This window comes from Aliirhizobium wenxiniae, assembly GCF_014201355.1.
In the GTDB taxonomy this organism is placed as follows: domain Bacteria; phylum Pseudomonadota; class Alphaproteobacteria; order Rhizobiales; family Rhizobiaceae; genus Neorhizobium; species Neorhizobium wenxiniae.
In genome coordinates this window covers 57,672-99,839 of record NZ_JACHEG010000013.1, presented here as the reverse complement: position 1 = coordinate 99,839, position 42,168 = coordinate 57,672, and the positions used below count along the sequence as shown (strand labels likewise).

Below are 42,168 nucleotides of genomic sequence, written 5' to 3'. Positions count from 1 at the left end.
CAACTCGTTTGCGCTTGGCGCGGGGTGGAGCAGCCCGGTAGCTCGTCAGGCTCATAACCTGAAGGCCGCAGGTTCAAATCCTGCCCCCGCAACCACCGAGACTTGAATATTTTGCCATTCTAACCGCTTCACAGAGAGCTCCTCGGCGTAAGCCTCGAGGAGCTTTTTGCGTTTGGCCTCCTCGTCAAGCTCACCGGCACGTAGCTTCTCCAGATAGTCGCGGCGCTTCATTGCCTCGAATTGTTTCTCCATGATCGTCGCGGCTTCCATTGCCGCGAGGATCAAGGCGATCCGGCCGTGGACCTCCAGGGAGGCCGGTTGGTGGCCGGGTGTCTTGCCGATCACAACTTTCTGCACGAACTGCCGCACGAGATTGATGAAGGGCTGTTTCGTTTCCGTGTCGGCGTGCTCGCGCATGTAATAGAAGGCGGAGTTGATGACCAGTTCGACGGCCTCCGGACTGACCTCGGCCTTCAGCTTTCTGATCCTCCCCCCAAAATCCTCCACCTCGGGCGCCTGGTTCAGCCGGGCCTCGAGGCCGGCACGGCGTTCCTCGATCCGGTCGAGCATATCGTCGAGCGCAGCCAGGCGCGGCCGCCCCTCGGCCGCACGATCGCTGATCTGCTGGATGATCTGACGCTGTTCCTGCTCGGCAGCCTTCAACGCCCCGGAAATCTGCTGGGCGTTCGTCGGGTTGGTTGCGGATCGAGGCTGCGAGGTTCCGGCGAACCTCCGTGGCGATGTCGTTGAACACGCCCATACCGAAGAAGGCCGCGGGAAGTCAGGACAGAACCCGATCCTCCAGGTTCTTGCGGAGAATGGTCTTCTGGTTGGTGCAGCAGGTGCCGCCAAGGCCGTCGACCGGCAGCTTGTTCTTGTGGTTCGAGCAGCCGTAGCGCTCCTTGGCCATGATGGCGTAGGAGCCGCCGCATTCAGCTCATTCCAGCATGCCGCTCAGCAGATAGCTCGGTCGGTGTGTCCGGTTGAGCCGATTGGTGGTCGTCCGCGAAAAGTTCTCGAGCGTCGTCAGTTGCCGTTCCTTCACGCGCGCCCAGAGTTCGTCGCTGACGATGCGCATCGCGGGAACCTTCGTCACGACCCAATCGCTCTTGTCGTTGAGACGGGCGGTTCGGCGTTCGGTCTCCGGGTTCTTGCGGTAGTTCTGCTTGTTCCAGATGATTCGGCCGACATACAGTTCATTGCGGAGGATGCCGGTCTGGCGTTTGCCGTCGCCGCGAATGCTGTCGTCTCGCCAGTATTTGTGCTGCGGGGCGGGAACGCCGCGGGCGTTCAGGCTCTGCGCAATTGCGGCCGGGCTGACCCCGTTGGCATATTGCTCGAAGATCCAGCGCACGATCTCGGCCTCGGCCGGTTCGATCTCGCGCAGGCCTCTGATTCGGTCGCCGTTTGCATCGCGCTGCTGGCCGAGCCGGTAGCCGTAGCACAGGCGGGTGGTCGCCTTGCCCTTGCGTGCCGCCGTCTTCATGCCTTCCCGCGTGCGATAGCGGATCTGCTCAACCAGTTCATGGCTGAGTGTGGAGCGCATATGCAGCTCAATATGACTGATCTCCTGCCCGGCCTGGACCGTCCAGATGGCTGTGTCGTGGTAGTTGAGTTCCTTGAGGATTTTGGAGCTGTGCTCGACGTCGCGCGATAGTCGGTCGACGGTGACACAGAGCACCACATCGATCCGCTCGCGCTTCACATGCGCCAGAAGCTTCTGGATGCCGGGGCGCGATGTGAAGGACGTTCCGCTGATCGCCGAATCGGCATAGGTCTCGACCAGCTTCCAGCCCTTGTCGGCGACGAACTTCCCGCCAAGTTCGACCTGAGTCTCGATCGATACCTCATTCTGGCGGTCGGTGGAGTAGCGTGCATAGAACAAAACGTTCTTCGTCATTGTGGACCCTTGAGATAAAAACCTTTTTTGGAGGACATCGTAGCCGGCTGCGGGAGACCTGCGAGCCCCGGCAGCCCGCCAGACCGTTATGGCCCAGCGTCAGTGCTGGTGGGAATTACCGGCGATGGGAACTGCCCGTGACAGGGTGATTGCCGACGGCAATAGTTGCCGCAACCATGCTCGCCGGCGTCGGGGTGGCTATTGGCCCATAGCGGTGCGATAAGCTGCTGCCTCGGCGGTATTGCCGCGAAGGCGGTTGTCTCTCTGGGGCACGAGGATCTGGGCCTCAATACTGTCGCGGTTGCCGAGCCAGTACCAACCACCCTGATCGGGGAGAGTTACGAAAACTTCGTTCGGCGTGACCTTGATGCGGGTTGCACCCGTCTCGGCTTTGATCGCCTCGCGAAAGAGATGCGCCGCTTACGGAGATAAAGCTGCCGGAAGATGTGCGGCCGGGCGCCGTGAAGCGTATCGAGCAGATAGTTGAACGAAATCAATGATGATCTATCGATAGCGACGGGGACATAGGTTCGTATCCGATCAAGACCTTAAAGCGCCAACATTCTTCTCGTTGCCGGGGCGAGTCATGAGCGCTGGCTAAACCTGTCATCAAACCGTCGCATGGCATTCACGAAACTGTCTCCTGCAATTGCTAGATCGCCATCATTGCAATTACTTTTGCACAGGAGATATGGATGTCACGGAAATTGCAGACCACCATCGCGGCTAGCATCATCGCACTTGTTGCCGGTGTTGGCGCAGCGGAAGCAGCGACCACGGTAAAGTTTTGGCATAGCTTCAACAAGTCCAACGGCGAAGCGCTCGACAAGGTTATCGCCGGTTTTGAAGCTGCCAATCCGGACATCGATATCGAAGCGGAATATGTCGGCAACTATAATGACATCATCGCCAAGCTGCAGGCTGCCATTCCGGCGCGCCGCGCTCCCGATGCCGTGATCCTCGAAGTCACGCGTTACGGCCTGTTTGCGAACAACAACTTGCTCACCGATCTGACGCCCTATTTCGATGCCGATCCGCTGAAGGACGATCTTTACGATTACGCGCGCGAAGTCGGCGTCATCGACGGCAAGAATTACGTCGTGCCGTTTAATTCCTCGACGCCCGTGCTTTATTTCAACAAGGATATCTTCGCGCGCGCCGGTCTTTCCGTCGACACGCCGCTGAAGACGTTTGACGAGATCACGGCTGCCGCCAAGACGATTAGCGAAAAGCTCGGTTCGGAAGGCGTTTCCGGCATTGCCGCACCCGGCCAGTTCGCGCGTTGGGGCCTGGTGATGGCCAATGACAGTGAGATGGTGGACCCGAAGACCGGCGAAATCCTTCTCGACAAGCCCAACACGATCGAGGCCTATCAGTGGATGGCGTCGCTTGTGAAGGATGACAAGGTTTCCTCGCCCGATGGCGTGACCGATGAGGACAATGGCCGTGATGCCTTCCTCGCCAAGAAGGTCGGCATCATGATGAACTCGACCGGCAACTATGTCGGCGCCAAGAAGGCGCTCGGCGATGCGCTCGTCGTCCGTCCGATGCCCTGCAACAAGGCCTGCTCGGTGCCGATCGGCGGTGCCGGCATCGGCATCATGTCCACGTCTGCGAAGGATGTTCAGGACGCAGCCTACAAGTTCATCAGCTATGCCGCATCGCCTGAGGCCAATGCGACCTGGTTTGCCGGCACTGGTTACCTGCCGATCAACAAGAAGAGCGCGGCCTTGCCGGTCGCCAAGGAAGCGCTGGCGACCCAGCCCGGCATCGATGTGGCTATCGAATCTCTGCCGGTCGCTCATGGCCGCGCACGCACCACCGTCGTCACCTGGATGCGCACCACCGAATACAAGATGTGGGAAGCCATGGCGCTCGGTCAGCGCAATGTCGAGGAAGCCATGAAGGACTTTGCTGCGCAGACGCGCGCCGAAGAAAAACGCGTCAGCAACTGATCCTCTCTGTAGAAGGGCACCGGCGGACGCCTTTAGCGTCTGTCGGTGCAAGTCGTTCCATGCTCCGCAAGCTTACGCCTTATCTGTTCGTGGCGCCGCTGATGATCTTCATCGCGCTGTTCACCTACATTCCCATTCTCGCAAGCCTCAATCTCAGCTTTCGCGAATGGAATTTCCTTTCCCCGGACATGCCCTTTGTCGGCTTTCGGAATTACGAGCAGCTGCTCGCTTCCCGCGACCTCTGGAACTCGCTTTGGGTAACGACGCTGTTCGCCGTCCTGTCCGTGCCGCTGCGGCTAGGCCTTGCTCTGGGGATCGCGAACTATCTCGTGCGGGAAAGCATGCATGTGCGGCTGCTGCGCGGTGCGTTGTTTCTGCCCTCGGTCACGTCGACCGTGTCCATTGCGGTCGTGTTTTCCTGGGTCTTCTCGACGGATTACGGCATGGTCAACGCGTTGCTCGGCACGTTCGGTCTGGGCAAGGTTCAGTGGCTGCAAAACCCGCATCTGGCACTCTGGGTGCTGATCTTCGTCAACACCTGGAAGCAGATCGGTTATGACATCGTCATCTATATCGCCGGCCTGCAGGCAATCCCGCGCGAACTCTATGACGCCGCAGCCGTCGATGGCGGGAAGCGTCTGCACGTGTTTCGCCGCATCACCATGCCGCTGGTCATGCCGACCACCTATTTCCTGCTGGTGATATCGGTTATCGAGGCCTTCCAGGTTTTCACGATCGTCAACGTCATGACGAAAGGTGGCCCGGCGGGCGCAACCGACATGCTCGTCAACCTTCTCTACGAGATCGGCTTCGTGCTTTTCGATATCGGTCGTGGGTCGGCATTGGCGGTGCTGCTGTTCATCCTGCTGGTCGGTCTCGCCATCCTGAAATCGCGCATCATCGGCCGGAAGGTGCACTATGAAGCCTGAAAACCCCATTCTTGCTGGGCTGGCGCTGGTCGCCGGCCTCCTGTTCCTGTCGCCGGTGCTCTATTCCATATGGATGTCGTTCCAGACGGTGGATGCCTATTATGCCGGTGAGCTCGGCTTCACCCTCGACAACTATGCGCGGGCGGTCGGGCAATACAATTTCGCCCGCTATCTGCTGAACAGCCTGATCGTCTCGGGACTGGTGACGCTTATCGGCATCACCTTCGCCACCATGGCAGCCTATGCTTTTGCCCGGTATTCATTCCGGGGCGGCAATTTCCTGTTCGCGGCCACCGTCGCGACCTTGATGATCCCGAGCCATATCAGCCTCATTCCGAACTATCTGACACTGGCGAAGGTCGGGCTGCTGGACAGCTATGCCGGCCTCATCCTACCGGCGATTTCCAACGGTTTTGCCGCCTTTTTCCTGCGCCAGTATATTCGCGGGATTCCGAAGGCGCTGGATGAAGCGGCTTACATGGATGGCGCCACGTCGCTGCAGGTTCTGTGGCGCATCATCGTGCCTTTGTCGCGCCCGGCCATCGCCTCCATGGCGCTCTATATCTTCATCACGGAATGGAACAATTACATCTGGCCGCTGGTCGCCGTCGGCAAGCAGGATCTCTACACGCTGCAGATCGGCCTTGCTCGCCTTTACCGCATCAATCCCGGTGAAGGCCTGATCGACTGGCCGCTGGTCATGGCCGCGTCGACGATCACCATTCTTCCCGTTCTCCTCGGTTTCCTTCTGGTGGAGCGCCATCTCGTGCGCGGCATCACCATGGGCGCCGTCAAGTAATCCAGGACATTTTGACATGACACGCATTGCATCCCATCGCGGTGGTACGCTGGAATTCGGCGACAGCACGCCCCACGGTTTTGCCGCCACCGCCGAAATGGCGCTCGAAGAAGTCGAGTTCGATCTTCACCCGACGGCCGATGGGGCGATCGTCGTCCATCATGACGCCACACTCGATGCCACCACGGATATGACAGGCACCATCGCCGACATGACGCTGGCCGAAGTCAAGGCGGCGACGATCCGCTACGGTGCCGGCAGCCACCCGATGACGCTTGAGGAATTGTGCGCGCTTTATGCGGGCAGCCATGTGAATTTCCGCTGCGAGATCAAGCCGGGCACGGACGGGCTTCCCTATGAAGGTTTTGTCGCCCCCGTCATCGCGGAACTGAAGCGACACTCCATGCTCGAGCGCACAACGTTTTCATCCTTCCTTGTCGCCTCCATGGACGAGATCGGCAAGGCGAGCAGCCGTCCAAGACTATGGCTCGTCAGTCCGCCGGTCCTGCGGCAACTGGGGCCGGACGCCGTTGTCGAGACGGCGATTGCTCACGGCATTCCCGAGATCGGTGTCCATATCGATACCGCCGATGCGGACCTGATGGCGAAGGTGCAGGCTGCCGGGCTCGATTTCGGCTGCTGGGCCGCCCACAGCCGAGCACAGATCATCAAGGCGCTCGACCTCGGCGTGAAGGTCTTTACGACCGATCGCCCGACGCTTGCGATCGCCGTTCGTGCCGAACATCGCGGAGAGGTGTGCGTATGAGCGGGATTTCTCTACGCGACATTCGCAAGGCCTATGTCAACGGTCCCCAAGTTCTGCATGGCGTATCACTCGATATTCAGCCCGGCGAATTCGTGGTGATCGTCGGCCCGTCCGGCTGCGGCAAGTCCACGCTTTTGCGCCTGATCGCCGGGCTCGATCGCTGCGAGGAAGGCACGATCGAGATCGGTGGCCGCCGTGCCAATGATCTGGCGCCGCAGGACCGCGACATCGCGATGATCTTCCAGAACTACGCGCTTTATCCGCATATGACGGTGCGAGAAAACATTGCGTTCGGTCTGGAATTGCGCGGCATGAAAAAGGCGGAGCGCAATGAGCGCGCTCAGAATGTCGCGAAAACACTGCAGCTGGAGGCTTATCTCGATCGCAAGCCTGCAGCTCTGTCCGGTGGTCAGCGTCAGCGCGTTGCGATGGGGCGGGCGATGGCCCGCAATGCCTCCATCTTCCTGATGGATGAACCGCTTTCCAATCTCGACAACGCTCTTCGCATCACCATGCGCACCGAGATCAAGGAGCTTCATCGGCAGCTCGGCGCAACCATGGTCTATGTCACCCACGACCAGACCGAGGCACTGTCTCTGGCGGATCGTATCGCGGTCATGAAGGATGGCCATCTGCTGCAGTTTGATCGGCCGGACGTGATCTATGACCGGCCCGCCAATCGTTTCGTGGCAAGCTTTCTCGGCAGCCCGCCGATGAACTTCGTCGCTGCCGACATGCTCCCGGACTGGAAAGGGCCATCCGGGCTGACGGCCGGGCTGCGTCCTGAAATTCTTTCGGTACATGCTGAAAAGCCGGCCCGGGCTGCGCTTGAGGCGCGCCTGCTTCTGTCCGAGATGACCGGTGCCGACATGCTTCTCCATTGCGAAAGCCCGGCCGGGCGCCTGACTGTTTCAGCGTCACGACAGGACATGCCCAAAAATACGGAACAATTCTGGGTTGCTTTCGACCTTGACCGCGCGCTGTTTTTCGATAGCCAGAATGGCGACCGTGTTGACCTTCCGGTTGCTACGCAGCCGTCGCGATAACCAAACCTAGGATGCCTATGGACAAGCAAGATACACCACTCGCGCTGAGCGATCTCATCAGCCGTCATTCGACGCGATTGACCGACGCCGACACGCGCCTGCTCGATGTGCTGATACAGGATCCAATCCGCGCTGCGATGGAAAACGGCAAGGATGTTTCCTCGCGGGCGGGCGTGCATCCGGCCTCCGCAGTGAGGCTCGCGCGTCGGCTCGGCTTCAAGGGGTATCCGGAATTTCGGGGGTTTTTGCAGTCCAGTCTGACGGACGGCGGTGGAGATTTCGAGAACCCTGCAGCGCGCATGGCCGCCCGTCTGATGCGGGCGGAGGACAATGGCCTGCTGGCCTCGGTTCTGGACAGTGAAATCGCGGCTCTCCAGCAGGCCCGCAACAGTGTCTCCGATGCCGATATTCGCGCGTTCTCGACAAGCCTGCGCGACAGCCGTCGGATTTTCGTCTTCGGCCGCGGGCACTTTGCGGCGCTGTCTTCCCTGATCGCGCTTCGCCTCAACCGCTCCGGCTATGAGGCGATCGATCTCGCCAGTCAGATGCACCAATTGGCAGAAGTGCTGGCAACGTTAACCGCGGAAGACGTCGTATGGTTTTTAGCCTTCCGCCGGGCGCCGCCACTCCTTCAGGAAGTGCGGGAGATTGCGGAACGGCGAGGGGCAAAAACACTGGCTGTAACGGATGTGGGAGGCACACGGATCGACCCGGCACCCGACCATCAAATTCTGGTCTCTCGAGGCGATCCGGGTGAATCACAATCGCTCGTCGTGCCGATGACGATCGCGAATGCTGTTATATTGGACCTCGCCTCCATAGATGACGGCCGCTCGATAAAATCGCTTAGTGAGTTCAAAGCGTTCAGGGCGACGTCACGTCTGGCGGCTGGCTGAAAGAACATCTTCGACCTTCCAGATTACCCACGCCTACAATCGTTCACCATAAAATTCCAATATTTTAGCCGTTTGGGGACTGCCGAACATAAAGGCAGACGGTTCGATCCCTATCAAGAGCTTAAGGGAGGTTAGTTGCCTGTGGGAGGTGGCCGGATCGGCGAAGCCAGAATATTGCTCGGAGCGAGCCTGTGATATTCTTTATAGCGGGGTCTGGAGATCGAGTTTGGAAGCCCCCCGGCGAATGAGATCTATGAACTTGCGGACATGAGGATCGGCCCGCCGCTCTGGCAGCACATAGATGCCAAGCAGCCAGCTCGGCAGCATTTCTATGCTATCGATCGCAACCTGGACCAGACCATGTTTGACGAACGAATTCGCAAGCAGGTCGGAATGTATGAGCACCGAATCTGTTTCGAGAACAAAATCCATGCAGGCCCGCATCGAATTGGAGGTAAAGGCGTGGCCGAACCTGTCCGGTTGCGGCACGCCAATGGCATTATCGATAAGCAGGCGCTTCTGACGGGCTTCAGGCGGAAAAGCCATAGTTGTCGGATAGGAGAAGATATCGCTAAGGCGCCGTGGCTGGCTGAGCAAGGGATGATCCGGGCGTACGAAGTAGCCATCCTTCGCAAGACCGAGCGGAATGAAGTCTATATCGACCTCCCGCACAAGATTTTGGATCTGATGCCCGACGAAAAGCGAGATATCGCCGGCCCAGAGCTGATCCATGCACCGCATGGCATTGCCGATGCTGACATTGATCGGCGCGTTCGGATGGTCGCGGAAATGCGCCACGACGAAGTCCTTGAGGAAGAGCGTCCAGGAAGAGTAACCGGTGCCGATGCTGATCCCGTGTTCAAACTCGGATTTCTGCCGTTCTATCGTTTCGAGCGCGTTGGAATAAAGGCGACGCATGATCAGGCTGTTCTTGTAGAGCGTCTCTCCATACGCGGTAAGGCGAACGCCGCGCGAGGAGCGTTCGAAAAGCCTGACACCAAGGCTCTCTTCCAGCTTTTTGATACTGTAGGTCAGAGCCGGTTGAGAGACGAGAAGTCGCTCCGCTGCTGCGACAAATGAGCCAAGCTCGGTCACAGCCATAAACTGCTCAAGCGATTTATCCATCGATTTCCCCAAACTCCGTGCAGGTCGCCATTACTATAAGTCAATTTTATAGAATGCGACATTTTTTGTATTTGTTTGAAAGTTGGCGCGGTTGTAATTCTCAGACAGTCGGCTGTTTGGAAACCTTCGGAGGAAAAAACGAGGTTTAGACGCCGGGGAGAACGCGTGCTGCTGGGGAGTTGGCACGGATGGCACGCATCGGATGTGTTTGCTTATTTCGGAGGAGTTCATGAGCATTTTTACGATAAATCGCCGCCATTTTCTCGGGGCCGGGCTAGGCCTCGCATCGATGCCTGTTTTGGCATCCGCGCCGAGTTTCGCTGCCGAAGGCGCTCAATTGCGCATGGTTTGGTGGGGATCGGAAGATCGTGCCCGCCGCACGAAGGATGCTGTCAAAGCTTTTGAGGGTGCCAATGCCGGTGTGACGGTGGCAACGGAATCCATGGGATGGGATGATTACTGGCCGCGACTGGCAACCCAGGTTGCTGGTGGCAATGCGCCTGATTTCATTCAGATGGATTATCGCTTCATGTTCGAATATGCGCGGCGAGGAACCATCCTACCGCTCGATCAATATATGGGATCGGAACTGAAGATCGCTGATTTCGGCGAGGCCAACCTGAAGTCCTGTTCGGTCGATGGAAAGCTCTACGGTGCCAATGTCGGCGTCAATGCTTTCGGCACGATCGTCGATACGGCGGCGTGGCAGGAGGTTGGTGCTACGGTTCCGACCTTGGGCGTGACCTGGGAACAGTATGCAGAAGCTTCGATTGCTTATGGGAAAGCCGCCAAGGGAAAGAAGAAATATGGCTCCGCAGATGGCAGCGGCAGCGAACAGCTCTTTGAAGGCTGGCTGATCTCCCGCGGCAAGTCACTCTACAAGGAAGATGGAAATCTCGGTTATGAAGCGGCAGACGCTGCCGAGTGGTTCAAGTTCTGGGCGGAACTGCGTGAGGCCGGTGGTTGCGTGCCGCCGGATGTCCAGGCTCTCTACAAGAACACGATCGAGACCTCGCCGTTGACGCTCGGGTATTCCGCATCGGATTTTGCCTTCTCAAACCAGTTTGTCGGCTTCCAGAAGGTAAACAAGCCAACGCTTGCGCTCACTGGGCAGCCGGTCGTCGCTAATGGAAAGCCCGGTCACTATCTGAAACCATCACAGATGTTCTCCGTCTCGGCAAAGTCCAAGGCACCGGAGGTGACGGCAAGGCTGATCAACTTCCTGGTCCGCGATCCGGCTGGAGCTTTGATCCTTGGGGTCGAACGCGGTGTTCCCGCATCTCCGGCGATCCGCGACGCGCTTGTCCCGCAGTTGGATGCAGCCAACACCGAGGTGGTGAAGTTCATTTCGGCTCTCACGCCTTACGTCGGCAGCCTGCCGCCTGCACCGCCGCAAGGTGCCGGTGAGATGAATGCCGTGCTGATCCGTGTCAGCCAGGAAGTTGCTTTTGAGGCATCAACGCCGGAAGCTGGTGGCGAAAGTCTGATCGCCGAAGCCAAGTCCATCCTGAAGAAGGGATGAACCGATGTCGGTGAGTGAACGGTCGCCTGCTGCGGCCGGGAATGGCGAGAGCAATGCTCTCGCCCGTTCCTATCGCGAGGCGTTTCGACGGAATGCGCCTGGTTATCTCTTTCTTGCCCCCTGGCTGATCGGTTTTTTCTGTCTGACGCTCGGTCCGGCGCTGGGGTCGCTCTATCTATCGTTGACGGATTTTGATCTTCTGCAAACGCCGAATTTCGTGGGGCTTCAGAACTATGTCCGTATGGCGACGGCCGATCCGAAGTTCGTTTCGGCCATGCGGGTGACCTTCCTTTACGTCGTGCTTTCGATGCCGCTGAAGCTCGGTTTTGCGCTCGCCGTTGCGATGATGCTTAACCGCGGACTGAAGGGATTGCCTATCTATCGTGCGGTATTCTATCTGCCGTCGCTTTTGGGCGCGTCCGTCGCAATCGCGGTTCTGTGGCGCCAGCTTTTTGCGGCCGATGGCATGGTCAACAGCATGCTTGCCATTATCGGCATCGAAGGCCCAAGCTGGATTTCGAACCCACGTTATTCTCTCTATACGCTGGTGGTTCTCTCCGTCTGGCAGTTCGGCTCGCCGATGATCATTTTTCTAGCCGGTCTTCGCCAGATTCCGACCGACATGTACGAGGCGGCAAGCCTCGACGGTGCATCGGCATCACGGCAGTTCTGGAAGATCACTTTGCCACTGCTTTCGCCGGTGATCTTCTTCAATTTCGTCATTCAGACGATCGAGGCGTTCAAGGCCTTCACGCCTGCCTTCATCGTTTCCGGCGGCACCGGCGGACCGATCAACTCGACCCTGTTTTACACGCTCTACCTCTATCAGGAGGCGTTCGGCAATTTCCGCATGGGGTATGCCTCGGCGCTCGCCTGGGTTCTGGTGATCATCATCGCGATCTTCACCGCCTTCTCGTTCCTTTCGACGCGTTATTGGGTGCATTACGATGAGTAACGAGGCACATGCACTTCCCGGTCAGGCTAGCGATCATCCTTACCTGCGCTCTGCCATACTCCACTGTCTTCTGATCGCCGCATCGTTCGTGATGCTCTATCCTATCCTCTGGATGCTGGCAGGGTCACTGAGGCCGGCGGAGGATCTTTTTGGCGGCGGCGCAAGCCTTATCCCGTCACAGGTGACGATCAGAGCCTACACACAGGGCTGGTTCGGTGTGCAGATGAGTTTCGGGCGCTTCTTCCTGAACTCGCTTTTGATTGCAACACTCGCAACGCTCGGCAACGTCTTTGCCGCTTCGCTAGCGGCCTACGCTTTTGCGCGGCTGAATTTTGTCGGGCGAAAATTCTGGTTTGCCCTGATGCTGGGCACGCTGATGCTGCCCTATCATGTGACGTTGATCCCGCAATATGTGCTGTTTCAGAACCTCGGCTGGGTCAACACCTGGCTGCCTCTGATCGTGCCGAAATATTTCGCAGTCGACGCCTTCTTCATCTTCCTGATGGTGCAGTTCTTTCGCGGAATTCCACGCGAACTTGATGAAGCCGCGCAGATGGATGGGTGTAGCCCCTGGCGCATCTACTACAAGGTCATGCTGCCGCTTTCGCTTCCCGTGCTGGCCACCGCGGCGATCTTCTCGTTCATATGGACCTGGGAGGACTTCTTCGGGCCGCTGATCTACGTCAGCGACATGAACCTTTACACCGTTCAGCTCGGATTGCGCTCTTTCATCGACTCCAGCGGGACGTCGAGCTGGAACGAGCTCTTCGCCATGTCGGTCCTGTCGCTGATCCCGATCTTTCTGATCTTCCTGTTTTTCCAGCGCCTGCTGATCGAAGGCATCGCAACGACGGGCATGAAGCGATGATTGCCCGCGACGAAACTGCTGCGGCGAGGGCGAGAAGCGCCCCGCCATCAAGCTCGACCGATCGCGGTGACGGACGACCGGCCGCGACGAACAATCACCGGAGACGTGCATGTCCACCAGCATCCAGTTGAGAAAAGTCGTGAAGCGCTTTGAGGCGCTGGAGGTAATCAAGGGCGTCGATCTCGATATCGAACCCGGAAAATTCACCGTCTTTGTCGGACCCTCCGGCTGCGGAAAGTCCACATTGCTGCGAATGATCGCTGGCCTTGAGAGCATAACTGGCGGCGATCTCCATATCGGCGGACAGAAGATGAACGATGTCGCGGCCGCCAAGCGCGGCATTGCGATGGTCTTTCAGTCCTATGCTCTTTATCCCCATATGACGGTCTACAAGAACCTCGCCTTCGGTCTGGAGACGGCCGGTGTCAGGCGTGACGAGATCGATCGCCGTGTCCGCGAGGCTGCGGAGACGCTGCGCATCACCGAATATCTCCCAAGACGCCCGAAAGCGCTTTCCGGCGGTCAGCGGCAGCGTGTTGCGATCGGACGTTCGATCGTGCGCGATCCCAATATCTTTCTCTTCGATGAACCGCTGTCCAACCTTGATGCAGAGCTGCGGGTGCAGATGCGTGTCGAGATCTCCAAGCTGCACGAACGGCTTGGCAATACGATGATCTACGTCACTCACGATCAGGTTGAAGCGATGACCATGGCGGACACTATCGTTGTGTTGCGCGGCGGTGAGGTGATGCAGGTTGGAAGCCCCCTGGAGCTCTACAACAGGCCGGCAAACCGGTTCGTCGCCGGTTTCATCGGGTCGCCGAAGATGAATTTCCTGGAGGCCGCTCGGGTCGCGACGGATGCAATCGACGTGGCGGGACAGGCAATCCAGCTTGAGCCGTATCAGCTTGGCCGCTGTCCTGCTGAAACGCCAATCACCTTCGGCATTCGGCCTGAACATATCGTGCTGGGCGGTGAGGTCGGGCAGGCTCTGGGTGAGGCGAGGGTCGATCTTGTCGAACATCTCGGTGGCAGCACCTCGGTTTACGCGACCATGCCCTCCGGTGCCAGCCTGACGGTCCTGGCCCCCGGACAGCTTTCCATCAGACATGGCGAAACGGTGCCGCTGAGATTCGACGCGGCGAACTGTCATGCGTTCGGCCCCGACGACCAGACATTGCGCAATTGAATTGATTTACCGGCTGGCCCCACCGCCGGCCAAGAAGGACAGAATGATGAAATACGCTATCGTTGGAACCGGCTCCCGTCACAAGATGTTTCGGCAGGCCGTGGCGGAAACCTATGGCCAAGAAAACAGCCTTGTCGGGCTTTGCGATATCAATGAACATCGCCTCGCCATTTCCGCTGCAGCCGTTTCGGCAAAGGGAAACGGGATCGCTACATATCGGGCGGAGCAATTCAAGGAAATGATCCATGAGCAGAAGCCGGACACGGTGATCGTTACGGTTCCGGACTATCTGCATCACGAATATATCGTCGAGGCGATGCGGGCCGGCTGCAATGTGATGACCGAAAAGCCGATGACGATCGATCTCGATAAGCTGAAGGCGATACTTGATGCACAGGCAGAGACCGGTCGCTCGATAACGGTCACATTCAACTATCGTTACACGCCGGCGCGCACACAACTCAAGGACATCCTGATGTCAGGCGCCATAGGCGAGGTCACCGCTGTCGACTTCACATGGTACCTCGATCGGGTCCATGGGGCGGATTATTTCCGCCGCTGGCATCGCGACAAGGGCCAGTCCGGTGGATTGCTGGTTCACAAGTCGACGCACCATTTCGATCTCGTCAACTGGTGGCTGGGATCGTCACCGGTCTCTGTGGCCGCCGATGGACGCCGCGCATTCTACAAGCCGCAAACCGCAGAAGCCTTCGGCCTTTCCGAGCGCGGCCCGCGATGCCATACCTGTCCCAGCGCGGATCGTTGTGATTTCAAGCTCGATCTGGAAGGCAACGAGCCGCTGCGGGAGCTTTATCTCGAGGCCGAGAATCTCGACGGTTATTTTCGCGACCTCTGTGTTTTCGACGAGGATATCACCATCGAAGATACGATGCAGGTACATGCAGTCTATGCCAATGGCGCCAGCCTGAATTACACGCTCTGCGCCTACAGTCCCTGGGAGGGGCTGGAGATCAAATTCCACGGCACCAGAGGGGAACTCTTCCATCGTCATGTGGAAGTCCATGGCGTGTTCGGTGGCAAGCAGGACAAGTCAAATGGTTCCGAGTCGATGACGACGACCCTGCATCTTGCCGGCCAGGCACCCCAGAACCTCGAAGTATGGGCAGGCGAGGGGGATCACGGCGGCGCGGACCCGGTGATGCTCGCCCACCTGTTCGATCCGTCGACCGCAGTCGACCAGTACGGCCGCGGTTCCAGCTATATCGACGGCGCGTGGTCGATCCTGACGGGGATCGCTGCCAATGCCTCGATCGAGACAGGCGAGGTGGTCCATATAGACCTTTTTCTTGCAGATCGAGGTATCCGCCTGCCGCAGAAGAAATGGTAGAACGCAAACCGCCGCTCTTTCAGGTTGGCACAGCGCCGTATCAACGCAGCCGTACGATTGAATCGCGAGGCTGCGCCAATGGAGCCGGCGCTCGGCGCTAGTCATCTTATTCTTTCTCGGTTCTCGGTAGATGCTTGGGGGCATACATTATGTGCCGAATGCAGCGACCACGGACGCAAACAATCCTGGTAGCCCTTACGGTTCAGTGGTTCGCCGATTGATGAATTGGTTAGGCGAGCTTAAACCCGAGTTATCATAACCGGGGAATAAACATGACTGACAGCAAGTACTATAGTGCTCCAGGCTGACTGCCGCGGCAGACACAACTTCTCCAGCACGGCAGTTTTCACCACGGCTTACGCGGTCATCCCCGGTACCGTGATGAGCGACGTCGTCACCAGCGTTCTGCCGCATTGGGAGGAGACGCGCGCGTGGATCATCAGCCGCCCGCTATCCGGTTTCGCCGAAACCTTCTCGCAATATATCATCGAGGTGCTGCCGGGCGGCGGCAGCGACAGGCCGGCGCCGGATATCCGCGCCTCCGCTGCCATATTCGTGGTAACCAGCGATCTGATAATCGAGCTCGACGGAACTGGACATAGCTTGCGGGAGGGATCTTTTGCCTATCTTCCCGCCGGTTCGACGTGGACGTTGCGCGGCGAAGCGAAAAGGCCTGCCGTTTCCACTGAGTGCGCGAGGTATTTAAGGTGGTGGACGGGCTCGGAGCGCCGCCGGCGATATTCACGCATGAGGACGAGTGTGTTCTGGACTGGATGCCGGATACCGAAGGCCTCTGGGCATCGACACGTTTCATCGATCCTTCCGGCGTCCGTTACGACATGCACCTGAACATCCTCACGTTCGAGCCCGGTGCGGTCATTCCGTTGATGGAGACCCATATCATGGAGCATGGTCTCTATTCTCTGGGAGGCAAGGCGGTCTATCGCCTCAACCAGGACTGGGTGGAGGTCGAAGCCGGGGACTAAACCTAGGTCCTTTGTGAGGAAATGTAGTGCGATAGCTATCCTCTAATGGCAGGGGCGACGGTTCGCGTCCCTTCAAGAGCTTACGCGATGGTCACTTACTATCCGTGACTTAAGGGAACTCAGGGATTGAAGGCATGCAAAATCGAGCGCCAATCCAAAGACTGGCGCTCCCTCTCATCTTCGGGAGTGCCGAATTACCTCAGTTGACGGGCTTCATGTCGAAAGCGCGAACCCAGTCGTCACCACGGGCCTGCCAGGTGATTTTTTTGGAAATGCCGTAGGTGGCCGGCTGGGCATAGAGGAAGAGTGCACCGGCCTGATCGCACATCAGCTTGGTAGCGTCGGCATAGATCTTCTTGCGATCATCGGGAACAGTGGATGCGCGGCCTGCGTCGAGCAGTTTGCCGAAATCCGCGTTGTTCCAGTAATCGTAGACATTACCCGGTGCGAACATGGTCAGCATGCCATCGGCATCGATCGTCGGCCAGGCAAGACCCTGAACGGCGATCTGGGCGAGGTTGCGCTCCTTGATCTGCTTGTTCATGAAAGCGCCGAACTCGATTTCGGTGATCTTCACGTTGAGGCCCACTTCCTGGAGCTGGGACGCAATAACCTGGGTAACCTCCTCGCCCTGCAGATAGGTCGCCGTTGGAATTTCGATCTCGATCTGCTGGCTGAGATCGACACCGGATTCCTTCAGGAGTTCGGTGGCTTTTTCCGGATCATAGGGATAGGCCTTCAGGTCCGGGTTGTAGCCGAAATATGCCGGGGTCAACAGCTGGCAATCGGAGACGGTTGCTCTGCCATCGAAAATCGACGCGACGATGCCCTCCTTGTCGATCGCGTAATTGATCGCCTGGCGGAACTTGAGGTTTTCGAACGGCTTCTTCTGGTGGTTGAACTTGCCGAGCATCGTGCGGATGGAATCGATCGCATCGGCAGTGGCACGGCCGCCCTCGTTGATCCGCTTTATCTCGGTGGTCGGGAGGCCGGTGATAAGGTCGATTTCACCAGCCTCGAGCGCTGCGGTACGGGCTGCAGATTCCGGAATGATGCGGAAGTTTACCGTCTTGAAGTCCGGCTTCTGTCCCCAGTATTCAGGGTTCGGAACCAGGGTGATGTGATCGCCCGGAACGTTTTCCTTGATCATGTATGGACCGCCGGACATGGTTTCCGTCGCCGGCTTGTGGGTCTTGGCCCATTCCGGCGGCAGCAGGAAGAACATCGACAGCTGGTCGGCAAGCGCCGGATAGGGCGAAGACGTCTTGATCTCGACTGTCGTCGGGTTGATCACATTGGCGCTGGAGACGAGACTGAACCAGCCGGCGATGCGGGCGCCAACACTCTTGTCGAGCACGCGGTCGATATTCCATTTCACCGTAGCCGCATCGATTTTCTCGCCATTGGCGAAATGCGCCCCGTCAACCAGTTCGAAGCGCCAGGTATTCGCGTCGACCATGGTCCAGTTTTTCGCCACGTCGCCCTTCAGCTTGTAGTCCGGACCGCGCACGATCAGGGCGGGATAAATATGGCTGATGACGCTGAGGTCGGAGCCAACCGATGCACTCATGTGCGGATCCAGCGTATTGACCGAAACGCGCAGCGCGATCGTTACCGCATCGGTTGCTTGTGCAAAGACAGGTGCGGAAAAGCCGGCGATGGAAAGAAACGTCGCGCCATAAAGGGCAAGAGCAGTCTTGGTAAAGCGCATTTCGGACTTCCTTGTGAGGTGAAGGGGGGATGAGGCTCAGGGCGCAGTACGCGCCAGGAATTCACGGATGGCAGCAACGACCGTCGCATTGGCTTCCACATGAACGGCGTGGTTGGCGTTAGGGACTTCCAGCAGCTCGGCCTTGGGAATGTGCTCCGCAATGTAGCGCGAATGGTTCGGCGGGCAGATCCAGTCCTTGGCGCCGCAAATCACCAGTGTCGGTACATCGATATCCTTCAACCGGTCACGAACGTCATAAATTCGTTCCGCAAACAGCGCGTTGTGGGTCTCGGCGTGCAGATGCATGGTCCGGGTGCGCTCAAGCGCTGCGTCCGGATCGAATTCCTCGTAATAGAGCGGCTGCAGCGCGAGCCAGATCAGCCTCAACTCCATGTCATCCTTCACCTTATCGGAAAACAGCTTTTCCAGCATGGTTACAGATGCGCTGGGCGCCTTGTGCAGCCGTTCCTTGAAGGTGACAAAAGCGTCGTCCTCGTTGTGATGGCTGGGAGCGGTGCCCCTGAGGATGAGACGGGACAGGCCATGCGGATGGCGAACCGCATAGGTGAGCGCGATCATCCCGCCGAAGGAGCCCCCTTGCAAGATCATCTTCCTGTCGCCGCAGAAATGCAGACGAAAGGCTTCCAGATCGTCAGCAAATTGTTCGAAGTTATAGGGCGGTGTCAGGCTTGTTTCACCGCAGCCGCGCTGGTCATAGGCAATCAGGCGATAGTTGTCGGAAAGCGACTTGTAGGCATTGAACTCGCCCTTGCGGTCACCGATCCCACGGCCTCCATGAAGAGCGAAGACCACCTCGGCGTCCTTGTCGCCGATATCATCATAAACGAACGTCGCCCCGTTGAGCTCTATCGTCGGCATCCAGATCTGTTCCCGTTTCGCGAGGCAGTTCTTGCCGCCTCAAAATTATTGCAAAAATGAGAACATGAAATGGCGCCAATTTCAAACCAAATTTTTGCTCAGTTGGAACAGGCTGTAGAAATCAATTCTGAAGGTGCCGGGCGCCCACATGTTTTTCGGTGACGAGGCGTAACCGGTCCGCGTCACGGGTGCGCAGGCATTCTATCATCTCGAAATGCTCTCGGGCCGAGCGCTCCAGTTCCGCCGGCGTATTGCTGGCGCGCTGGGCGGCGAGCGGCACACGGCGGCGCAGATCCCAGATGATCTCGACCATGACGGGGTTTTTGCAAGAGGTGAGCAGTTCGCGATGGAAGGCGAGATTGGCTTCGTCCTGATCTGCAAGCGTGCCAGTTTTCAGTGTCTCGGAAAATTCGCTTGCAAGATAGGACAGGCGAGCAAGGGATTCCCCGGTGACATTGGCGATCAGCTCATCCGCAATCGATTTTTCCACATGGGCGCGGGCGCCGCGAACGTTGTTGGCATGGGCCTGATCGACCGAAGGAACGTAGTAGCCGCGATTGGGTAGCCGCTGCACGATTTTGCGCGATTGCAGCTGCTCCAGGGCATGACGCAATGTCAGCCGCGTGCACTGATACCGCTCTTCGAGATCGATCTGTTTCAACCACATTCCGGGAGCGAGCTTGCCGCTATAGATGTCGGTTTCGATCTGTTCGATCAGCGGTCTCGGATCTTTCTCTCCGCCTGTCTCAACCGTCGTGTCCATCTGCCGTTTCCTGCCTTTGATGCCGTCCTCCTGCGGTGGGCCGGCTTGTGGTTTTTATCCTATCAGCGATTTGCTGCGTTGACACCATCCAAAATTGGCGCCAATCTTGTTGAAGATTTCAATCCAACGGTGGTTCATATTATCGTGGCACAGAGCGCAGTTTCCCGTTACCGCATCGGCGTCGACTCCGGCGGCACCTTCACCGACGTCTGCATTTTCGACGAGACGAAGCAGGAAATGTTCGTCTGGAAGGTTTCCTCAACACCGGCCGATCCGTCCGAGGGCATCGCAAACGGCATTGTCCAGGGGCTGCAGTCGCTTCCCGAAGGTGGTGCCCGCCCCGATGCGGTGGCCTATTTCGGTCATGGCACCACGGTCGGAACCAACGCGCTGATCCAGGGGCGCGGTGCGGCCTCCGGTCTCATCACCACCGACGGTTTTCGCGACGTGCTGGAGATCGGCCGACAGAAGCGCCCCGAACTGTATTCGCTGCAGACGGTAAAGCCGCCGCTGCTTGCCACCCGCGATATGCGCAAGGAAGTGCGTGAACGCGTGCTTTATGACGGTACAATCGCAGTGCCGCTTCATGAAGACGACGTGCGCCAGGCGGTGCGGGAGTTGAAGGAAGCCGGCATCAAGGCGATCGCCATCTGCACGCTGTTCTCCTTCGTCGAGCCGGGCCATGAAAAGCGAATCCGCGAGATCGTGGAGGAAGAAATTCCCGACGCGTTCATCAGCGTATCGCACGAAATCGCCCCGGAGTTCCGCGAATATGAACGCGTTTCTACGACAGTGGTCAATGCCTATCTCGGCCCGATCATGCGCAGCTATCTCGACCGGCTGACGCCGCGTCTGGAAGCTGCAGGCGTTCATGCGGAAGCGCACCTGACGCAGAGCAATGGCGGCGTTATTTCCTGTGATACGGCAAAGAAGCAGCCGGTTCGCACAGTACTTTCAGGCCCGGCCGCAGGTGTGACGGCGGCACTGGAGATCGGCAAGGCGACAGGCAGCAATAACCTCATCACCTTCGATATGGGCGGCACGTCGAGCGATGTTTCGCTGATCGACGGCGGCAAGCCGCAGATGGCAAACGACATCGTCGTGCATGGTTATCCGCTGAAAGTGCCGATGCTCGACATTCACACGGTCGGCGCAGGCGGCGGTTCGATCGCCTATGTCGATAATGGCCTCCTGAAAGTCGGCCCGCGCAGCGCCGGCGCAAATCCAGGCCCGGTCTGCTATGGCCTCGGCAACGAAGAGCCGACCGTCACCGACGCCAATATTGTCCTCGGCGTCCTCAATCAGACTCATCTCCTCAACGGCCGCATGAAGATCGATGCCGAGGCTTCAAAGCGCGCCGTTGCACGCCTTGCCGCCGATCTCGGCATCGACGTCATGGATGCCGCGCAGGGCATCATCCGGGTCGTCACTGCAAACATGGCAAAGGCGATTCGCGTGATTTCCGTCGAGCGCGGTTATGACCCGCGCGATTACACCATGCTCGCCTTCGGAGGTGCCGGCCCGATCCACGCGGCGCGTCTTGCCAAGGAGCTGGATATTCCGCGCCTGATGATCCCGAAACATCCGGGCATCATGTGCGCGCTTGGCCTGCTGCAGGCTGATCTGCGGACGAACATCTCGCTTACCCGTATGGCGCCGCTCACATCTGCATCACTTTCGGCCATCGACGACGGTTTTGCGCAGCTGCGCGAACGTGCCGACGCGTGGTTCGAGCAGGAAAAAATTCCGGCTGTAGACCGCCATCTCCGACTTGCGATGGATATGCGTTACGGTGGCCAGGGCTACGAGCTGACGGTCGATCGCCCCGAAGGTCTGACAGGTGAGGAATTGCTTGACGCGATGAAGGCCGGCTTCGAGCGCGCACATATGCAACTCTACGGTTATATCGCCGCGGAAGAGCCGATCCAGATCATCACGTTGCGTATCGAGGCGATCGGCAATGTGCCGAAGGCGGAGGTCAACTCCTATCCGACGGCAACCACAGAGGTGAAAGCTGCGGTCGTTGGCGAGCGCACCGTCTACCTGCCGGAACTCGGCGGCTTCACGCCTTGCCCGCTTTATGACCGGACCTTGCTCGGCCCCGGCCATGTGGTTGCCGGCCCAGCGGTTGTCGAACAGATGGATTCCACCACGCTCATCCTCCCGAACCAGTCGGCTACCGTCGATTCCCAACTCAACCTGATCATCGAGTGAGCGCCATGAACCAGACTGTTTCACCCAAGACGAAGCTGCCTGCGGTCGATCCCGTGACGACCGAAGTGATCGGCAGCGCGCTGTCCACCATCGTCGAGGAAATGGGCAAGGCCATCGTGCGCGCCGCATATTCGACCAATATCAAGGAGCGTCAGGACTGCTCCACGGTGATCTTCGACGCCGAAGGCCGTACACTGGCACAGGCAGAACGTATCCCCGTCCATCTCGGCTCGCTTTTGGGTATTGCCGACTACGTGCTGAACAAGTGTGACCTGTCCACAGTCGAGCCAGGCGATGTCTTCGTCGGCAACGACGCCCATACGGGCGGTGGCACCCACCTCAACGACATCGTTTTCCTGGAACCGGTGTTCTTCGAAGGCGAACTCGTCGCTTGGGTAACGAACCTTGCCCACCATTCGGATTTCGTCGATCGCGGCCATGCTCATATCTTCCAGGAAGGCTTGCGCATTCCGCCGATCCGACTTTATCGCAAGGGCGTGCTTCAGCAGGATATCATGGATCTGATCCTGCTGAACTGCCAGGTGCCGCGCGAGCGCATCAACGACTTCCGAGCCCAGATGGCCGCCAATCGCCTTGGCGTGCAGCGCTATCAGGCGCTGTGCGAAAAATACGGCAAGCAGATCGTCGCAGCTGCCGGCGTCGAGGTGTTGAACTATGCCGACCGCAAGACCCGCGCCGGCATTGCCCGTATCCCGGATGGCGTCTACGAACATAGCTGCCGCTTCGACAGCAATCTTGTCGAAGACGTCATGGACCTCAAGGTGAAGATCGAGGTGAAGGGCGACGAGATCTTCTTCGATCTTGCCGGCAACCCCGAGCAGGTGCGTGCGCCGATCAACATGGTGATGACGGCAACGCTGGCGACGGTCTATTTTGCCGTCAAGGCCTTGGTCGATCCTGATATTCCAGCCAATTCCGGCTTCCACCGCGCTATCCATGTGACAGCACCGGAAGGCACGTTGTTCAACGCCGTCGCACCGGCTGCAGTTTACAGCCGTACCGACCCGGGTCAGCGCCTGGTCGACCTGATTTTCGCAGCACTCTCAAAGGCTATTCCGGAAGAGGTCTGCGCAGCCTGCACCGGCGGCGGTCTTCTGACCTTCAGCGGCATGCATCCGCGTACCGGCCGCTTCTATGTCTACAACGAGATGTGCGGCGGCTCCATGGGTGGCCGCGCCCATATGGACGGGCTGGATGGCGTGCAGGTCCACACGACCAATACCGCCAATATCCCGATCGAAGCGCTCGAATACGAGCATCCGGTCATGGTCGAACGTTATGAACTTGTCGAAGATTCCGGTGGTCCCGGCAAATTCCGCGGCGGCATGACGATGCGCCGCAAGGTGAAAATCCTCGACCATACGGCAACGATTTCCGCCGGCGGCACCAATGCGGTTATCCCGCCATGGGGTCTCTTTGGCGGTCAGGACGGCCGCACGACCAATGTCGAACTGGGCGAAGGCGTTGCGCCGCTGAAACGTCGTGCCGGCATCGTCGGTGCAGGCCAGACGGTTGCCATGGTTGCGTCGTCTGGCGGCGGTTACGGCGATCCGAAGGAACGCGATCGGGAACTGGTTCGCAAGGATCTGCGCGAAGGCCGCATTTCCGAAAAGGCAGCGCGCGAAATCTACGGTCTGGACATCTGAGGCGCTCCGGTGCGCCGGGCGAGCCTCGGTGCATCGATGCGGACAAGCAGATGCCGATAAACAAGGGGAACAGGCATGCGCATTGGTATCGTGGGATGTGGCGGTGTTGCCCTCGGTTATGCGGCAATGCTGACCGAGAGAGGGAACGACCCTGTCCTTTGGTCACCGTCGGGTAAAAGTGCCGCGGAACTGCGCGGCGCGGAACTGCGCGGCGCGGAACTGGAGGTGTCCGGAGTTCTGGAAACGCGTTTCCGCCCGGTATTCGCAAGCGACCCTCAAGTGCTTATGGAACATGCGGAAGTGGTGATCATCGCCGTGCCCGGTTATGGGCACAAGGTCGTCATCGACGCCATTACTCCTTTCGCCAGAAGCGGACAGACATTCATCGTCAGCGCTCAGCTTTCCTTGAGCGCAACCTATCTATGGCAGCGGTTGCAGGCCAGCGGCATAGCTGCAAACGTCGTAGCCTGGGCAACGACCGCACTGATGTCGCGTCGTTCCGGTCCGCACAGCATTTCCATCGGCGGTATCCGATCCAGGCTTGAGGCTGCAGTTCTGCCTGCAGGCGGCGATGGTTCGGCTATCGCACTATGCAGGGATCTGTTCGGCGATCGCTTTACTGAAGTGGCCGAGATCACGGCGATTGCGCTCAGCAATCTAAACCCGCCGATCCATCTCGCCAGCGCGCTATGCAACTTCACCCGCATCGAAAAGGGCGAATACTGGGCCAATTACGACGGGATTACACCCTCCGTCGCCCGCATGATCGAAGCGCTCGATGCCGAAAGATTGGCTGTCGCAAAAGCCTACGGCGTGACGGTGCGCACGGTGCATGAACACTACCATCTGACATTCGGCTTCGAGCCCGGTCGAACGCTCGCGGAAATGGCTGCGGCGGTTCACGAAAAACGTAAAGGCCCACCCGGCCCGGTAACCACCGACACGCGGTTCGTCACCGAGGACGTGCCGTTCGGCATCGTGCCGGTCATCGCGCTTGCGGATAAAAGCGGAGTTCCCGTGCCATTGCACAAGGCGGGCCTCGTGGTGGTCAACGCGCTTTACGGAAGACAATTCGAAAATGAGAATGATCTTCTTTCATGGGTAGCTTAACTGTCCGGTCTCGTGATTTTCTGGAAGCGCATGACGATGATTCATAAAGAACAGGCAAGACAGATTTTCGCCACCGCACGAGCCGGAGGCCGGGCATGACGCGTTATCTACTGACCAAGCTGATCGAGGCTTTCATTGCGATCTGGGGTGTCGTGACGATCGTATTTTTCGTCAGTCGCATCCTGGGTGATCCCGCGGTACTTCTCGTGCCGGTCGGCGCAGGCCAGCAGGAAATCGACAACTTGCGTGCGGCTCTCGGTCTCGATCGGCCGCTGCTTGAACAATATTTCCACTCTCTGCTTTCGATGTTGAAAGGCGATTTCGGTATCTCATTCCAGCACACTCGGCCTGCACTCGACGTTGTTCTGGAACGTACGCCTGCCACCGCATCGCTTGCGGGCCTTGCTCTGCTTTTCGGTACGCTGATCGGTGCCGCTGCTGGTGCCATTGCCGCTTTGATGCGTGGTACGGTGGCAGAGTTCATCGTCATGGTCGCAGCATTGCTCGGCCAGGCAACCCCGACCTTCTGGCTCGGCATCATGCTGATCCTGTTGTTTTCGGTCGAACTTGGGCTTCTTCCCACTGGAGGGGCAGGAACATGGCTGCACTACATCTTGCCGGGCCTTACGTTATCGGTCTTCGTTTCCGCATCCATCGCGCGCCTCCTGCGTTCCTCGCTTCTCGACATCATGCGCGAAGACTACGTCCGCACCGCGCGCGCCAAGGGCCTGATGCCTCGCACCGTGTTCTTCTGGCATATCGCCCGTAACGCTCTTATCCCGGTCGTGACGATGATCGGCATCATCGCTGGTGAATTGCTGGGCGGTTCTGTGGTGATCGAGACGGTGTTTGCATGGCCGGGCGTCGGGCGCGTCATCGTCCAGGGCATTCAGGCGCAGGACTTTCCCGTCATCCAAGCCGGTGTCACGCTCGTTGCCGCTATCTTCGTTTTCGTCAACCTGCTGGTCGATCTGCTTTACGGCGTACTCGATCCCCGTATTCGTCGAGGCTGAGCGCGGTCATGAAACCTTTCCTTTCTGCCCTTTTGAGAAGCCGCGCCGGACTATTCGGGTTCGTGCTCGTTATGCTCTTCGTCGCCGGCGCAATTCTGGCGCCGTATCTGGGGCTGGCGTCGCCTATCCGCTCAAGCCTGACTTCGCGCATGGTCGCCCCGACATGGACTGGCCTCTTCTCGCCCGGTGCTCACCCGCTCGGAACCGATGAACTCGGCCGGGATATTCTTTCGCGCATCCTCTACGGCAGCCGCACGACATTGCTGATCGCGGCAGGTGCCGTCATCCTCGGAGGTGCCGTCGGAACTTTGCTCGGTATCGTCGCCGGTTATTATCGTGGCATCGTCGATCGTATCCTTATGCGTGTCGTTGATATCCAGCTGGCGTTGCCCCTGATGCTTTTGGCACTGCTGGTGGTGGCGGCAGTCGGCGCCTCGACGCAAAATCTGGTCATCGTTCTGGCCCTGACGAGCTGGCTGCGTTACGCCCGTATCATCCGCGGCCAGGTTCTGGCGCTGCGCGAACGCGAATTCATCCTGTCGGCCCATGCGATCGGTGCCGGGACATGGCGGATCATGATCAAGCACCTGCTTCCAAATGTCATGACGCCGGTTCTGGTGATTGCGACACTGGAACTCGCACGTATCATCATCATGGACGCAGCCTTGTCCTTTCTCGGCCTTGGTGTTCAGCCTCCGAGCCCAAGCTGGGGACGGATGCTGGCGGATGGTCGCGTCTATATTACGACTGCCTGGTGGATTGTGACCTTCCCGGGTCTCGCCATTCTTCTCACCGTTCTCAGCGTCAATTTGCTCGGCGACTGGCTGCGTGACTATTTCGACCCGAAACTGAGGACTGCGCGATGATTTTCATGAATTTACGCGCGTCTTCCAACGGTCCTTCGGAGTTTTGACGCAATGGCACCGCTTCTCGATGTCCGCAATCTCACCGTCGTCTTCGATACGCCTGCCGGTACTGTGCATGCGGTCAACGATGTCTCCTACACGATCGAAGAGGGCGAAACGCTCGGCATTGTTGGCGAATCCGGTTCCGGCAAGAGCGTTCATGCATTGTCCATGGTCGGGCTGATCGCCCGCCCGCCGGGACGTATCGTCAGCGGCGAGGTCTATTTTAAAGGTCGGGATCTGCTGAGGCTGTCTCAACGCGAGTTGTTCGACCTGCGCGGCAAGGAAATCGGCTTTGTTTTCCAGGATCCGATGACTTCACTCAATCCGGTGCTGACTGTTGAACGCCAGATTGCCGAACCGTTGCGGCGGCACTTCAATCTTTCGAAAAGCCAGGCGCGCGAGCGTGTCGTGGAATTGCTGGAACTTGTTGGCATTCCTAATGCCCGCGCACGTATCGGCCAGTACCCACACGAATTCTCCGGCGGCATGCGTCAACGGGTGATGATCGCGATCGGTATTGCCTGCAATCCGAAGCTTCTGATCGCTGACGAGGCGACGACGGCGCTTGACGTAACCGTTCAGGCGCAAATCCTTGATCTGGTCCGTGATCTGAAGAAGAAGATCGGCACGACGGTAATCTGGATCACTCACGACATGGGCGTGGTCGCGGGGCTGGCCGATACGATCCAGGTCATGTATGGCGGACGCATCATGGAGCGTGGACCGGTGGATGCCGTGTTCGAAGATCCTCGCAGCGCCTATACCTGGGGTCTGTTGAAGTCGCTGCCGCATGGCGGCAAGCGCGGCGAGACGCGCCTTTACCAGATCCCCGGAAATCCGCCGAATCTGATAAACGAACCGATCGGTGATCCCTTTGCGCCGCGCAATGCATTTGCCACCGAGCGATGCCTGCGCGAGACGCCACCGTTGAAACAGATGGAAGGCAGCCTTCCGGGCCACAAGGCTGCGGTCTGGTATGACCTGCGTGAAGAACTCAAGAAGCAGGAGGCAAAGGTATGAGCGTTGACCGGACTATCGCGCCGCCGCAAAAGCCCCTCGTGATCGCCGACCGCCTCTGCAAGACATTCGGTGGTGGCCGCAGTCTGTTCGGTTCAGCCGCACCGGCGCTGAAAGCAGTCGATAATGTGAGCTTCGAGATATTTCCGGGCGAAACACTTGGATTGGTCGGAGAATCCGGTTCTGGCAAGAGCACGACGGGCCGCGTTCTTCTGCAGCTTGAGGAGCCGACCAGCGGCGATATCATCTTCAAGGGGCAAAATCTCACGGGCCTGTCAAAGTCGCTGTTGAAACCGCATCGACGCGACATGCAGATCATCTTTCAGGATCCCTATTCGTCGCTCAATCCACGCATGACCGTGGGCGAATTCGTTGCCGAACCGTTGATTGTACATGGAGCTGTAACCAACAAGTCCGAGCGGAACGACAGGGTTGCCGCGCTTTTTCGCAAAGTAGGTCTCGATCCGTCCTTCATGACGCGATATCCGCATGAATTTTCCGGTGGCCAGCGCCAGAGGGTCTGCATCGCTCGCGGTATCGCGCTCGATCCGGCCTTCATTGTTGCCGACGAACCGATTACAGCGCTCGACGTCTCCATCCAGGCACAGATCGTCAACCTGTTTCAGGATCTGCAAGATGAACTCGGCCTGACCTACCTGTTTATCGCTCACGATCTCTCGATGATACGCTATCTCTGCCATCGCGTTGCCGTTATGCTACGTGGCAGGATCGTCGAAATCGGGCCCTGCGAAGCAATCTTCGAAAATCCGCAGCATCCGTATACGCGGGCGTTGCTTTCCGCGATCCCGGTGCCCGACCCGAAGATCGAGCGCAACCGCCGGCCCATAGCGTTTGATGTGAATGCCAACCCTATACCCGAAGCTGCAACCTTGAGAACCGTTGGCGAGGGCCATCTTGCCTTGCTCTACTAGGATCGGTCATTTTTCCATTCGGACGAACTTGATAAACGCAACACATCACCTTTCAATCTGACCCAATTAAAGCCTTGGAGCTTGCGATTGCGTGAGCGCTCAATCCAGGCTGCGCCACAGAATGTAGAGACCGACGGTGAGGATCACCCAGCAAAAAATCTGGACGAGCGCCGTTCTGCTTTTCGATAACCGCGTGGCGAGAAGCGTGCCGACAACTCCACCGCCGATGCCGCCGGCAATGAAATTGCCCGCGACATGCCAATCGACCAGGCCTGACAGAGCGTAATTGACCGCGGTCGTCAGGCCGAATGTGCCGACGGCGAGCAAGGATGATCCGACGGCATTGATCAGCGGCATGCGTGTCGCAAAATAAAGACCCGGCACGATCAGAAAGCCGCCGCCTATTCCAAAAAAGCCGGAGCAAAGGCCGGTGAGAAGTGCGACGACTGTCGTCTTGCGGTAGTCTGCAGGCGTCAAGGATCGCGGTGTCGTATCGGCCTGCGTATTCGCTGGCCGCATCACAAGACTGACGAACATCATCAGCAGGCCGAACGTAAAAAGAAGGCTGCGTCCATCTGCCAGTTTGCCGAGGCTGGAGCCGAAATAGGCGCCAAGCGTACCGGCAATCGTGAAAATGAGGGCGCAACGCCACCAGACATGGCCGCGAGCGGCGTGGCTGACAAGGTTGAGATAAGCGTTCACGGAGACTGCAATCGCACCAGTCCCGATCGCCGTGTGCACATCCTTTATTCCGACGACATAGAGAAGAAGCGGCGTTGCGAGTATGGATCCGCCGCCGCCGATAAGCCCGAGCACGAAGCCGATCAGCGAACCGGAACCTATGGCGAGAACCGCTTGCGGGACAAGATCACTCACGCCGGGCTACCAGATCGAGCCTGGCAGTGCATCAAGCGGGATCTTGAGATAGCGCGTGCCGTTCGTCTCCTCCTTCGGCAGGCGTCCCCCGCAGATATTTATCTGCAGCGCGTGTAGAATTAATCTCGGCATCGGCAAGGTCCGGTCGCGGCTTTCGCGCAGATGGATGAAAGCCTCGGCGGATTTGCCGTTGACGTGTGGATTCGTGTTTTTCTGTTCGGCGACGCTGGACTCCCAGCATGCTGCCCGTCCGTTCGGTCGATAGTCGTGGCCTGTAAACAGCCTCGTATCGTCCGGAAGAGCAAGGATCGCCTGAATGGAATTCCACAGAGCGGCTGCACTGCCTCCCGGGAAATCGGCACGCGCGGAGCCACTGTCCGGCATGAACAATGTGTCGTGAAGGAAGGCTGCGTCACTAATGACATAGGTGACGGAGGCAAGCATATGGCCCGGAGAATGCATCACGCGGGCTTCGAGTTCCCCGATCCGGAATATCTCTCCGTCTGCGAAAAGGCGATCCCACTGGCTGCCGTCACAGGCAAGATCGGGCCAGTTGTAGAGATCTTTCCAGATTGCCTGAACGCCTCTGACCTTCTCGCCGATCGCAGTCGGTGCGCCTGTACGCGATTTCAGATATTGTGCAGCCGAGAAGTGATCGGCGTGGGGATGCGTTTCGAGAATCCATTCGACCACCAGCCCGTTGTCGGCAATGCGGGCGAGGATTGCATCGGCATTCGCGGTCGCGGTTGATCCGGACTTCTCGTCGAAATCCAGAACGGGATCGATGATGGCGCATTTCTTCGTTTTAGGATCGGATACGACATATTGCACCGAGCCGGTGCGGGCGTCATAAAATGCCGAGACTTCGGGCCGCTGCATTGGTCAGGCGACCTTTTTGGCGAAACGGGGAAAGAAGATCGCTCGGGCCGGATCAAAATCATAGTCATTCTCAAACTTGCTCGCGTCCCTCGCCAGTTGGGCGACGGACGAAAGGATGAATTCGACCTTGGCGTCCGAGAGAAGGACACTGAAGTTCAGGCGGGTGAAACCGGGCTTCCTGATTTCGTTACCAGCCAGAATGGCCTGCCGCATTTCCTCCGACTGTCCATCATCGATACCAAGCAGACGGTGGACATAAGGCCCGGCGCAGGCGCAGCCGCCGCGTGCCTGGATGCCGAAACGGTCGCTGAGCATGCGTGTCACAAGCTGCTGGTGGATGTAGCCACCTTTGCCATCCTTCACCCGAAACGAAAATATCGGCAGTCGTTGCGGCTCCGAAAGGCCAAGGAGTTCCAGATTGGGAACATCCTTCCAGGCAGTAAAAGCACGCTTCGCCAGCGACGTGTTCCGCTTTTCCGTCTCAGTTGCGCCGATGGCATCCTTGACGATGAAGGCAAGCGCGGCACGGATATCGCCGACTACATTCGGCGTCCCGGCCTCTTCGCGTGCCTCGATACTGCTGCTGTAGTCATGGGTCGTCGGCGAGACGAACCTGACCGTGCCACCGCCCGGCCATGAGGGCTTTTCCGTTGTCAGCGCATCGCGGCGGAGAATCAGAATCCCGGATGCACTCGGTCCACCGATGAACTTGTGGGGGGATGTCACGATCGCATCGATCTCGACCCCGGGCTTGGGCTGCATGGAGATCGGCACATAAGGACCTGCGCCGGCATAGTCCCAGATCATCTTTGCGCTTGCGTTCTTCACGCACTCGGTAATCTTTGCGACGTCGCTGACGATGCCGGTGATGTTCGAGGCAGCCGAAAGACTGCAGATCGTCAGCGCTGGAGCGCCTTGGCGCAAAGCCTGTTCAAGCTTCTCCAGGTCAGGTCCACCTGTCGGGCCTTCCGGTATCTCGATGATTTCCGCCTGGCTTTCGCGCCAGGGAAGGATGTTCGAATGGTGCTCGTACGGACCGAGGATGACACGCACGGGCTGGCCTGACGCGATGGCGTCGGTGACGCCAAACAGTTTGACCAGGCGGTTGATGCCGGAAGTGGCACCGGATCCGGTGAAGATCACGGCATGGGCCTCGGTTGCCCCGCAAAAGCCCGCGATCAGTGCCCGTGCTTCGCGCCGCAAGCGGGTCATGAAGCCACCGCAATAGGAGGCCTCGGTGTGGCTGTTGGCATAATAGGGCAAGACCTCTTCCAGAATGAAGCGCTCTATGGAGAACAAGGCCCGGCCGGAAGCGACATAATCTGCATAGACGAGATCTTTTATGCCGTATTGCCCGTCGATCTTGGCGGACGCACCAACCAGGTCGTTGCGCATGTGGGCGTGCACGTCGTCATGCTGCAGAAGATCGTGATGGAAGCGGGAAAGCGGGCTTTTGTCTGTTGGAGATACAAGCGGGGCGGCAAGATTCACGGTCTTTCTCCGAATGCGGATATTGACGGCGAATCTAATCTGAAAGAACGTCTAAAACCTCACTTGTTTTTTGTCAGTTTCGAGCGTTTAGTGGTCGCATGATCGAGAAAACAGAAAAAATAGACGATTTTGATCTGAAAATTCTAACGCAGCTGCAACGCAATTCGCATTTGCCGCAGCGGGAGCTGGCGGAAAAGGTCGGGCTTTCGCAGAATGCCTGCTGGAGGCGGCTGCAGCGGCTCACATCCATAGGCATGATCGGAGACGCTCACACGACCATCGATCTCTCTGCTCTCGGGCTAGATTTGACTGTGTTCGTAATGATCCGGACCCGCCACCACTCGAAGGAATGGATGGAGGACTTCCGCAACCATGTGGACCGTTTGCCTGAAGTCGTGGATTTTTATCGCATCGGCGGCGACTGGGACTATTTAATCAAGGTCGTAACCAAAGGAATGTCCGGTTACGATGCCTTTTACCAGAAGCTGGTGACAAATTTCGACCTGATGACTGTCACAGGTTTTTTCTCGATGGAAGCAATCATCAACAACCGCGCCGTGGATTTTGCTAAGCTAAGGTAATCGCGGTTGGCATATTCGTAACCTGCGATAGGACTGTCAGATTTACCCACACAGTTCGATATGTTCCCTGACGATCAGCCTTTAGGATCCATGTCTGCGCGCTGCCAGTTCATGGGCAATTGTCCGCCGGCAGATGACTGAGGCAGAGATCGTCGCACATCTTGCAGCGTCCGGACGTTATAGGATCCCGCAAAAGCTTGAGCCACGCGAGACCATGGGCATCAGGCGCAGGATGACGTGCAGACGCGCCTTCCGGTTGCAGCATCCGGTCCCATCAACGAGATGCATGGCTTCATCCCACTGTATATGTTTGCGCCTTGTATGAACACCGAACGCGCATTACCGGTTTTGAAATTTCTGCGCGTCACGACGTGGCGTTGTTCGGCTTGGGAATATCCTATGTTGGCGAACGGAGCGATGAGTTTTTGTTTAAACGAGAGCTTGAAGCGATAGGATCACGGTGCCGGGCCTCTTATGCCTGCAGAAGTGCCATCAATAATTCCATTACAAAGACTACGCTGGGCGGCTACCGGGATGGTGATTCTTTCGAAAAGCACGCGACTTATCAGAGGTTTATCGAGATAATATTGCGTGTCGGCGGTTCGAGTCCCATCAGGACCGTAATAGTCGTCATTCCCGTGATTTTCCGAAAATCCAGTAGCCGATTGCCGTGATGGAATCCTTGGGCAGGCCCCGCTCTTCGCATAGAAGCCGGCGAATTGCGGTCGTGACCTTTGCTTCTCCCGCAACCCACACATATCCGCGACCCTCTGGGAGATGAACGGATTGGGCGATCTCGAGCAGGTTTGTCGCTCCTGGAATGCTGCCGAAGCCGGTGTGCCAGTTCATGCGGCAGAGCGCGTCGAGATCGACCTGCGCGTCATCCATGTCCGGGATCTCGATATGAGCGACACAAGGGCGGTTGCATTTCTTCTCGGCAAGTATCCTTGCGACGGCGGGCAATCCTGTTGCGTCGGCAATGAGAATTATCCATTCGGCGTCGTCCGGCGGTGCATATTTGCCCTGCGGGCTGGTGACGCCGATCTCGTCTCCCGGGCCTGCCAAACGAGCCCAATCCGAGGCCAGTCCACCGTCATGGACGACGAAATCGACCGTGACGGAGGCCATTTCCTCGTTCACCTGTCGGATCGTATAGGGTCTGAGGCGCGATCTTGGCAGGTCGGCCGGCATCTGCCAGCGGTCATCCACCAGCCGAGGCATCGTGACCTTCCCGTTCTCCGCCGGAAAAACCAGCCGCACCCACTCATCCGGAAATCCGCTCGATTGAAATTGCGCCATATCCCCGCCGCCGATTTCGACGCGTATCATCGATGGTGTCAGCCAATGCTTGTCGAGAACTTCGGCGCGGTAGCATTGTTTCATGGAGCAGGGTCTCCCGTTTCGAATGTTGGTCTGCTTCAGCGTTGCTGGCGCATGGAATAGAGGAAGAGCGGTCCCCCGATCAGGGCGGTCAGCAGGGCGGCGGGCATCTGCCATGGAAAGATCAGGGTCCGGCCGAGCCAATCGGCAACAAGCATCAAGGCACCTCCGGCAAAGGCGGAGGCAAAGATCTGCGGCAAAGGACGATGGATACCGAACTGCCGCACCATGTGGGGGGCCAAGAGGCCGACGAAGCTGGCAGGCCCGACGATGATTGTCGCTGCGGCGGTTGAAATCGCGCTGTAGAGGATGATGGCGCCGCGCGTTGCGGATACGGGTAGCCCAAGAGCGCGGGCATTGTCTTCTCCGAGCTCCAGCACCTCCAGTCGACGGCGGAAAAGCGGCGCCACGACCATCGCCAAGGTCGCGACGGTTGCCGCGAGCATGGCCTGATCCTGCGTCACCCGATGGGTCGAACCGGAAAACCATGTCAGAAGCAGCCCTCGTGCAGGGCCTCCCATGGCAATCACAAAGGCACCGATTGCACCGACGATCGTCGAAAGGGCTATGCCGATCAGGATGATCCTGTCCGGGGCAAAGTTGGCGCGCCTGGCGAGAATGACGATCGCAGATGTCACGAGGAGCGAGCCGATGGCACATGCGGCGAACAGGTCGCCCGAGGTAAATGTCGTCGAGACGAAGAGAAGCGCGATTGCTCCGAGTGTTGCGCCGGCAGATATTCCCATAACTTCGGGGCTCGCCATCGGATTGGCCGTCACGCGCTGAATAAGAACACCGCTAATGCCGAGAAGAATGCCGGCCGAGAGCGAAGCCTCGACCCGCATGAGGCGCCAGCGCTTGATCAATTCGACATCGGTGCTCCATTCCCACCCCGATGGGCCGCGGCCAAGCACGAGGCTAACGGCGAGCAAGACCAAGGTGATCAGGATAATGCCGAGCAGATGGCGCGGCCTGATCAGGAGGCGGGAGGATGTCATCTGCCTCGAGGCTGACCGCAACGTGCGGGATCTGGTCCCGGATAGAAGCACAAGCAACACCGGGGCTCCCAGAAGCGATGCGAGTGTGCCCGTCGGAAAATGGCCGTTCAAAAAGGCCGGCAACTGCACGATCTGATCGGCCAGCACGAGGAGCAGGCCTCCGAGGAGAGGTGCCCACAGGACGAGCGCGCGCAAATCCCGTGCTCCGAGCGCACGCGCAAGCGCCGGCACGGCAAGGCCGATGAAGCCGATCGTGCCGATCGTGGCAACCACCGTTCCTGCTACGATGATGGCGATGGCGAGCGATATGCCGCGCAGCCATGCCGGCTTCATCCCGAGCGAAATGGCGACCGCATCCTCCATTTCGAGAAGGCGCAGGGAGCGGCACAGAAAGGCGGTGATCGCCCAACCGGTGAGCGAGCATAGACCAAGGCAAAGCGCCGGCATCCAGCCGGTTTGTTCCAGCCGTCCGGTTTGCCATTGCGCGAGATCCTCGCTCTGTTCCGGATAGAGAAGGATGATGATCGCGCAAATCGTGCCAAGAGTGAGATTGACGACCAGGCCTGCGAGAATGATGGAGATCGGCGATCGTCCCGCGCGCGAACAGATGCCGAATACGGTGGCGGTCGCAAGTGCGGCGCCGATGATGGCTATCGGACCCTGACCGATACCAAGCAGACCGGGCGCCCATACAAGGGATGCAAGCAGCGCGGCCTGCGCACCCGCCGACGTTCCAAGCGTCGTCGGCTCTGCCAGGGGATTGCGGAGAGATTGCTGGAACAGCAGACCCGAGAGGGAAAGCGCTGTGCCGCAGAGAAAGGCTACAGCCAGACGCGGAAGTGCGGCCCAGGCGAAAAGAAGCTCCTGTATTGACCCCGGCTGCTGCGATGACAGGGCATCGAGCCACTCCGAAGCAGGCAGGACGCGCTGCAGATTGATGGCAGCGAGCAGGAGGCTGAGCAGCCCGACGAGCAACATGGACAAGGGGAGGGAGGACGAAATTCGGGGGCGCCGTTCCAGTGTCTGTACCATGTCACGTCGCCTTGTCGAACGTATCGGCCAGCCATTCTGCAAAGGTCGTCGCCGACAGCAGCCCGCCGAAAACAGAGATCGGCGGCGAGACATGGACGCGCCCTGCGCGCAGGGCGGGCATGGACGTCCAGAAAATGTTGTGCTCCAGCCGCGACAGCATCTCGGTTGTCCGACCGTTTTGATTGAGGATCACGATCGACGCATCGGGAGACTGGAGCAGCTTTTCCGCTCCGATCGAGGCGAAACCAAAGCCGTTGACCGGACCTTGCCAGGCATTCTGCAGACCGACATGCATCAACGCGCTGTCCGGCAGGCTGCCGGCGGCGTAGACGTTTACGAAACGACTGGTACTGCGCAGATTGAGAAGAAAGACGGGTCGCGGTGATGTTTTGCCGGTGATCCGTTGTAGGCGTGCTTCCAGTTGTCTAATGGCGGAAGGCTCTGACATCGTGGTCAGTTCATTCACGACGCTTTCGCCAAAGCTCCTCGCCTTTTCTATCGGATCGCCGCCTCTGCCGTGGATATCGCAAAGACGGACGGCGGCGATCTGCTCAAGCTGGGCGCGTGACAGGCTGCTCCACGATGGGAGATAGATCAGGTCAGGCTTCAAGCGATCGAGAAGCTCGAAATTCGGCTCCCAGGTCGAGCCCAGATCTATGGTGCCGGCCGTATCCGGAAGATGCGCGAAACTGGCGCGAAACCCCGGAAGGTCTGCAATCGCAATCGGCGTTATCCCGACCGCAGTCAGGGTTTCTGCCGCTGCCCAGTCGATGGCGGCGACACGCGGCGCGACAGTAGACGCCGCGCGTGCGGAAAGGCCTTGCAAGACAAATGCCGCCGCACCGAGGATAGCGGTGCGGCGGTGAATGCGGCTTTCAAAGAGATGCGTCGGGATCACCACTGGTAGCTGAGCTTACCGATGACGGTTCGTTGCGAACCATAGTTGCAGCCGTTCACGGTGAAGCATCCGGGCACGTAATATTTATCGAACAGGTTGCTGACATTGAGTGACGCAGCCAGTCCCTTCGCTTCCGGGAACTTCTTACCGAAGTCGTAACGAACGGCGAGATCGACCAATGTGAAACTCGGCACCTTGAACGTGTTGTCGTCATTGCCCCAGGTCTCACCGATATAACGCACGCCGGCTCCGACGCTCAGGCCATCGAGCGCTTCCTGTTGCAGCTCGTAGTTCAGCCAAAGCGATGCGGTATGACGCGGAACGCGATAGGGCGTGTTTCCGAGCTGGTTTGTCGTTTTCGTTTCGGTGATTTCGGCGTCCGTGTAGGTGTAGGCTGCTGCAAGGCTTACACCGTCGCTGAGATTGGCCACGGCCTCGAATTCAATTCCGCGGGCGCGGATCTCGCCTGTCTGCAAGGTGTAACGCGGATCGGAGGGATCGTAGGTCTGAACATTCTGGCGCCTGAGGTCGAAGGCGCTTAACGTGAACAGGCCGTCGAAGCCCTCGGGCTGATACTTGACCCCGACTTCCCATTGCTGGGCAGTTTCGGGAACGAAGACCTGCCCGAGGCTATCGGTGCCGACGATGGGATTGAACGACTCGGCATAACTTGCGTAAGGGGCGATCCCATTGTCGAACAGATAGGTGAGGCCGGCCTTCTTGGTGAAGGCGTGATCGTTCTGTTCGGTCGTCGTGTCGGTGATGAGATTGTCCGTATCCCGCCATGCCCAATCCTGGCGCATTCCCAATGTCAGGATGAGGTTGTCTATCTTCAGCTGATCCTGAAGGTAGAGACCGGCCTGTGAGGCATTGATGTCGGAGAGCGACTTGGTCGTGTCGACACTTGTGTCGACCGGCGAACCATAAACGGGGTTGTAGATGTCGATTGCCGTCGCGGTTCCGCGTTGCTCCAGCCACCGGGATTTGCCCCAGAGGTAATCCAGGCCGACAATAGCCCTGTGTTCGATCGGTCCGGTGTCGAAGTCGAACCGGAAACGGCTGTCGACTGCAATGCCGTCATTGTCGATGTCGCGGAGATTGTAGGTGCGGTTGAGCAACCGATTGTCGACCAAGGCTCCGCTTGCCTGAAGATATTGCCGATGGTTGGTCAGATGGGTGTAGCGAAAATTCTGTTCGAACTGGACGGTGTCGTTGAAGCGGTGCTCGAACTCGTATCCGATGGCTGTGCGCCTTGATGTTTCGTATTCCCAGTCCGGTTCACCCACAAACCGGCTGAACGGAATATGGCCATTCGGGTTCGGCAGCAGGACAGCAGCAGCCGGTACCTGAGCATAGAAATCACCATCATTGCGCTGATAGGACCCAAGCACGGTCAGCTTGGTGTCTTCATCGGGTGTCCATGTGATGCTCGGTGCAAGATAGCGCCGATCATTGTCCACGTAGTCGACCTGGGTCTCTGCCTCACGCGCCATGCCGACCATCCGGTACATGATGCTTTTGTCTTCGTTCGTGCCGCCGATATCGAAGGCGCCCTGATAGTGGCTGAAGCTTCCAATGGTCGTTTCGACTTCATTGATGGGGTTCTCCGTCGGACGCTTGGACACAACGTTGATCAGGCCACCTGGGGCCTGCTGACCATAAAGAACGGATGACGGGCCTTTCAGAACCTCGACGCGTTCAAGACCGTAGGGATCGGCCGCGAAGAAGCCGAAATAGCCTGGCGTCACCGCTCTGAGGCCATCTTGGTACATTTCGAGGCTGCTCTGTTGAAAGCCACGCAGATAGAGCGGATTGTCCATCATCTGTGCTCCGCTCGTTTCCGAACGGACACCGGCGGTATAACGCAATGCTTCGTTGATGCTCTGTGCTGCCTGATCCTCGATGCGATCGGCGGTGACCACGGAAATCGCCTGCGGGGTTTCCAGGATCGAGATATCGCCCTTCATAGCCGAAGACGCGCTGGTCGCTACGTAACCATCAACAGGTCCATAGGCGCTCTGGCCGGAGATGACGATCGGTGCAAGCGCCGTTGCTTCATCACCGGCTTGCGAACTGCCGGCTCCGATAGGAGAGATGACAATCGTTCTAGGGTTGGTGAAGCGGTAGCTCAGTCCGGAATCTGTCAGGATGCGAGCGATAGCAGCATCGGGCGACAGGCGTCCGCTGACGCCCGGAGACTGTTTGGAGGCTGCATTTGACGGGACATAGGTGATCTGGATGCCGGATTGGCGGCCAAAGGCGGCCAATGCCTGGTTTAACGGGCCGGGCGCAATCGAATATATTGTCTCGACCGTCTGCGCGATCGCAGGTTTTTCCGTAGCAAGCGCCGTTATCGCAGCGACCGAAGACAGCAATAGCGTAAACGCCGAAAAACGAACTCGATGCCTGCGATCGACGCTCAGATTGCCGCAAATTTTCATAATTGCCCCTTCACAATACGCGGTTCGGAGCGTGATGACCTGCGTTCACCGAATGCTCCGAATAAGAAAACGGAGGAGTTCGGGAAATTTTCTCTTTTTTCTCAAGTTTTTTCAGAAGGCGGAAATTACCGTCAGATAAGGGGTCAGTTCCCTTACCTTGCCGCCATAGGGCTGGACCACGGCTTCAAGGGCGAGGCTCGGATCGCTCAGGTCATAGACGCCGCTGACAGGCCGATTTCCGAGGCCCGGATCAGCAATCATCACACGACCACGTTTCCAGCGGGCGACACGGGCAACCACCGCCGCGACGCGTTCCTTTTCGACCACGATCATGCCATTGCGCCAGGTGGCGATATGCCCGATATCGCGGGTACCGGTGGAAACCGCCTCGTCAGCCGTCGAAAGGCTCAACCAGTCGCCGGCTTGCAGCGTCATTGCCGGTCTCGCGAATGCGGGAGGAAGATCGGCCTGCACGGTTCCGTGGCTGACTGACAGATTGAGAAAGCCTCCGTCATCGCTCACGTCGAAAGCCGTACCGAGCGCGGTCGTGACCATGGAGCCCATGCGAACCGCAAACGGACGAGAACTGTCCCTGGCGACCTCGAAAAATGCCATGCCCTGGATGAGTTCGATATCCCGGCGCGCCGATCCGATCTTCACGGCGATCGCGCTGTCGGGTCCGAGTGTTGCAACGCTGCCGTCGGACAGTTCGACGCGCTTTATTTCGGCGGTCGAGGTAAGGACGTCGGCCCGCGCCTGAAGAATGAGGCCGGGAGCGGAATATCCGGCCGCCAGCAGGGCGCCGCCTCCCAGCATGCCGCCAACAACCAGGCTGCGGCGGGACATGGAAAAAGCTGCCTTGCGTTCCGCCCGACGTTTGTCGGTGAGGATCTTGCCGGTCATGCCGTGGATTTCGAGTGCCTCTTCCCATATCTCGCGATGCTGGGGACTGCGCGCCAGCCAGCGGGTCGCGATCTCCAGCGCGACAGGATTATCCGGATCGCTCTTTATGCGGATCAGGATATCGACCGCCTCTTCGAACAGCCGATCCTCGTCGGTTGCACCATCACTCAACGACGCTTCTCCTCGCGCGATTTCTGCGCATGCCCGGTCTCGTATAGGGGATAACGAATGAAAAGACGGCTTTTTCTTCAGTCTGACGCAGAATGTCAGACATCCTTCAGCCGTGCGCGGATGTGGCGATAGGCTTCGCGGATGAGTGACCAGGTTCGGGTTGTCGAAAGCCCGATCGTCTCTGCAACCTCGGCGATGGTCATTTCCTCGAGCCGGTAGAGTTCAAACGCCTTGCGGGTCCGTGCGGGTAGTTCCGCGAGTGCTGCATCCGAGAGCGCCAGACGCTGTTTGTCGTAGACGACAGTTTCGGCAGACGGCTTGGGGTCGGCAACCGCGTTGGCCTTGGCCTCCGAGACATGGCTGAAAGGCGCCTTGCTTTCACGCCTGCGGTGATCGATCAGGAGATTGCGGGAAATTCGGAATAGATAGGCCCGCGGATTGTGTTCCAGCGCGGTTGGTTTGGCCGTGATTAGCCGCAGGAAACTGTCCTGCGTCAGATCTGCCGCGGTGTCCTCCGTCAGCCCGCGGTTACGCAGAAAGGTTCGAAGCTCCTTCGAGTGGCGGCCAAACAGGTAATGAATATCCCAAACCATTACAGGCGGACAATCTAAACTGGGTACAGATGGATGCAACCGGGCACGGCAGAACTCAAGCAATTCATAGGACAGCGATACATAGCTTAGGCGCGGCAGATAAACTAGGGGGTATTCCTCATGTTTTCATGTCGCCAAGCTTGGGTGTTTAGCCATCTGTTTCTCGCACTATCACCCGGGGGCGCGGTATAGAGTTAAGAAAGCGAAAAATAACAGTCGCTTAGCGAAAGCGGCACGTAGTGATCGAAGGTTCGAGTTAGCTCAAGAGCTTAAGCCGACGATATCCGAGTCAACCGTCTAGTTTTTTCCTAACTGGAACACGAGCGACGGGTCTTCTACCAGCGAGGTACACGCCTTTCATAAGCTGGGTCAAATAGCTTCATGTAGGCAGTGTCGTCGCGCTCCTTCATTGCAGTCTCTTCATACAGAGCAGAGAGCACCGCGAGTTTCTGGCGGTCAAGCGATACGCCAAGACCCGGGCCTATGGGGAGATCCAGCTTGCCGGCCCGGAAAGTAAAGGGTGCACCTTCGATCACATCGACGGCTGTCCACGGATAGTGGGTGTCGCAGTCAAAACTCAGGTTGGGCGTGGCGGCCGCGACATGGATCATGGCCGCAAGGGTGATCCCGAGATGGGAGTTTGAATGCATCGAGACGCCGAGCCCCAGTGTTTCGCATATCTTTCCGAGATGGGTAGAGGCGCGTAGCCCGCCCCAATAGTGATGATCGGAGAGAACGATCTTTACCGCGTTCTTGCGGAAGGCTTCGGCGATCTGGTCGAACTCCAGCACGATCATGTTGGTGGCGAGGGGGATCGGTGTGGCGGCCGCAACCTTTGCCATCTGATCCATGCCGATGACCGGATCCTCAAGATATTCCAGAACGTTTTCGAGTTTGTGAGCGATCTGTATCGCTGTCTCGACAGTCCAGCCGCCGTTGGGGTCGATGCGCAACGGATGATCTGGAAAGGCTTCGCGAAGCTTCAACATCGTTTCGATTTCTAGATCGGGATGCAGAACCCCACCTTTTAGTTTCAGCGATCGGAAGCCATAGGTTTCAACCATCTTTCGCGCTTCGCCGACCATGGCACCCGGTGTCAGCACCTCTCCCCACTCGTCGGGGGTGGCACCGATATGGGCGGCGAACTTGAAGAACAGATAGGCGCTGAACGGGACACTGGATCGAACCGCACCGCCAAGCAGGTCTGCGACCGGTCGCCCGAGCAGCTTGCCCTGAATGTCTAGGCAGGGAACCTCGAAGGCCGAAGTAACCACATCCGTCAGCTTGTGATCGGCTACCGCCGATTTGGCATTGATGCCGCCGCCACCGGGTAATGCGGCAACGACACGAGATTTCAACTCGTGGAGATGAAAAGGATCGAGCCCGATCAGCGCCGGAGCCGCGCGGCGCAAACCGTCCAGTGCCTT

General features: G+C 58.4%; 36 protein-coding genes, 1 tRNA gene and 1 pseudogene (1 of these 38 cut by a window edge). 22 read left to right on the top strand and 16 right to left on the bottom strand.

Annotation, left to right across the window (positions count from 1 at the left end):
* Nucleotides 1–18: 18 nt before the first annotated feature.
* Nucleotides 19–95, top strand: a tRNA-Met gene (locus HNQ72_RS28650).
* Between the two features lie 202 nt (nucleotides 96–297).
* A complete protein-coding gene (locus HNQ72_RS28645; protein ID WP_183997805.1) occupies nucleotides 298–750 on the top strand; it encodes a hypothetical protein in 453 nt (150 codons plus the stop codon).
* A gap of 31 nt (nucleotides 751–781) precedes the next feature.
* On the opposite strand, the gene HNQ72_RS31035 is transcribed toward HNQ72_RS28645, so the two are convergent.
* Together HNQ72_RS31035 and HNQ72_RS28640 are read right to left on the bottom strand one after the other, a co-directional pair.
* On the bottom strand, nucleotides 782–910 hold the full coding sequence (locus HNQ72_RS31035; RefSeq protein WP_280518298.1) for a hypothetical protein: 129 nt from the start codon (nucleotides 908–910) through the stop codon (nucleotides 782–784).
* A gap of 27 nt (nucleotides 911–937) precedes the next feature.
* Nucleotides 938–1,900 (bottom strand): recombinase family protein, encoded by a 963-nt coding sequence (locus HNQ72_RS28640; RefSeq protein WP_183997803.1) that lies wholly within the window; start codon nucleotides 1,898–1,900, stop codon nucleotides 938–940.
* 695 nt (nucleotides 1,901–2,595) lie between these two features.
* On the opposite strand from HNQ72_RS28640, the gene HNQ72_RS28635 reads away from it, so the two are divergent.
* The 6 genes from HNQ72_RS28635 to HNQ72_RS28610 are packed head-to-tail and all read left to right on the top strand — an operon-like array spanning nucleotide 2,596 to nucleotide 8,291.
* Complete coding sequence (locus tag HNQ72_RS28635; protein WP_183997801.1) at nucleotides 2,596–3,855, top strand: ABC transporter substrate-binding protein; 1,260 nt, start codon at nucleotides 2,596–2,598, stop codon at nucleotides 3,853–3,855.
* 59 nt (nucleotides 3,856–3,914) lie between these two features.
* A complete protein-coding gene (locus tag HNQ72_RS28630; RefSeq protein WP_183997799.1) occupies nucleotides 3,915–4,784 on the top strand; it encodes a carbohydrate ABC transporter permease in 870 nt (289 codons plus the stop codon).
* Nucleotides 4,774–5,583 carry a carbohydrate ABC transporter permease gene (locus tag HNQ72_RS28625; protein WP_183997797.1) on the top strand — a complete coding sequence of 270 codons (810 nt, stop codon included), beginning with the start codon at nucleotides 4,774–4,776 and terminating at the stop codon, nucleotides 5,581–5,583. The genes HNQ72_RS28630 and HNQ72_RS28625 overlap by 11 nt, the downstream gene beginning before the upstream one ends.
* Nucleotides 5,584–5,599: 16 nt before the next feature.
* On the top strand, nucleotides 5,600–6,349 hold the full coding sequence (locus HNQ72_RS28620) for a glycerophosphodiester phosphodiesterase family protein (protein WP_183997794.1): 750 nt from the start codon (nucleotides 5,600–5,602) through the stop codon (nucleotides 6,347–6,349).
* Nucleotides 6,346–7,395, top strand: coding sequence for an ABC transporter ATP-binding protein (locus tag HNQ72_RS28615; RefSeq protein WP_183997793.1), 1,050 nt, complete (start codon nucleotides 6,346–6,348; stop codon nucleotides 7,393–7,395). The genes HNQ72_RS28620 and HNQ72_RS28615 overlap by 4 nt, the downstream gene beginning before the upstream one ends.
* A gap of 17 nt (nucleotides 7,396–7,412) precedes the next feature.
* Complete coding sequence (locus tag HNQ72_RS28610; protein ID WP_183997817.1) at nucleotides 7,413–8,291, top strand: MurR/RpiR family transcriptional regulator; 879 nt, start codon at nucleotides 7,413–7,415, stop codon at nucleotides 8,289–8,291.
* Nucleotides 8,292–8,492: 201 nt separating this feature from the next.
* Here the strand turns inward: HNQ72_RS28610 and HNQ72_RS28605 are convergent, their stop codons facing one another.
* On the bottom strand, nucleotides 8,493–9,416 hold the full coding sequence (locus tag HNQ72_RS28605) for a LysR family transcriptional regulator (RefSeq protein ID WP_183997791.1): 924 nt from the start codon (nucleotides 9,414–9,416) through the stop codon (nucleotides 8,493–8,495).
* Nucleotides 9,417–9,645: 229 nt separating this feature from the next.
* Here HNQ72_RS28605 and HNQ72_RS28600 point away from each other — a divergent pair, with 229 nt between their 5' ends.
* The 6 genes and pseudogenes from HNQ72_RS28600 to HNQ72_RS28575 all read left to right on the top strand — a co-directional run.
* Entirely contained in the window at nucleotides 9,646–10,938 is a 1,293-nt protein-coding gene (locus HNQ72_RS28600; RefSeq protein WP_183997789.1) for an ABC transporter substrate-binding protein, read from the top strand.
* 4 nt (nucleotides 10,939–10,942) lie between these two features.
* Nucleotides 10,943–11,893 carry a carbohydrate ABC transporter permease gene (locus tag HNQ72_RS28595; protein WP_183997787.1) on the top strand — a complete coding sequence of 317 codons (951 nt, stop codon included), beginning with the start codon at nucleotides 10,943–10,945 and terminating at the stop codon, nucleotides 11,891–11,893.
* Nucleotides 11,894–11,984: 91 nt separating this feature from the next.
* On the top strand, nucleotides 11,985–12,761 hold the full coding sequence (locus tag HNQ72_RS28590; protein ID WP_373289516.1) for a carbohydrate ABC transporter permease: 777 nt from the start codon (nucleotides 11,985–11,987) through the stop codon (nucleotides 12,759–12,761).
* 109 nt (nucleotides 12,762–12,870) lie between these two features.
* The gene (locus HNQ72_RS28585; RefSeq protein WP_183997783.1) at nucleotides 12,871–13,950 is read left to right on the top strand and encodes an ABC transporter ATP-binding protein; all 1,080 of its coding nucleotides are present in this window, start codon (nucleotides 12,871–12,873) and stop codon (nucleotides 13,948–13,950) included.
* Nucleotides 13,951–13,996: 46 nt separating this feature from the next.
* Entirely contained in the window at nucleotides 13,997–15,298 is a 1,302-nt protein-coding gene (locus HNQ72_RS28580; RefSeq protein ID WP_183997781.1) for a Gfo/Idh/MocA family protein, read from the top strand.
* 308 nt (nucleotides 15,299–15,606) lie between these two features.
* A pseudogene (locus HNQ72_RS28575) lies at nucleotides 15,607–16,281 on the top strand ((S)-ureidoglycine aminohydrolase); the annotation flags it as partial.
* 202 nt (nucleotides 16,282–16,483) lie between these two features.
* Here HNQ72_RS28575 and HNQ72_RS28570 read toward each other — a convergent pair.
* From HNQ72_RS28570 to HNQ72_RS28560, 3 genes are all read right to left on the bottom strand, one after another.
* Nucleotides 16,484–17,995 carry an ABC transporter substrate-binding protein gene (locus HNQ72_RS28570; RefSeq protein ID WP_183997779.1) on the bottom strand — a complete coding sequence of 504 codons (1,512 nt, stop codon included), beginning with the start codon at nucleotides 17,993–17,995 and terminating at the stop codon, nucleotides 16,484–16,486.
* A gap of 36 nt (nucleotides 17,996–18,031) precedes the next feature.
* Nucleotides 18,032–18,874 (bottom strand): alpha/beta fold hydrolase, encoded by an 843-nt coding sequence (locus HNQ72_RS28565; protein ID WP_183997777.1) that lies wholly within the window; start codon nucleotides 18,872–18,874, stop codon nucleotides 18,032–18,034.
* A 121-nt stretch (nucleotides 18,875–18,995) separates the two neighbouring features.
* Complete coding sequence (locus HNQ72_RS28560; RefSeq protein ID WP_183997775.1) at nucleotides 18,996–19,637, bottom strand: GntR family transcriptional regulator; 642 nt, start codon at nucleotides 19,635–19,637, stop codon at nucleotides 18,996–18,998.
* A gap of 78 nt (nucleotides 19,638–19,715) precedes the next feature.
* On the opposite strand from HNQ72_RS28560, the gene HNQ72_RS28555 reads away from it, so the two are divergent.
* The 7 genes from HNQ72_RS28555 to HNQ72_RS28525 all read left to right on the top strand — a co-directional run bounded on the left by HNQ72_RS28555 (nucleotide 19,716) and on the right by HNQ72_RS28525 (nucleotide 28,498).
* Nucleotides 19,716–21,851 carry a hydantoinase/oxoprolinase family protein gene (locus HNQ72_RS28555; protein ID WP_183997819.1) on the top strand — a complete coding sequence of 712 codons (2,136 nt, stop codon included), beginning with the start codon at nucleotides 19,716–19,718 and terminating at the stop codon, nucleotides 21,849–21,851.
* 5 nt (nucleotides 21,852–21,856) lie between these two features.
* The gene (locus tag HNQ72_RS28550; RefSeq protein ID WP_183997773.1) at nucleotides 21,857–23,518 is read left to right on the top strand and encodes a hydantoinase B/oxoprolinase family protein; all 1,662 of its coding nucleotides are present in this window, start codon (nucleotides 21,857–21,859) and stop codon (nucleotides 23,516–23,518) included.
* A 75-nt stretch (nucleotides 23,519–23,593) separates the two neighbouring features.
* Nucleotides 23,594–24,628: an NAD/NADP octopine/nopaline dehydrogenase family protein gene (locus HNQ72_RS28545; RefSeq protein WP_183997771.1), complete on the top strand. Its 1,035-nt coding sequence runs from the start codon at nucleotides 23,594–23,596 to the stop codon at nucleotides 24,626–24,628.
* Between the two features lie 95 nt (nucleotides 24,629–24,723).
* A complete protein-coding gene (locus tag HNQ72_RS28540) occupies nucleotides 24,724–25,641 on the top strand; it encodes an ABC transporter permease (protein ID WP_183997769.1) in 918 nt (305 codons plus the stop codon).
* An 8-nt stretch (nucleotides 25,642–25,649) separates the two neighbouring features.
* Nucleotides 25,650–26,507 (top strand): ABC transporter permease, encoded by an 858-nt coding sequence (locus tag HNQ72_RS28535; protein WP_183997767.1) that lies wholly within the window; start codon nucleotides 25,650–25,652, stop codon nucleotides 26,505–26,507.
* Nucleotides 26,508–26,558: 51 nt separating this feature from the next.
* Nucleotides 26,559–27,569 carry an ABC transporter ATP-binding protein gene (locus HNQ72_RS28530; RefSeq protein ID WP_183997765.1) on the top strand — a complete coding sequence of 337 codons (1,011 nt, stop codon included), beginning with the start codon at nucleotides 26,559–26,561 and terminating at the stop codon, nucleotides 27,567–27,569.
* Nucleotides 27,566–28,498 (top strand): ABC transporter ATP-binding protein, encoded by a 933-nt coding sequence (locus HNQ72_RS28525; protein ID WP_183997763.1) that lies wholly within the window; start codon nucleotides 27,566–27,568, stop codon nucleotides 28,496–28,498. The genes HNQ72_RS28530 and HNQ72_RS28525 overlap by 4 nt, the downstream gene beginning before the upstream one ends.
* Nucleotides 28,499–28,597: 99 nt before the next feature.
* On the opposite strand, the gene HNQ72_RS28520 is transcribed toward HNQ72_RS28525, so the two are convergent.
* The 3 genes from HNQ72_RS28520 to HNQ72_RS28510 are packed head-to-tail and all read right to left on the bottom strand — an operon-like array spanning nucleotide 28,598 to nucleotide 31,744.
* Nucleotides 28,598–29,374 (bottom strand): sulfite exporter TauE/SafE family protein, encoded by a 777-nt coding sequence (locus HNQ72_RS28520; protein ID WP_183997761.1) that lies wholly within the window; start codon nucleotides 29,372–29,374, stop codon nucleotides 28,598–28,600.
* A gap of 6 nt (nucleotides 29,375–29,380) precedes the next feature.
* Entirely contained in the window at nucleotides 29,381–30,253 is an 873-nt protein-coding gene (locus HNQ72_RS28515) for an MBL fold metallo-hydrolase (protein WP_183997760.1), read from the bottom strand.
* Between the two features lie 3 nt (nucleotides 30,254–30,256).
* Nucleotides 30,257–31,744 (bottom strand): aminotransferase class V-fold PLP-dependent enzyme, encoded by a 1,488-nt coding sequence (locus HNQ72_RS28510; RefSeq protein ID WP_244654622.1) that lies wholly within the window; start codon nucleotides 31,742–31,744, stop codon nucleotides 30,257–30,259.
* A 98-nt stretch (nucleotides 31,745–31,842) separates the two neighbouring features.
* On the opposite strand from HNQ72_RS28510, the gene HNQ72_RS28505 reads away from it, so the two are divergent.
* Nucleotides 31,843–32,325, top strand: coding sequence for an Lrp/AsnC family transcriptional regulator (locus tag HNQ72_RS28505; protein ID WP_183997758.1), 483 nt, complete (start codon nucleotides 31,843–31,845; stop codon nucleotides 32,323–32,325).
* A 630-nt stretch (nucleotides 32,326–32,955) separates the two neighbouring features.
* Here HNQ72_RS28505 and HNQ72_RS28500 read toward each other — a convergent pair.
* The 7 genes from HNQ72_RS28500 to HNQ72_RS28470 all read right to left on the bottom strand — a co-directional run.
* Nucleotides 32,956–33,708 (bottom strand): siderophore-interacting protein, encoded by a 753-nt coding sequence (locus HNQ72_RS28500; RefSeq protein ID WP_183997756.1) that lies wholly within the window; start codon nucleotides 33,706–33,708, stop codon nucleotides 32,956–32,958.
* 35 nt (nucleotides 33,709–33,743) lie between these two features.
* The gene (fhuB, locus tag HNQ72_RS28495) at nucleotides 33,744–35,735 is read right to left on the bottom strand and encodes a Fe(3+)-hydroxamate ABC transporter permease FhuB (protein ID WP_183997755.1); all 1,992 of its coding nucleotides are present in this window, start codon (nucleotides 35,733–35,735) and stop codon (nucleotides 33,744–33,746) included.
* Nucleotide 35,736: 1 nt separating this feature from the next.
* Nucleotides 35,737–36,633 carry an ABC transporter substrate-binding protein gene (locus HNQ72_RS28490; RefSeq protein ID WP_183997753.1) on the bottom strand — a complete coding sequence of 299 codons (897 nt, stop codon included), beginning with the start codon at nucleotides 36,631–36,633 and terminating at the stop codon, nucleotides 35,737–35,739.
* Complete coding sequence (locus HNQ72_RS28485; protein WP_183997750.1) at nucleotides 36,630–39,008, bottom strand: TonB-dependent siderophore receptor; 2,379 nt, start codon at nucleotides 39,006–39,008, stop codon at nucleotides 36,630–36,632. Before HNQ72_RS28485 ends, HNQ72_RS28490 begins: the two co-directional genes overlap by 4 nt.
* A gap of 177 nt (nucleotides 39,009–39,185) precedes the next feature.
* Complete coding sequence (locus tag HNQ72_RS28480) at nucleotides 39,186–40,148, bottom strand: FecR family protein (RefSeq protein ID WP_183997748.1); 963 nt, start codon at nucleotides 40,146–40,148, stop codon at nucleotides 39,186–39,188.
* 95 nt (nucleotides 40,149–40,243) lie between these two features.
* Nucleotides 40,244–40,741 carry an RNA polymerase sigma factor gene (locus tag HNQ72_RS28475; RefSeq protein ID WP_183997746.1) on the bottom strand — a complete coding sequence of 166 codons (498 nt, stop codon included), beginning with the start codon at nucleotides 40,739–40,741 and terminating at the stop codon, nucleotides 40,244–40,246.
* Nucleotides 40,742–41,076: 335 nt separating this feature from the next.
* Nucleotides 41,077–42,168 carry the 3' portion of a glucarate dehydratase family protein gene (locus tag HNQ72_RS28470; protein WP_183997744.1) on the bottom strand. 156 nt of this gene lie beyond the right edge of the window, so only the last 1,092 of its 1,248 coding nucleotides appear in the window; its start codon lies off the right edge, out of view; it ends in the stop codon at nucleotides 41,077–41,079.

Coding starts and splice junctions, on each gene's coding strand:
- HNQ72_RS31035 (WP_280518298.1), bottom strand. CDS start 910: ATGGCCAAGGAGCGCTACGGCTGCTCGAACCACAAGAACAAGCTGCCG.
- HNQ72_RS28640 (WP_183997803.1), bottom strand. CDS start 1,900: ATGACGAAGAACGTTTTGTTCTATGCACGCTACTCCACCGACCGCCAG.
- HNQ72_RS28635 (WP_183997801.1), top strand. CDS start 2,596: ATGTCACGGAAATTGCAGACCACCATCGCGGCTAGCATCATCGCACTT.
- HNQ72_RS28630 (WP_183997799.1), top strand. CDS start 3,915: ATGCTCCGCAAGCTTACGCCTTATCTGTTCGTGGCGCCGCTGATGATC.
- HNQ72_RS28625 (WP_183997797.1), top strand. CDS start 4,774: ATGAAGCCTGAAAACCCCATTCTTGCTGGGCTGGCGCTGGTCGCCGGC.
- HNQ72_RS28620 (WP_183997794.1), top strand. CDS start 5,600: ATGACACGCATTGCATCCCATCGCGGTGGTACGCTGGAATTCGGCGAC.
- HNQ72_RS28615 (WP_183997793.1), top strand. CDS start 6,346: ATGAGCGGGATTTCTCTACGCGACATTCGCAAGGCCTATGTCAACGGT.
- HNQ72_RS28610 (WP_183997817.1), top strand. CDS start 7,413: ATGGACAAGCAAGATACACCACTCGCGCTGAGCGATCTCATCAGCCGT.
- HNQ72_RS28605 (WP_183997791.1), bottom strand. CDS start 9,416: ATGGATAAATCGCTTGAGCAGTTTATGGCTGTGACCGAGCTTGGCTCA.
- HNQ72_RS28600 (WP_183997789.1), top strand. CDS start 9,646: ATGAGCATTTTTACGATAAATCGCCGCCATTTTCTCGGGGCCGGGCTA.
- HNQ72_RS28595 (WP_183997787.1), top strand. CDS start 10,943: ATGTCGGTGAGTGAACGGTCGCCTGCTGCGGCCGGGAATGGCGAGAGC.
- HNQ72_RS28590 (WP_373289516.1), top strand. CDS start 11,985: ATGCTCTATCCTATCCTCTGGATGCTGGCAGGGTCACTGAGGCCGGCG.
- HNQ72_RS28585 (WP_183997783.1), top strand. CDS start 12,871: ATGTCCACCAGCATCCAGTTGAGAAAAGTCGTGAAGCGCTTTGAGGCG.
- HNQ72_RS28580 (WP_183997781.1), top strand. CDS start 13,997: ATGAAATACGCTATCGTTGGAACCGGCTCCCGTCACAAGATGTTTCGG.
- HNQ72_RS28570 (WP_183997779.1), bottom strand. CDS start 17,995: ATGCGCTTTACCAAGACTGCTCTTGCCCTTTATGGCGCGACGTTTCTT.
- HNQ72_RS28565 (WP_183997777.1), bottom strand. CDS start 18,874: ATGCCGACGATAGAGCTCAACGGGGCGACGTTCGTTTATGATGATATC.
- HNQ72_RS28560 (WP_183997775.1), bottom strand. CDS start 19,637: ATGGACACGACGGTTGAGACAGGCGGAGAGAAAGATCCGAGACCGCTG.
- HNQ72_RS28550 (WP_183997773.1), top strand. CDS start 21,857: ATGAACCAGACTGTTTCACCCAAGACGAAGCTGCCTGCGGTCGATCCC.
- HNQ72_RS28545 (WP_183997771.1), top strand. CDS start 23,594: ATGCGCATTGGTATCGTGGGATGTGGCGGTGTTGCCCTCGGTTATGCG.
- HNQ72_RS28540 (WP_183997769.1), top strand. CDS start 24,724: ATGACGCGTTATCTACTGACCAAGCTGATCGAGGCTTTCATTGCGATC.
- HNQ72_RS28535 (WP_183997767.1), top strand. CDS start 25,650: ATGAAACCTTTCCTTTCTGCCCTTTTGAGAAGCCGCGCCGGACTATTC.
- HNQ72_RS28530 (WP_183997765.1), top strand. CDS start 26,559: ATGGCACCGCTTCTCGATGTCCGCAATCTCACCGTCGTCTTCGATACG.
- HNQ72_RS28525 (WP_183997763.1), top strand. CDS start 27,566: ATGAGCGTTGACCGGACTATCGCGCCGCCGCAAAAGCCCCTCGTGATC.
- HNQ72_RS28515 (WP_183997760.1), bottom strand. CDS start 30,253: ATGCAGCGGCCCGAAGTCTCGGCATTTTATGACGCCCGCACCGGCTCG.
- HNQ72_RS28505 (WP_183997758.1), top strand. CDS start 31,843: ATGATCGAGAAAACAGAAAAAATAGACGATTTTGATCTGAAAATTCTA.
- HNQ72_RS28500 (WP_183997756.1), bottom strand. CDS start 33,708: ATGAAACAATGCTACCGCGCCGAAGTTCTCGACAAGCATTGGCTGACA.
- fhuB (WP_183997755.1), bottom strand. CDS start 35,735: ATGGTACAGACACTGGAACGGCGCCCCCGAATTTCGTCCTCCCTCCCC.
- HNQ72_RS28475 (WP_183997746.1), bottom strand. CDS start 40,741: ATGGTTTGGGATATTCATTACCTGTTTGGCCGCCACTCGAAGGAGCTT.